The sequence below is a fragment of the Nocardioides sp. GY 10113 genome (assembly GCF_004919105.1).
In the GTDB taxonomy this organism is placed as follows: domain Bacteria; phylum Actinomycetota; class Actinomycetes; order Propionibacteriales; family Nocardioidaceae; genus Nocardioides.
In genome coordinates, this window is record NZ_STGK01000006.1 from 225,353 (window position 1) to 276,987 (window position 51,635).

44 protein-coding genes and 1 other RNA gene (1 of these 45 cut by a window edge) are annotated in these 51,635 nt (G+C 73.7%); 11 read left to right on the forward strand and 34 right to left on the reverse strand.

Annotated elements, in window-relative coordinates:
* Positions 1-1,111, forward strand: partial view of a hypothetical protein gene (locus tag E8D34_RS10400; RefSeq protein WP_136594553.1) — the 3' portion only. 983 nt of this gene lie to the left of the window's left edge; 1,111 of the gene's 2,094 nt are visible here — the last part of the coding sequence; its start codon lies off the left edge, out of view; the stop codon is at positions 1,109-1,111.
* Here E8D34_RS10400 and E8D34_RS10405 read toward each other — a convergent pair.
* The 4 genes from E8D34_RS10405 to ppgK form a co-directional block, all read right to left on the reverse strand.
* Positions 1,052-1,468: a response regulator transcription factor gene (locus E8D34_RS10405; protein ID WP_136594554.1), complete on the reverse strand. Its 417-nt coding sequence runs from the start codon at positions 1,466-1,468 to the stop codon at positions 1,052-1,054. The two genes, E8D34_RS10400 and E8D34_RS10405, sit on opposite strands and share 60 nt — an antisense overlap.
* A gap of 4 nt (positions 1,469-1,472) precedes the next feature.
* Positions 1,473-2,144 carry a response regulator transcription factor gene (locus E8D34_RS10410; protein ID WP_206056668.1) on the reverse strand — a complete coding sequence of 224 codons (672 nt, stop codon included), beginning with the start codon at positions 2,142-2,144 and terminating at the stop codon, positions 1,473-1,475.
* Between the two features lie 40 nt (positions 2,145-2,184).
* Positions 2,185-2,472: a DUF1330 domain-containing protein gene (locus tag E8D34_RS10415; RefSeq protein ID WP_136594556.1), complete on the reverse strand. Its 288-nt coding sequence runs from the start codon at positions 2,470-2,472 to the stop codon at positions 2,185-2,187.
* A gap of 94 nt (positions 2,473-2,566) precedes the next feature.
* Positions 2,567-3,322, reverse strand: coding sequence for a polyphosphate--glucose phosphotransferase (gene ppgK / locus E8D34_RS10420; protein WP_136594557.1), 756 nt, complete (start codon positions 3,320-3,322; stop codon positions 2,567-2,569).
* Between the two features lie 71 nt (positions 3,323-3,393).
* Between ppgK and E8D34_RS10425 the strand changes: the two genes are divergently transcribed.
* Entirely contained in the window at positions 3,394-3,771 is a 378-nt protein-coding gene (locus tag E8D34_RS10425; RefSeq protein WP_136594615.1) for a DUF805 domain-containing protein, read from the forward strand.
* A 4-nt stretch (positions 3,772-3,775) separates the two neighbouring features.
* Here the strand turns inward: E8D34_RS10425 and E8D34_RS10430 are convergent, their stop codons facing one another.
* Both E8D34_RS10430 and E8D34_RS10435 read right to left on the reverse strand, forming a co-directional pair.
* On the reverse strand, positions 3,776-6,148 hold the full coding sequence (locus tag E8D34_RS10430; RefSeq protein WP_240771285.1) for an FtsX-like permease family protein: 2,373 nt from the start codon (positions 6,146-6,148) through the stop codon (positions 3,776-3,778).
* Positions 6,149-6,160: 12 nt separating this feature from the next.
* Entirely contained in the window at positions 6,161-6,880 is a 720-nt protein-coding gene (locus tag E8D34_RS10435; RefSeq protein WP_168929398.1) for an ABC transporter ATP-binding protein, read from the reverse strand.
* A gap of 112 nt (positions 6,881-6,992) precedes the next feature.
* On the opposite strand from E8D34_RS10435, the gene E8D34_RS10440 reads away from it, so the two are divergent.
* The gene (locus E8D34_RS10440) at positions 6,993-7,415 is read left to right on the forward strand and encodes a DUF1294 domain-containing protein (RefSeq protein ID WP_136594559.1); all 423 of its coding nucleotides are present in this window, start codon (positions 6,993-6,995) and stop codon (positions 7,413-7,415) included.
* Positions 7,416-7,430: 15 nt separating this feature from the next.
* Here the strand turns inward: E8D34_RS10440 and E8D34_RS10445 are convergent, their stop codons facing one another.
* From E8D34_RS10445 to ftsE, 8 genes are all read right to left on the reverse strand, one after another.
* The gene (locus E8D34_RS10445) at positions 7,431-9,050 is read right to left on the reverse strand and encodes a methyl-accepting chemotaxis protein (protein WP_136594560.1); all 1,620 of its coding nucleotides are present in this window, start codon (positions 9,048-9,050) and stop codon (positions 7,431-7,433) included.
* A 375-nt stretch (positions 9,051-9,425) separates the two neighbouring features.
* Entirely contained in the window at positions 9,426-10,007 is a 582-nt protein-coding gene (locus tag E8D34_RS10450) for a hypothetical protein (protein ID WP_136594561.1), read from the reverse strand.
* Positions 10,008-10,195: 188 nt separating this feature from the next.
* Positions 10,196-10,566, reverse strand: a transfer-messenger RNA (tmRNA) gene (gene ssrA / locus E8D34_RS10455).
* A 15-nt stretch (positions 10,567-10,581) separates the two neighbouring features.
* The gene (locus E8D34_RS10460; RefSeq protein WP_136594562.1) at positions 10,582-11,514 is read right to left on the reverse strand and encodes an amidohydrolase family protein; all 933 of its coding nucleotides are present in this window, start codon (positions 11,512-11,514) and stop codon (positions 10,582-10,584) included.
* Positions 11,507-12,019, reverse strand: a complete 513-nt coding sequence (smpB, locus tag E8D34_RS10465) for an SsrA-binding protein SmpB (RefSeq protein WP_136594563.1) — start codon at positions 12,017-12,019, stop codon at positions 11,507-11,509. The genes E8D34_RS10460 and smpB overlap by 8 nt, the downstream gene beginning before the upstream one ends.
* A gap of 246 nt (positions 12,020-12,265) precedes the next feature.
* The gene (locus tag E8D34_RS10470; RefSeq protein WP_136594564.1) at positions 12,266-13,552 is read right to left on the reverse strand and encodes a M23 family metallopeptidase; all 1,287 of its coding nucleotides are present in this window, start codon (positions 13,550-13,552) and stop codon (positions 12,266-12,268) included.
* Positions 13,553-13,607: 55 nt separating this feature from the next.
* Complete coding sequence (gene ftsX, locus E8D34_RS10475; protein WP_136594565.1) at positions 13,608-14,543, reverse strand: permease-like cell division protein FtsX; 936 nt, start codon at positions 14,541-14,543, stop codon at positions 13,608-13,610.
* 55 nt (positions 14,544-14,598) lie between these two features.
* Entirely contained in the window at positions 14,599-15,288 is a 690-nt protein-coding gene (gene ftsE / locus E8D34_RS10480) for a cell division ATP-binding protein FtsE (protein WP_136594566.1), read from the reverse strand.
* A gap of 143 nt (positions 15,289-15,431) precedes the next feature.
* On the opposite strand from ftsE, the gene E8D34_RS10485 reads away from it, so the two are divergent.
* On the forward strand, positions 15,432-16,052 hold the full coding sequence (locus tag E8D34_RS10485) for a hypothetical protein (RefSeq protein ID WP_136594567.1): 621 nt from the start codon (positions 15,432-15,434) through the stop codon (positions 16,050-16,052).
* Between the two features lie 33 nt (positions 16,053-16,085).
* Here the strand turns inward: E8D34_RS10485 and E8D34_RS10490 are convergent, their stop codons facing one another.
* The 10 genes from E8D34_RS10490 to E8D34_RS10535 all read right to left on the reverse strand — a co-directional run bounded on the left by E8D34_RS10490 (position 16,086) and on the right by E8D34_RS10535 (position 24,200).
* The gene (locus tag E8D34_RS10490) at positions 16,086-17,465 is read right to left on the reverse strand and encodes a M15 family metallopeptidase (RefSeq protein ID WP_136594568.1); all 1,380 of its coding nucleotides are present in this window, start codon (positions 17,463-17,465) and stop codon (positions 16,086-16,088) included.
* Between the two features lie 123 nt (positions 17,466-17,588).
* Positions 17,589-18,707, reverse strand: a complete 1,119-nt coding sequence (gene prfB, locus E8D34_RS10495) for a peptide chain release factor 2 (RefSeq protein ID WP_136594569.1) — start codon at positions 18,705-18,707, stop codon at positions 17,589-17,591.
* Between the two features lie 88 nt (positions 18,708-18,795).
* Entirely contained in the window at positions 18,796-19,383 is a 588-nt protein-coding gene (locus E8D34_RS10500; protein WP_136594570.1) for a CAP domain-containing protein, read from the reverse strand.
* A gap of 151 nt (positions 19,384-19,534) precedes the next feature.
* Positions 19,535-19,987 (reverse strand): pilus assembly protein TadG-related protein, encoded by a 453-nt coding sequence (locus tag E8D34_RS10505; protein WP_240771278.1) that lies wholly within the window; start codon positions 19,985-19,987, stop codon positions 19,535-19,537.
* A complete protein-coding gene (locus E8D34_RS10510) occupies positions 19,980-20,387 on the reverse strand; it encodes a hypothetical protein (RefSeq protein ID WP_240771280.1) in 408 nt (135 codons plus the stop codon). Before E8D34_RS10510 ends, E8D34_RS10505 begins: the two co-directional genes overlap by 8 nt.
* Positions 20,388-20,422: 35 nt before the next feature.
* Positions 20,423-20,842: a TadE/TadG family type IV pilus assembly protein gene (locus E8D34_RS10515; protein ID WP_136594573.1), complete on the reverse strand. Its 420-nt coding sequence runs from the start codon at positions 20,840-20,842 to the stop codon at positions 20,423-20,425.
* A 34-nt stretch (positions 20,843-20,876) separates the two neighbouring features.
* Positions 20,877-21,086: a hypothetical protein gene (locus E8D34_RS10520; protein ID WP_136594574.1), complete on the reverse strand. Its 210-nt coding sequence runs from the start codon at positions 21,084-21,086 to the stop codon at positions 20,877-20,879.
* A 57-nt stretch (positions 21,087-21,143) separates the two neighbouring features.
* On the reverse strand, positions 21,144-22,079 hold the full coding sequence (locus E8D34_RS10525) for a type II secretion system F family protein (RefSeq protein ID WP_136594575.1): 936 nt from the start codon (positions 22,077-22,079) through the stop codon (positions 21,144-21,146).
* On the reverse strand, positions 22,076-22,924 hold the full coding sequence (locus tag E8D34_RS10530) for a type II secretion system F family protein (protein ID WP_136594576.1): 849 nt from the start codon (positions 22,922-22,924) through the stop codon (positions 22,076-22,078). The genes E8D34_RS10525 and E8D34_RS10530 overlap by 4 nt, the downstream gene beginning before the upstream one ends.
* A gap of 7 nt (positions 22,925-22,931) precedes the next feature.
* A complete protein-coding gene (locus E8D34_RS10535; protein ID WP_136594577.1) occupies positions 22,932-24,200 on the reverse strand; it encodes an ATPase, T2SS/T4P/T4SS family in 1,269 nt (422 codons plus the stop codon).
* A gap of 290 nt (positions 24,201-24,490) precedes the next feature.
* Here E8D34_RS10535 and E8D34_RS10540 point away from each other — a divergent pair, with 290 nt between their 5' ends.
* Together E8D34_RS10540 and E8D34_RS20755 are read left to right on the forward strand one after the other, a co-directional pair.
* The gene (locus E8D34_RS10540; protein WP_136594578.1) at positions 24,491-25,003 is read left to right on the forward strand and encodes a hypothetical protein; all 513 of its coding nucleotides are present in this window, start codon (positions 24,491-24,493) and stop codon (positions 25,001-25,003) included.
* Between the two features lie 424 nt (positions 25,004-25,427).
* A complete protein-coding gene (locus E8D34_RS20755) occupies positions 25,428-25,577 on the forward strand; it encodes a hypothetical protein (protein WP_168929399.1) in 150 nt (49 codons plus the stop codon).
* Positions 25,578-25,635: 58 nt separating this feature from the next.
* Here E8D34_RS20755 and E8D34_RS10545 read toward each other — a convergent pair whose 3' ends face one another.
* Together E8D34_RS10545 and E8D34_RS10550 are read right to left on the reverse strand one after the other, a co-directional pair.
* Positions 25,636-26,331 (reverse strand): hypothetical protein, encoded by a 696-nt coding sequence (locus E8D34_RS10545; protein ID WP_136594579.1) that lies wholly within the window; start codon positions 26,329-26,331, stop codon positions 25,636-25,638.
* An 815-nt stretch (positions 26,332-27,146) separates the two neighbouring features.
* Complete coding sequence (locus tag E8D34_RS10550; protein ID WP_136594580.1) at positions 27,147-28,745, reverse strand: PQQ-binding-like beta-propeller repeat protein; 1,599 nt, start codon at positions 28,743-28,745, stop codon at positions 27,147-27,149.
* Positions 28,746-28,954: 209 nt separating this feature from the next.
* Between E8D34_RS10550 and E8D34_RS10555 the strand changes: the two genes are divergently transcribed.
* Positions 28,955-29,545, forward strand: coding sequence for a sigma-70 family RNA polymerase sigma factor (locus E8D34_RS10555; protein ID WP_136594581.1), 591 nt, complete (start codon positions 28,955-28,957; stop codon positions 29,543-29,545).
* A 7-nt stretch (positions 29,546-29,552) separates the two neighbouring features.
* A complete protein-coding gene (locus E8D34_RS10560; protein ID WP_136594582.1) occupies positions 29,553-29,990 on the forward strand; it encodes a hypothetical protein in 438 nt (145 codons plus the stop codon).
* A gap of 18 nt (positions 29,991-30,008) precedes the next feature.
* Here the strand turns inward: E8D34_RS10560 and E8D34_RS10565 are convergent, their stop codons facing one another.
* The gene (locus tag E8D34_RS10565; RefSeq protein WP_136594583.1) at positions 30,009-31,247 is read right to left on the reverse strand and encodes a S8 family serine peptidase; all 1,239 of its coding nucleotides are present in this window, start codon (positions 31,245-31,247) and stop codon (positions 30,009-30,011) included.
* A 78-nt stretch (positions 31,248-31,325) separates the two neighbouring features.
* On the opposite strand from E8D34_RS10565, the gene E8D34_RS10570 reads away from it, so the two are divergent.
* Positions 31,326-33,917 (forward strand): CHAT domain-containing protein, encoded by a 2,592-nt coding sequence (locus tag E8D34_RS10570; protein WP_136594584.1) that lies wholly within the window; start codon positions 31,326-31,328, stop codon positions 33,915-33,917.
* Positions 33,918-34,014: 97 nt separating this feature from the next.
* Complete coding sequence (locus E8D34_RS10575; protein ID WP_136594585.1) at positions 34,015-36,612, forward strand: CARDB domain-containing protein; 2,598 nt, start codon at positions 34,015-34,017, stop codon at positions 36,610-36,612.
* Between the two features lie 106 nt (positions 36,613-36,718).
* Here E8D34_RS10575 and E8D34_RS10580 read toward each other — a convergent pair whose 3' ends face one another.
* Both E8D34_RS10580 and E8D34_RS10585 read right to left on the reverse strand, forming a co-directional pair.
* Positions 36,719-37,042, reverse strand: a complete 324-nt coding sequence (locus E8D34_RS10580; RefSeq protein WP_136594586.1) for a 2TM domain-containing protein — start codon at positions 37,040-37,042, stop codon at positions 36,719-36,721.
* Positions 37,039-37,752 carry a DUF4386 domain-containing protein gene (locus E8D34_RS10585; RefSeq protein WP_168929400.1) on the reverse strand — a complete coding sequence of 238 codons (714 nt, stop codon included), beginning with the start codon at positions 37,750-37,752 and terminating at the stop codon, positions 37,039-37,041. Before E8D34_RS10585 ends, E8D34_RS10580 begins: the two co-directional genes overlap by 4 nt.
* 249 nt (positions 37,753-38,001) lie before the next feature.
* On the opposite strand from E8D34_RS10585, the gene E8D34_RS10590 reads away from it, so the two are divergent.
* Positions 38,002-38,622, forward strand: coding sequence for an HtaA domain-containing protein (locus E8D34_RS10590; RefSeq protein ID WP_136594588.1), 621 nt, complete (start codon positions 38,002-38,004; stop codon positions 38,620-38,622).
* 72 nt (positions 38,623-38,694) lie between these two features.
* Here E8D34_RS10590 and E8D34_RS10595 read toward each other — a convergent pair whose 3' ends face one another.
* The 5 genes from E8D34_RS10595 to E8D34_RS10615 form a co-directional block, all read right to left on the reverse strand.
* Positions 38,695-43,329, reverse strand: a complete 4,635-nt coding sequence (locus tag E8D34_RS10595) for a M36 family metallopeptidase (protein WP_136594589.1) — start codon at positions 43,327-43,329, stop codon at positions 38,695-38,697.
* 119 nt (positions 43,330-43,448) lie between these two features.
* Positions 43,449-44,096, reverse strand: coding sequence for a MazG nucleotide pyrophosphohydrolase domain-containing protein (locus tag E8D34_RS10600; protein ID WP_136594590.1), 648 nt, complete (start codon positions 44,094-44,096; stop codon positions 43,449-43,451).
* A 2-nt stretch (positions 44,097-44,098) separates the two neighbouring features.
* Positions 44,099-44,734: a hypothetical protein gene (locus E8D34_RS10605; protein WP_136594591.1), complete on the reverse strand. Its 636-nt coding sequence runs from the start codon at positions 44,732-44,734 to the stop codon at positions 44,099-44,101.
* 66 nt (positions 44,735-44,800) lie between these two features.
* Positions 44,801-48,361 carry a transcription-repair coupling factor gene (mfd, locus tag E8D34_RS10610; protein ID WP_136594592.1) on the reverse strand — a complete coding sequence of 1,187 codons (3,561 nt, stop codon included), beginning with the start codon at positions 48,359-48,361 and terminating at the stop codon, positions 44,801-44,803.
* Positions 48,362-48,489: 128 nt separating this feature from the next.
* Positions 48,490-51,635, reverse strand: a 3,146-nt coding sequence (locus E8D34_RS10615; protein ID WP_206056662.1) for an Ig-like domain-containing protein, incomplete at its 5' end; no start/stop codon positions are given.

The window sequence follows — 51,635 nt, forward strand, 5'->3', positions numbered from 1 at the left end:
GGCGGTCGCCCTGGCGTTCCAGCCGCTGCGGCGGTTCGCGGTGCGGCTGGCCGACCGGGCGGCGTACGGGACCCGGGCTCAGCCCTACGAGGCGCTCGCGGCCTTCGGTCGGCGGCTGGCCGACGCGCCCGACCCGGACGAGCTGCTGCCGGCCGTGGCGGAGGCGGCCGCACGGGCCGTCTCGGCGCAGGGCGCCCGGGCCGCGCTGGCGGTGCCCGGCGGCGATCCGGCCACCGGCACCTGGGGCTGGTGGCCCGCCGAGGTCGAGATCCCCCACCCGTCGTTCACGGTCCGCGCGGAGGGGCGCGACCTGGGGACGATCGAGGTCGTGCTGCGCCGCGGGCGCAGCCTGCGGCCCTCGGACGTCCGCCTGCTGGAGGCGCTGGCCGACCAGACCGGGGTGGCGTTCCGCAACACCGTCCTGGCCGGGGCGCTGGCCGCCCGGGTCGCCGACCTCGACCGCACCACCCGGGACCTGGCCGCCTCCCGCGCGCGGCTGATCGAGGCCGACGACGCCGCACGGCGGACGCTGGAGGCGGCCATCGCCCGGGACGTGCTTCCCTACCTCGCCTCGCTGCCCACGGAGATCGATGCCGCCCGGGCGGCGCTGGCCGCCGGCGACGACCCGCACCTGGAGGCGCTGATCGCCGGCACCAACCGTGCGCTCGAAGCGCTGCGCGAGCTCACCCGCGGCGTCTTTCCCGCCCAGCTCGCGAGGTCCGGCCTCGACGCCGCGCTGCGCGGCCTGGTGGCGCGCGCCGGGATGACCGCCGAGCTCACCACCGGCATCGACCAGCACCGCTACCCCGCCCGCGTGGAGGCCGCCGTCTACTTCTGCGCCACCGAGGCGGTCGGCTCCGCCGGTGGGCCGGTCGCGGTCCACCTGGCCGAGGTCGACGGCGACCTGGTGCTGCGGGTCGGTGGCCTGGACCCCGCGTTCGACCGGCGCTCCGCGACCGACCGGGCGGAGGCCGCCGGCGGCCGGCTGCGGGTCGAGGGCGATGTCGCGGTGCTGACCGTCCCCGCCACGCCGATCGCCTCGCCGATCGACTCACCCGTCGGCGCGGCCCCCGCCGTGCCCGCGCCCGGCGCCGTCCCAGGCACCGGCTAGGCGGTCGGGGCCGAAAGCGCCCTTGGGGATGTAGGCCGCCGCCCCGCATCCCGCGGCGTCCACCTGGTCCTCGTCGTACGTCGAGAGCAGCACCACCACCGGCGCCCCGCCCGGCCCCGAGACCAGCCGCCGCGTCGCCTCGATGCCGTCGATGCCGGGCAGGTGGACGTCCATCAGGACCAGGTCGGGGCGCAGCGCGGCGGCCGCGGCGAGCGACTCCTCCCCCGAGGCCGCGGCGCCGACCAGCTCGAACCCGGGCGTCGCCTCGACCACGGCCGCCATCGCGAGCCGGTAGGGCTCCTGGTCGTCCACGATCAGGACCCGGACCGCTGCCGGCTCGGCCGCGGACTCCCCCACCGCCTCACCCACCGCGCGGACCGCCGGTCGCGTCGAGGTAGGCCAGCACCGCCATCACGCGCCGGTTCACGTCCGACTCGTTGCCCAGGCCGAGCTTCTGGAACACCGACCCGATGTGCTTCTCCACCGCGCGCTCGCTCAGGAAGAGCGCCTTCGCGGTGGCGGCGTTGCTGCGTCCCGCGGCCAGCTCGCGCAGCACGTCCGTCTCGCGCTCCGTCAGCCCGCGCAGGGCGGAGCCCGGCGCGCTCTTGCGGGCGAGGAGCCCCTCGACGACCTTCGGGTCCAGCGCGGAGCCGCCGCGGGCCACCTCCTCCAGCGCCCGGACCAGCTCCTCCACCTCGCTGACCCGCTCCTTGAGCAGGTAGCCGAGGCCGGCGACGCCGTCGGAGAGCAGCTCCACGGCGTACTCCGCCTCGACGTACTGGGAGAGCACCACCACCCCGGTGTCGGGGAAGTCGGCGCGGATCCGCTTCGCCGCGTCGATGCCCTCCGTGGTGAAGGTCGGCGGCATCCGGATGTCGGTCAGCACCGCGTCGGGCCGGTGCAGCGCGACCGCCCGGTGCAGGGCCTCGGGGTCGGCGACCGTCTCGACCAGCTCGAGGCCGTCGGTCTCGGCGAGCAGGCCCGCGACCCCCTCGCGGACCAGGTAGTTGTCGTCGGCGAAGACGACCCGCACCGCCATGGGCCCAATCTAGGGCGTTCGGCGGGTGTGCGGCTCAGGTGGCGGGGATGATCCGCAGGTCGCGGATCGCGCCGTCGTCCAGGGCCGCCAGCGCCTCCTGGTACGCCGGGCTGTCGTGCGCCGCGCGGGCGGCCTCGACCGACTCGAACTCGATCAGCACGGTCCGCATGTCCTGCCCGGCCTCGTAGGTCTGCTCCGGGAAGCCCCGCGCCAGGAACGTGCCGCCGGCGCCCTCGAGGGCGGGTCCGGCCAGCTGCGCGTACGCGGCCAGCTTGGCCTCGTCGAGAACCTCCCGGTAGAGCGAGATCCAGTAGGCGGTCATGCGGCACTCCTCAGGCGTCGGGGGCGCGCCCGGTCGGGCGCGACGCCGATTCTGCCGGTCCCCGGCCAGCGTCCGGCGGGGCGTCCAGCAGCCGTCAGTGGCGGGCCGCCGCCTCGGCGGCCCAGAGCGCCGCGCCGACGATGCCGGCCCGGTTGCGCAGGGTTGCCGGCACCATCTCGGTCCCGACGTCGATCAGGTGCAGGAAGCGGTCGGCCTTCTTGCTGATGCCGCCCCCGACGACGATCAGGTCCGGTGAGAACAGCGCCTCCAGCATCCGGTAGTACGCCGTCAGCCGCTTCGCCCACTCCTCGTAGCTCAGCTCCTCACGCTCCCGGGCGGAGTTCGCGGCGTACTGCTCGGCGTTGCGGCCGTCCAGCTCGAGGTGGCCGAGCTCGGAGTTGGGCACCAGCGCGCCGTCGTACACCAGGGCCGAGCCGATGCCGGTGCCGAGCGTGGTCACGATGACCAGCCCGTCGCGCCCCTTCGCCGCCCCGTAGCGGGCCTCGGCCAGGCCGGCGGCGTCCGCGTCGTTGACGATGTGCACCTCGTGCCCGGTGGCCTCGGTGAACAGCGCGTCGGCGTCGGCGCCGAGCCAGCCCGGGTCGATGTTCGCGGCCGAGCCGACCACCCCGTGGTGGACGATGCCGGGGACGGTGATCCCCACCGGCCCGGTGCGGTCGGGGAAGCCGTCGAGCAGCTCGACGACGGCCTCGGCGACCGCCGCCGGCGTCGCCGGCTGCGGGGTGGGGACGCGGACCCGCTCCCCGTCGAAGTCGCCGGCCGCCAGGTCGACGTAGGCGCCCTTGATGCCCGAGCCGCCGAAGTCGATGCCGAATCCCGTCGTGACCATCCGCTTCCTCTCCCCGAGTTCCCGAGTTCTCCCCCCGGTCCCCGCCAACCCTGCCACGATCGGCGACCGTGATGTCGTTCACCGAGGCCGTCCGGTCCTGCTTCACCCAGTACGTCGGCTTCACCGGCCGCGCGTCACGCGCGGAGTTCTGGTGGTTCGTGCTGTTCTCGATCCTGGTCACCTTCGTGACCGGGTTCGTCGACGCGGCCGTGTTCGGCTACGGGTGGGGCGACCCGGAGCCCATCAGCACGGTGGCCTCGATCGCGCTGCTCCTGCCGACCATCGCGGTCGGGGCCCGCCGGCTCCACGACACCGGGCGCTCGGGCTGGTGGCAGCTGCTCTGGCTGATCCCCTGCGTCGGCTGGATCCCGCTGGTGATCTGGTGGTGCCAGCGCAGCGACCACCTGCACAACGAGCACGGCTACCCGTGGGTCGCGCCGGCGCGCTGATCGCTCACGCGTAGCGCAGCGCCTCGCCGGGGCGGAACCGGACCGCGCGGCGGACCGGCAGGACGAGCACCAGCAGGGCGAGCACGGTGGTGCCCACCAGCGCGATCAGGACGTTGCCGGGCGGGAAGACGACCGGCAGCCGGACCTCGACGACCTCCCAGACCAGACGCAGGATCAGCCGGGTCAGCAGGTAGCCGAGCGGGATCCCGACCAGCCAGCCGAGGAGCGCCAGCGCGACGCCCTCCGTGGTGAAGATCCGGCGGATGTCGCGGGCCCGTGCGCCGATGCTGCGCAGGATCCCGATCTCCCGGGTGCGCTCCAGCACGTTCGTGGTGATGGCGTTGGCCAGCCCGACCATGCTCATCGCCACGATCAGGAAGCCGAGCACCGCGATGGTCGTGGTCAGCGTGCTGTTCGCGGCGATCTCGTCCCGCTCGGCGACGTAGCGGATCTCACTGGTGACCTCGTAGCCCTGGGCGGCCAGGCGGTCCTCCACGGCAGCGGTGACCCGGTCGGCGGCGGCCTCCTCCCCGGAGTCGGTGCCGATCCAGTACGTGCTGGCGGCGGACGGCCGCTGCAGCAGGTCGCGGGCGGTGCCGAGCGGCACGTAGAGGGCGGTGCCGTTCTCCTGCTGGTTGGTGGCCAGGCCGATGATCTCGAAGTCCGCCTCGCCGGCGGCCGTGGTGAGGGCCACGCGGTCGCCGACGTCGATCCCGGCGCTCTCGGCGATGTTGCGCTCCAGGACGGCGACCCGGGCGGCCGCCTCGTCCTCGCCGGCGTCGAACCACCGGCCCCCGGCGAGCCGGTACCGGAAGAGCGGGTCCGGATCGACGCCCCACAGGAAGGCCTCGCGTCCGGCGAGCTCGACCGCGTTCTTCAGCACCGGCTGCGCCCGGGCCACGCCGGGCGTGGCGAGGATGGTCTCCAGCGCCCGGTCGTCGAACGGCGCGCCCGCGGTGGAGATCTGGACGTCCTCGAGGTGCGAGCCCCAGGAGGCGCGCGACGCGTCGGCCGCCGACTCGGCCAGCGCCATCACCGCGAGCAGGTTGCCGACCGCGAGGGCCACGATCGCGGCCGTGGCCATGCTGCGACGCTTGCGGCGACCCACGTTGCGCAGGCCGAGCTGGGCCACCCGCGGCAGGAAGGTGGTACGCCGCAGCGCGCGGTCGACCGCGTCCGTCCCGCCGGTGGCGGAACCGCTGGCCTCCAACGCCTCGCGAAGGTCGACGCGGAGCGCGCGGCGGATCGCCGGCAGCGCGGCCAGCGGGGGTGCCGCGAGCCCGACCAGCAGGCTGACCAGCACCACCACGGGGGCGACGCCGAACCCGACGTCGACCGCCCAGAACGAGGTGGCGAAGTAGCCGGCCAGCGCCCAGGACATGAGGATGCCCAGCAGTGTGCCGACCACGGCGCCGATGGCGCCCAGCAGCAGCGTGGTCCGCACGTAGACCGACGCCACCTGCCGGCGCCGCGCCCCGACGGCGCGCATGACGGCGATCTCGCGGGTCTGCTCGGCCACCAGCGTGCTCAGCGTGTTGGAAACCAGGACGGCCGCCGAGATCAGCGCCAGCACCGTGATCACCCCGAGCAGCTGCGCGAACCGCTCGGTGTCGGTCCTGCCCGGCCAGTCGCCCGGCGCGCGGATCGCCGGCAGGTTGGAGAACCCCTCGAAGCCGTCGACCGTCGCCAGCTGCCCCCGGACGCGCTCCACCGTCGCCCGGGCCGCGGCCGGGTCGGGGTCCTCGAGGCGCAGCGCCAGCCCGCCGAAGCCCGCCTCGCCGCTGAGGCCCGCGACGGTCTCCGCGTCGGCGTACAGCACGACGACGCTCTCGTCCTGCACCTGCTCGCCCCCGGGCAGGCTGCGACCGCGGCCGCTGAGCGGGAGCTCGGCGCGCGCCCCGCCGGCACCGACCAGGGTGACCGTGTCGCCGGCCGCGCCGTCGTACACGCCGGTGTTGGCGTCCTGCACGTCGGCCAGCAGCTCGCCGGGGCCGGGGAGCGCCCCGGACTCGACCCGCACCACGTCGACGGTCTGGTCGCTGAGGTCCCGGACCCCGATCAGTCGCGCCGGGGCACGCCGCTCGCCGATCAGCACCCGCGCATCGACGCTGGAACGGGCCTCGACCGCGGCGACGTTCGGCAGCGCGACGAGCGCGGCCAGGTCGGCCTCGGTCAGCTCGACGGGGCGCATGGTCACCGTGACGTCGGCCAGCCGCCCGTCGCGGACCTCGCGCTGCATGGCGTCGTCGATCAGCGGCGGAATGGCGAAGAACGAGATGCTGGCGACCGCGATCGCCAGGGTCAGCACGGTGAAGAAGGTCCGGGCCGGCCGCCGCAGCAGGTCGGTGACGGACAACCGGTGCTCGGCCGCGAGCATGGTCACTCCCGCTCAGTCCCGGACCACGCGGCCGTCGCGGATCTCGACGACCCGCGGGGCACGGGCGGCCAGGTCGCGGTCGTGGGTCACGAACAGCACCGTCTTGCCCTGCTCGTTGAGTCGCACCAGCAGGCGGAACATCTCGTCGGCGGTCGCCGAGTCGAGGTTGCCGGTCGGCTCGTCGCCGACGATCAGCCCCGGGTCGGCCGCGAGCGAGCGGGCGATCGCGACGCGTTGCTGCTCGCCGCCGGAGAGCTCGGCGGGCAGGTGGTCGACCTTGTCGCCCAGCCCGACCGCCTCGAGGTTGCGCCGGGCCCGCTCGAACCGTTCCCGCGTGGACCCGCGGCGCAGGAAGTCGAGCGGGAGCGCGGCGTTCTCCAGCGCCGACAGGGTGGGCAACAGCTGGAAGAACTGGAAGACGATGCCGACGTGCTCGCCGCGCCAGACGGCGAGCCGCTCCTCACTGAGGTCGTCGATCCGGGAGCCGTCGAAGTAGATCGAGCCGGCCGTGGGCCGGTCGATCCCGGTGATCATGTTGAGCACCGTCGACTTCCCGCTGCCGGACGGACCGACGACCGCGACCATCTCGCCGTGGCCGATCCGCAGGTCGACGCCGCGCAGCGCGCGGTACTCCAGCTTCCCGGTCCGGAAGGTCTTCTCGACGCCGGACAGCTCGATCAGCGGCGGTCGGGTCGTCGCGGCCGCCTGCCGACTGGTCATCGCTTCGCTCATGGGCTGCTCCCGCGCTCGGTCCCTTGAAGGATCGAGCGCGCGACGGTCTCCAGGCAGGGCCGATCGGCCCCTGTCGGCGGGGCATCTCGTCCGGCGCCGCTACCGTTCGGCCATGTCCAGGCGACCCGGAGACCCGCGAGCAGCCGACCGGCGCAGCGGTCGCTCCCCCGCCGCCCGCAGGGCCACGCGCCGCGCGTCGGCCGTTGCCGCGGCGTTCTACGGGGTGCTCGGTGTCCTCGTGCTCCTCGACGAGGTGCCTGCCGTCCTGCTCGCGGCGTACGGCGTGCTCAGCGTGGTCGCGTTCGTGGTGTACCGCTCCGACAAGTCGGCCGCCGAGCACGGCCGGTGGCGGTGGTGGCGGACCCCGGAGTCGACGCTGCACGCCCTGGCGCTGGTCGGCGGCTGGCCCGGCGCGCTGGTCGCCCGGCAGGCGCTGCGCCACAAGACCGTCAAGCAGCCCTTCCGCAGCCTCTTCTGGGTCACCGTGGTCGCCAACTGCGCGGCCCTCGCCGCGTTCGTGGCGCTGCTCGGGTAGCGGCGCCCGCCCGGGTCAGGTCCGGAACTGGCCGACCGAGGTGCGCAGCGAGCCCGCCAGCTCGGCCAGCGCGTCGACCGCGGCGTGGGCCTGGGTCAGCGCCCTCGTGGTGGTCTCCGCCGCCGCGGAGACGCCGGTGACGTTCTGGGCGATCTCGCCGGTGCCGAGCGAGGCCTCGGCGACGCTGCGGGACATGTCGCTGGTCGTGGCCGTCTGCTCCTCGACGGCGGCGGCGATCATCGTCTGGTAGTCGCTGATCGAGCCGATGACGCCTGCGATCTCCCCCATCGCCTCGACGGCACCGCCCGCGTCAACCTGGATCGTCTCGACCCGACGGGCGATGTCCTCGGTGGCCCGCGCGGTCTGCTGGGCGAGCTGCTTCACCTCGCCCGCCACCACGGCGAAGCCCTGCCCCGCCTGACCGGCACGGGCCGCCTCGATGCTCGCGTTGAGCGCCAGCAGGCTGGTCTGCTCGGCGATCGCGGTGATGTCGTTGACGACCTTGCCGATCTCCCGGCTGCTGATGCCGAGCTTGGCGACGGTCTCGTTGGTCACCTCGACCGTCGACACGGCCTCGGCGGCGACCCGGGCGGCCTCGGCCGCCGACACGGCGATCTCGCGGATGGAGGCGCCCATCTGCTCCGCGCCGGCGGCGACGGTGGCGACGTTGCGCGAGACCTCCTCGGCCGCTTCGGAAACCAGGACCGCCTGCACGCTGGTCTCCTCGGCGCCGGCGGCGATCTGCTGCGAGGTCGCCGAGAGGTCACCGGAGGAGGTGGCGACGGTGTCGGCCGAGGTCATCACCTTCTCCAGCAGCACCCGCAGGCTCTCGGTGGCGAGGTCGAGGCTCGCGGCCATCTGGCCGACCTCGTCCTGGGCGTCGATCCCCGCGCGCCGGGTCAGGTCACCCTCGGCGAGGGCGTCGACGACGTGCTTGACGGTGGCGACCCGGCGCGAGAGCGCCGCGGAGACCCACCAGCCGAGACCGAGGGAGAGCACGAGGCCGATGGCCAGCAGCGCCCAGACGACGAGCCGGTTGGTCTGGTAGGTGTCGCGCACCGCCGACGCTGCCTCGGCCGCGTCGCTGCGCTCGAGCGCCGTCAGCGCGTCCGAGGACTCGGTCATCGTCGTGGTCAGCGGGCTCATCACCTCGTCGTTCGCGGCGACCCAGGCGTCGCTGTCGCCGGCCAGCGCGAGCGGCGCCATCACCGTGTCCTGCTGGTCGAGGTAGTCGTCCACGGCGGCGACGAGCGACGCCAGCGTCTCGCGGCGGCTGCCGCTCAGGCCCGTGGCCTCCGTGTAGAGGTCCACCGCGGCGTCGAACTCCGCGAGGTCGGACCGCATCTGCGACAGCGCCGCCCGCGTGCCGGCGCGCGTCGGCGCGATCAGCGCGTCGCGAGCCTTCTGGCGCATGTCGAAGATCGCCGCCTCCATGTCCGCGGTCGCCTCGACGGCGTGCAGGTTCGTCTCGTAGATCGCCTGCGCGGCGTCGGCCGAGGCGCCGAGCGAGCGCAGGCCCATCACGCCGACGACGAGCGCCACGGCGGCGGCGAGGGTCACCGCGGTGAGCACCTTGGTGCGGACACCCAGGTCGCGGAACCACACGTAGGGCGAGGAGGGGCGGGGAGAGCTCATGGTTCTGCCTTTCGAGGCGAGCGCCACGCGGGTCGAGCGCGACGACAGGCACTGGTACTGCCCGGCACATCGGGCGCGTGCAGGCCTGGATGAAACGTCAACCACAAGTCGTCGGGCCCGAAACAAACCGAACGGGCCCGACTCGCCAGGGCCGATGTCCCGTGCGTGCCGAGAACGCGCTGGAACCGCACGAGAACCACCCCCGCCCCGCACCGTTCGCGCAGGTCAGAGGGGCCCGCCTCGAGGGTGGGCGTTCGCGACCGGACGGGCCGGCCAAGGGCAGGAGGGCCTGGCGGGCGATGTCGAGGACCCCGAACGTCGCCGCGACGGGGATCCCGTCGGCGGCCGGCTCGCGGGCGAGCGCGCGGCCCTCGCTCAGCGCGAGATCATCTGCACCTCGAGGTACGCCTGCGGGCCCGCTATCCAGGAGCAGGTGTTCGTGTTCGCGCCGTAGTTCCAGTAGAAGAGCTCGACGGAGTCGCCCTTGGCGAGCTTCAGCACCTCCCCGACGTCCTGGTTGCGATAGCCGGCGCCCGGGTTGTCCTGACCGCTGAACAGCTTCACCTCCCCATTGACGACGATGGCGATGTCGCTGCCTCCGTCGTCGGTCCCGGAGCCCCAGCAGATGCTGCCCTTGACCGCGTAGCGGCCGGCCTGCTTCACGACGATCCTGTCGTCGCCGGGGGTGTACAGACCGCCCACGTCGTACCCCTGGACGCTCATGTCCACGGCGTTGTTGGAGCCGTTCAGGGGCACCGTCCCAGCCTCCATCCGGGCCCCGGGGAGGAAGTTCTTCGCCGTGTCCTTCACCTTGAGGCCGGCGACGTCGGCGGATCTCACCGAGTCGTTCTTGATGTCCTTGCCCGTGATCAGGCCCGCGGCGTAGGCGCCGCCCGTCGAGACGGCGAGGAAGAGGGCGAGGGTGGACGCGATATCGGCATACCCGGGTCGACGCATGAGCGCGCTCCAATGTGTGGGAAGGGGATCCAGCCGGTGCGCCACCGGAGGCGGTGGCCCTTCGCATCCTTCGGGCTCGGCACCGCACCGTCAACCCGCGCGGCCGCATCGGCCACCTGGTCCAGACACGCGAGAGGGCCCGGACCGCGGTGCGGTCCAGGCCCTCTCGTGGGGTCCAGCATGCTGGCTGGTGGAGCTGCGGGGAATCGAACCCCGGTCCTCGAGCGTCGATCCAGGTCTTCTCCGGGTGCAGTCCGTGATGTCGTGTTCTCAGCCCCGGTGCTCGCACGGACACGTCACCGACAGGCTCAGTCAGGTTTGAGTCCCGATCAACCACCCTGACAGCAGTGGATCAGCAAGTCTCCTAGATGACGCCTGGGTCCGGGACGGAGACGGATGCCCGGTCAGACGCTTCGATCACCGCGTCAGGCGGCGAGAGCGAAGGAACTGCGCTTAGCGTTGGCAGTTATTGGTTTCCAGCGATCGTTTACGAGATGACGCTGGCTTCTCGACCCGCTTCCCCTGGAACTAACGTCCCAAGTCGAAACCGATCAGCCCCTCTTGAGTTGTGCGGTCAGTCTACGGGGTACAACCCCGCGGCCGCGCGCGGGATTCCCAGGAGCCGCAGCGCGTTGTGCCAGCAGACGTCGCGCAGCCAGTCCTCGCCGAGGCCCGTGGCGGCCAGCCACGCGAGCTGCTGGCCGTAGGGGAACGGCAGCGTCGGGAAGTCCGAGCCCCACACCACGCGGCCCTGCAGGTCGCGCAACCGCGGCACGAGGTCGGGCGGGTAGCCGTGGCCGTGGGCGTGCGCGTCCTCGGCGAAGAAGTGGGTGAACGCCATCGACGTGTCCAGGTGCACGCCGTCGTACCGCTCGGCGAGGGCGAGGAACTCCCCGCACTCCGGAGAGCCCATGTGGGCGATCACCAGCCGCAGCCGCGGATGCCGCGCCAGCACCCGCGCGGTCGAGTCGGGCCCCGTGTACGGCGTCCCGACCGGCCCCGACCCGGCGTGCACCATGATCGGCGCACCGGAGTCGGCCAGGGTGCCCCAGACCGGCTCGAGCAGCGGGTCGTCGAGGTGGTAGCCACCGACCTGGAGGTGCAGCTTGAAGATCTCGACGCCGTCGGCGACCAGGGCCGGCACGTAGTCCGCGGCCTCCGGCTCGGGGTAGAAGGTCGCCGAGCGCAGCGCCTCGGGGACCTCGGCCGCGAAGTCGCGCGACCAGTCGTTGAGGAAGCCGGCGACGCCCGGCTTGTGGGCGTAGGGCAGCGTGGAGAAGCGGCGTACGCCGGCCTCGCGGAGGAAGGCCACGCGGTCCTCCGCCGGCAGCCGGTAGCGGATCGGCCACTCGCGCCCGATCAGCTCGCCGCCGCCGTCGAACTCCCGCCAGACCGCCTTCTCGATGGGCGGCGGCAGGAAGTGGGCGTGCAGGTCGATCAGCCCGGGCAGGCCGAGTCGCTCCCAGAACGCGCGCGCCTCGGCGGCGTCGTGGGCGAGATCAGTCACGCATGCCCTTGAGGCGGCGGCCCAGCTCGGTCTGCTTCTCGCGGTCCGCCTCGCGGGAGGCGATCGCCTGCCGCTTGTCCCAGGTCTTCTTGCCCTTGGCGACGCCGATCTCGACCTTGGCCCGGCCCTTCACGAAGTAGAGGCTGAGCGGGACCACGGTGAGGCCCTTCTCGGTGATCCGGCGCTCGATCTTGGCGATCTCCGCCGCGTGCAGCAGCAGCTTGCGCTTGCGGCGGGCGGCGTGGTTGGTCCAGGTGCCCTGCGCGTACTCGGGGATGTGCACGGCGTGCAGCCACGCCTCGCCGTTCTCGATGTCGACGAACCCGTCGACCAGGCTGGCCCGGCCCATCCGCAGCGACTTCACCTCGGTGCCCTGGAGCACCAGGCCGGCCTCGTAGGTGTCCTCGATCTGGTAGTCGTGGCGCGCCTTCTTGTTCGAGGCGATGAGCTTGCGACCCTCGGCGATGTTCTTGTCGGGCTTCGCTCCCCCGGACTTCGCGGACATGGGCGCCATTCTCCCAGTCGAGGGCAACCGGATCGAAACCGACCGGCACTCAACCGACCAGACCTCGGGTCGGCTACCGCGGGGAACGCGAAGCAAGCGGTCCGCAGGGAGCGAAGCGACCGGAGGCCGCGAGCGAGCTTCTCCGCGTGCCGACAGGGCAAGACGCCAGACCACCGGGCACCGAGCGGACCTCGACCGCGCGGCCGGCAGCGTGTCGAGCGAAGCGAAGACACGCTCGGCCCATGGTCAGAGGTACGGCGACGGGTCGACCGGGTTGCCGTTCTTGAGCACAGTGAAGTGCAGGTGGCAGCCGGTGGACCAGCCGGTGGTGCCGGTGCGCGCGATCACCTGGCCGCGGGAGACGCGCGCCCCCACGCCGACGTCGTAGCTGCTGAGGTGGTTGTAGACCAGCGTGATCGACGCGCCGTTCACCCGGCCGATCGCCAGGTAGAGGCGGTTGCCGTAGACCTGGTCGTAGTACTCGTTGATCACGGTGCCCGACGCGCCCGCCCAGGCCGACGAACCGCAGGGGGAGGCGAAGTCGGTGCCGTTGTGCAGGCTGTAGTAGCCGTAGATCGGGTGCACCCGGTAGCCGAACGGGGAGGTGACGCGGCCGCTCGCCGGAGGGTGCAGCAGGCCCCCGGTGGAGCCGTTGTAGCTGCCGGACTGCTGCCGGGACGCCTCGATGATCTGCTGCTTGATCCGCTCCTCGCGCTTCTCCAGGCGTTGGAGCGCCGCGCGGTCGCGCTCGCGGGCGCGCACGGCCGACCGGCGGGCGGTGCCGGCCCGTGAGACGAGGACCCGGACCTGCTTCTTGGTGTCTCGGGCGCGGCCGACGAGCGTCCGCACCTGCTCGACGTTCTGCTGCGCCGCCTTCCGGCTGGCGGCCACCGCGTCGCGGGCCTCGCGCACCTCGTCGCGGTGCAGCTCCAGGGCCTCCTCCGCCGCGACCAGACCGTCGAGGATGTGCGCCTCCCGGCCGACCACCACCGCGTTGCCGGTCTCGTTGATCATGATCTCCCGGACCGAGCCGGAGCTCAGGTAGCTGGAGACCATCGCCAGCTGCGGGTTGCCCCCGGTCGCGATGCCGATCGCGGTGCTGCGGGTCTGCTCGCGCTGGGCGGCGACGTCCTCGCGGGCCTGGCGGACCTCGGCGACCGCCTCCTCGAACCGGGCCTCCGCCCGTTCCAGGCGCTCGGCGAGCCGGTGGGCGAGGTCCCGCGCGTCGTCCAGCTCACCGCGCACCGACTCCAGCTCGGTGCGCGCGGAGCGCAGCCGGCTGGTGGCCTGCTCCAGGCGGCGGGTGAGCCGGGCGACGGCCCGGCTCGACTCGTGCAGGTCGTCGTGGGCCTGGTGGATCTGCCCCTGGACCTGCTTCTGCTGCTTCTTCAGCTGACCGGTGTCGTCGGCGTGCGCGGTCGGGCCGGACAGCGAGGCGGCGGCGAGGGCCACGGCCAGGGACGCGCCGGCGTACCGGGCAGGACTGCGACGGACGGCAGGACCGGACCGCCGAGCGCTGGGGAAGAAGCGCACGATCTGACCTTCGGTGTTCGGGGAAGAGAACGCCTGAGACCGTAGCCGGCGGGGGTCAGACTTTGATGTATTTGCGGGTCAGCAGGAGTGTCGGAATCACCGTCAGCGCGGGGCCGAGCAGGGCGATGCCCGGGGGCCACAGGCCGATCATCGCCTGCGTCCAGTCGTTCCAGTCGATCCACGGCAGGAACGTGACGATCTCGGCCATCCCGGTCTCGATCGCGAAGTACTGGAAGCCCGCCAGGGCCGCTCCGGCCAGCGCCACGCCGACCGCGGCGGTGACCAGCGCCTCGAGGAGGAACGGGAGCGTGATGTAGAGGGTGGAGGCACCGACCAGTCGCATGATCGCGATCTCGCGGCGCCGGGCCAGCGCAGCCAGCCGGATGGTGTTGGCGACCAGCAGCAGCGCGGCCAGCAGCAGCACGCCGGATCCGATCCAGGACCCCACCCGGAGCGCCTGCATGATGCCGAAGATCTGGCCGAGCGCCTCGCGCTGGTCCTTGATGGAGGAGACGCCGTCGAGGCCCTGCACGGCGCTGATCACGCCGTCGGCCTTGGTCGGGTCGGCCAGCGTCACCCAGTACGCCGCCGGCCAGTTGTCGACCGTGACCACGGGGTTGGGGCCGGCGAAGACCTCCGCCGGCAGGATCTCCTTGGCCTTGTCGTAGCCCTCCTCCTTGCTCTGGAAGTCGAAGGAGGCGACCTCGGGGCTGTCGTCGAACGCGCCCTCGATCCGGTCCCGCTGGGCGTCGGTGACCTCGCCACCGGCGCAGTTGGGGTTCTTGGACGGGTCGTTCTCGGTGCAGAGGTTGACCAGGATCTGCAGCTCGCTGCCGAGGGTGTCCTCGGTGAGGGCGGCCTGGCGCTGCAGCATGATCCCGGTGCCCGCGAGCGCGAGGGAGACGAAGAGCGTCAGCACCACGGCCAGGTGCATCGTCAGGTTGCGACGCAGACCGTTGCTGAGCTCGGTGAAGACATAGCGCAACTGCATGGGAGGGAGTGTCTCCTGGGTGTCCGTGCCGGCGGTGCTGGGTGGGCGGGGCTGATCAGTGCTGGAAGCCGTAGCTTCCCGAGGCCTCGTCGCGGACCACGCGGCCGTGGTCCAGCTCGATCACCCGCTTGCGGTACTGGTCGACGATGCCGTGGTCGTGGGTCGCCATGACCACGGTCGTGCCGGTCCCGTTGATGTCGTCGAGCAGGCTCATGATCCCGACCGAGGTGGTCGGGTCCAGGTTGCCGGTCGGCTCGTCGGCGATCAGGATCATCGGCCGGTTGACGAACGCGCGGGCGACGGCGACGCGCTGCTGCTCGCCGCCGGAGAGCTCGTCGGGCATCCGCTCGGACTTGTCCTTGAGGCCGACCAGCTCGAGGGTCTCGGGGACCACCCGGTTGATCTCCTTGCGGGACTTGCCGATCACCTGCAGCGCGAACGCCACGTTCTCGGCGACGGTCTTGTTGGGCAGCAGCCGGAAGTCCTGGAAGACGGTGCCGACCTGTCGGCGCAGCCGCGGCACCTTCCAGCCGGCCATCCGGTTGATCTCCTTGCCGGCGACGTAGAGGCGCCCGCTGGTCGGCCGGACCTCGCGCAGCACCAGCCGCAGAGCGGTCGACTTGCCCGAGCCGGAGCTGCCGACCAGGTAGACGAACTCGCCCTTGTCGATGTCGATCGTCACCTGGTCCAGGGCCGGCGCACCGGGGCCCGGGTACCGCTTGGTGACCTTCTCGAAGCGAATCACCGGTCAGACGGTACGCGACCGATGGGAATCGGTGGGAAATGCCCCGGTGAGCCGGTGCGTCGCGGCGAGCGCGCCCCTGGGTGTCGCGTGGTAGGTCACCATCGGTGGATCCGGGCTGGGAGGCAGGTCCTAAGGTTCCTACCGTGCCCACGGTCCTGCGGGCGCTGCTGCTCGCAGTGCTGCTCACGTTCGTCCCGGTGGCCGTGGGCGTCCTCCTGGCCGGCGGCCCGACCGCCCCCGCGCCTCCCCCGCCGGCGTACACCGGCACGGACCTGGCCGACTACGACGCCACCGCGGTCGCGGTGGCGCGCGCCGACTTCTGCTCGCGGATCGTCGCCGAGGCGGTCACCGAGGCGCTCGGCAAGGAGGCCGGCAAGGCGTCCGCGTACGCGAACGGCGACCGGGTGCAGGTCGACGGCAGCCGCGACGTGGTGCACGAGTACGGCTGCAGCTACCGCGCCGGCCGCGGCCGGGCCGAGGGCTGGGTGTTCGCTCCCCCGGTCACCGCGGCCCGGGCGCGGGAGCTGGCCAGCGCCCGTCCCGGCGACGGCTGCCGGCGGGTCGCGGACGCGCCGGCGTTGGGCGGGCCCAGCAGCGCCGTGCTGTGCCCGGGCGAGTCGGCCACCCTCACCTACGCCGGCCTGATCGGCGACGCCTGGCTGACCTGCCGGCTCACCCTCCCCGGCAGTACGCCGGAGCAGGAGCTGACGCAGCGCGCCGGACGGTGGTGCGTGGCCGTCGCGAAGGCCGCCGCCGTCTCCTGACCGGCCGTCTCCTGACCGGTCCTGCCGGCAGGATCAGTGGCAGACCGCGTCGGCACAGCCGCGCGGGACGAGCCGACGGCCGGCCACGGCCGCGTCGAAGTGGTGGAGGTCGCCCAGCCCGTAGGTCCAGCGCAACCCGTTCCGGGCCATCACCCGGACCACCGCGTGGCCGCGGGAGCGCCACGCGACCCGCGGGTCGGAGCGGGTCAGCCACCACCGGTTCGGGTGGACGCCCTGCTGCGACCGGTAGGGGTTCTCCCAGGGGTTGACGTCGAGCGAGCGACCGTCGGCGTGCGGCGACCGCACGCCCGGGCGCCCGACGACGTCGCGGCAGTTGAACGCGGAGGTGTTGCCGGCGGCCATCGAGGCGTAGTCGTCGGCGCCCCGCAGCCGCTGGGACCAGCCGAAGCGGTCCACGCGGTACATCGAGCGGATCGGCAGCTGGCGCCGGTACATCGCGGCGAGGGCGTCCGCCATCTGCGCGATCGCCTCCGCCGCGGCGACCAGCTCGCCGCGGTAGCGATAGCCGTCGTAGCCCCAGTAGTTGATCCGCAGCAGCCGCAGTCCGGCACGCCCGACCGGGCACCCCCGGTGCCAGCTGTTCCCCCTCATCTGTCGCCACACGCCACGCGGGATGGGGGTGATCGTCGGCCGCGCGCCGGCGCCGACCGCGCGTGCCTGGCGGGGCAGCGCGACCCGGGGCTCGGGGGCGGCGCGGGGCAGCGACACCGGTGTCCCCGGCGGCAGGTTCTCCAGCGCGTGCACGGCGCTGCGGGCACCGGTGGCCCAGGGCAGCGCGTCCGCGACGACCCGCCATCGGCTGTCGGTGCGCGGCGCGACGCGGAACCCGACCTCGCCGTCGGCGCCGGTACGGCGGCTGCGGACCGTGTGCCACCCGCCGCCGCGACGCTGCTGCAGCCGGACCGGACCCGCCACGGGAAGGCGCGCGGCCCGCCAGCGCGCGGTCAGGGTCGCGCTGGTCTCGTCGACGACCGTCGCCGGCCCGGTCAGCCGCAGCCGGCTCACGGCACGCCGCAACGCCAGGTAGAGGGTGACCGAGGCGGCGTCGTGCTCCGCGTCGCCGTCGTACCGGGCGCGGACGCGGTTGTCGGCGGGCCGGGTCGCCAGGGTGACCTCGAGCACTGCCGCACCGTCGGCGTCGGTGGTGACCACCGCCAACGGGGCCCAGGAGCCGGAGGTGCGGCGCTCGACCGTGAGGTCGGCACCGGGCACCGGCAGGCCGTCACCGGTCAGCGTCAGCGTGACGGGCGCGGCGGTGCCGGCGACGGCTGCGGGCGCGGCCGCGGTCAGCTCCGTGGGCCCTCCCGCGTACGTCTCGGCGGCCGCGGGAACCAGCAGGCCGGCAGCGACCAGCAGGGTCAACAGTCCGGCGACCACCCCGTAGCTCCGCATGCCTCCCACCTCACGTCCGGCCGAGTCCGGCGGGAGCAGCCTGCCAGTCGGCGCGCGCCGACCGGCGGCGGCGCGCCAGGGCGCCGCCATCCTGCGGCAGCCGCGTGGGTCAGCCGACGGGCGTCAGTTGGCCTCGGCCTGCTCGGCGCCGCGGCGCCAGCGGATGCCCGCCTCGAGGAACCCGTCGATGTCGCCGTCGAAGACCGCCTGCGGGTTGCCGGTCTCGTGGCCGGTGCGCAGGTCCTTGACGATCTGGTACGGGTTGAGCACGTAGTTGCGCATCTGGTCGCCCCAGCTGGCGGCCACGTCGCCCTTGAGGTCCTTCTTCAGCGCCGCCTCCTCGGCCTTCTTCTTGGCGAGGAGCTTGGCCTTGAGCACGATCATCGCCGCCGCCTTGTTCTGCAGCTGGCTCTTCTCGTTCTGGCAGGAGACGACGATGCCGGTGGGCAGGTGCGTGAGGCGGACCGCCGAGTCGGTGGTGTTGACCGACTGGCCGCCGGGGCCACCCGAGCGGAAGACGTCGGTGCGGATCTCGTTCTCGTCGACCTCGATCTCGTCGGTCTGCTCGAGCTGCGGCACGACCTCGACCGCGGCGAACGACGTCTGCCGCCGGCCCTGGTTGTCGAACGGGCTGATCCGGACCAGGCGGTGGGTGCCGACCTCGACCGAGAGGGTGCCGTAGGCGTAGGGCGCGTGGATCGCGAACTCGGCCGACTTGATGCCGGCCTCCTCGGCGTAGGAGACGTCGAAGACCTCGACGGGGTACTTGTTGCGCTCGGCCCAGCGGGTGTACATCCGCATCAGGGTCTCGGCGAAGTCCGCTGCGTCGACGCCGCCGGCGCCGGAGCGGATGGTCACGATGGCCTCGCGCTCGTCGTACTCGCCCGAGAGCAGGGTGCGGACCTCGAGCGCCTCGACGTCCTTCTTGACCCGGGTCAGCTCGGCGTCGGCCTCGGCGAGGGTGTCGGCGTCGGCCTCCTCGGCGGCCAGCTCGGCGAGCACGCCGAGGTCGTCGATGCGGCCCTGGAGGGTGCGGAACCGCTCGAGCTGCCCCTGCAGGGCGGAGAGCTTCCCGGTCACCTTGGTCGCGTTGGCCTGGTCGTCCCACAGGTCGGGCGCTGCCACCTGCTGCTCGAGGTCGGCGATGTCAGCCTCCATCTTCGACAGGTCCAGGACCTGCTCGATGGTGTGCATCGTCGCAGTCAGCTGCTTGATCTCGGCGTCGAAGTCGGTGGCTGCCACAAGGGGCAAGACTACGTCCCCGCAGGCCGCAGTGGCGAACCGCGCCCACCCGTGGCGGGGCGGAGTGCGGCGCGGAGGGCAGGGCGGGTCAGCTGCGCCCGAAGACCTGCGCGACCCACCAGATCCCCTGGTGGTCCTGCGCGGCACCGACCCCGATCAGCCGGTACTTCGGGTAGAGCATGTTGAAGCGGTGGCTCGGCGAGTGCATCCAGCCGCGCACGGCGCCCCGCGCGTCGGCGTACCCCATGGCCAGGTTCTCCCCCGCGCTCCACACCTTGCAGCGGCGCATGATCGGCTTCAGCGGCTGGTGCTCGAGGCGGTGGATCCGGGCGAGCCGGCGCGCCTGTCGCTGGGCGAACCGCTCCAGGCACCGCTGGCGCCGCAGCAGCGCCCGGCTGTGCTGCGCGCGCTTCTCGTTCGTGAGGGTGACCACCGAGCTGGTGAGCTTCGGCGCCGTCTGGCCGGGGACGTCGGCCAGCGCCGTCGGCACCATCGTGGTGGTCACCCCACCGATGAGGACGGTCGAGAGCACGATGAACACTGCCAACGGCGCGGCAACCAGCAGGTGCAGCGGCGGATGGTGCCACCACCGCCTCACCCGCGCATCCGGCAGCGCGGCGTCCCGCGCCGTCTGGTGCGCAACCGCCTGCGTCGACAGCTCTTCTGTCAGCGTCAACCCGACCTCCCCCGGTGTCAGGCCCACCCGAGCGGGCCTGCCTTGAGTTCGGCGGCTGGAAAGTCGGACTCAAGGGCAGGGCGGAAGTTCGGGCCATCGTCCCGGCTGCGGGGGCCGAACGGTCAGTCGGCCACCCGGGCCGCCGGACCGGTCACGGTCCGGGCACCACGAGGTCGAGGTGCACCTCCGCCGACGCGGTCGAGGTCACCGCCGGACGCAGCGGCACGCCCGGCACGTGCAACGGCAGGTCCACCGGCGCCGAGACCGTCACCAGCACCCGGTCGCCCTCGACCCGCACGGAGGCCACCAGGCCGGGGTGCTGCGCGTGGGCGCCGACGTCGCGCAGGTACTCCTCGACCGCACGGCGCGCCTGCGCCGGCGAGACCTCCAGGCTCCCCTCGCCGAGGCCGCCCCGGTAGACCGCGTCGCCCTGCGCCCCGAGGTCCGCCCCCTGCAGGGCCGCGCCGTCGGCGAGCGCGTCGAGCTCCTGGCGGCGCAGGTAGGCGACGCTGGCGTCGATCACCACGACCACCAGCACCAGCACGACCGTGAAGAAGGCGATGATCAGCGGCAGCGAGGAGCCGCGCTCGCTCCTCTCAGCCACCGTCGATCTCCCGGAACCGCCCGATCGGGACCGTGTGGGCCGAGTCCAGCCGGAACCGCGGCGTCCCGCCGCCGAAGACATCGGGGAACCCCGGCAGCTCCACCGTGGTCCTCACCCGGACCGTGACCACCGCCGTGCCGCTGTGACAGCTCGCGAGTCGCGGGGTGCAGTCGAACGAGAGCACCGGCTCCCCCTCGACCCCCTGGTCGGCCAGCGCCAGCCGCGCCGCGGCCCGGGCGCGCTCCTCGCCGACCTGGTCGTTCGGTGCCAGCGCGTAGGCGCGGGCCGCCGCGCGGGCGGCGCCGCTGGTGCCGAAGGCGCCGCGCTGGACGTCGAAGACCGCGAGGACCAGCCACAGCAGCGGCAGCAGGAGCAGGATCCCGATCCAGGTGATCTCCACCAACGCGCTGCCCCGCTGGGACCGACCGGCCGGCCTCACGACGTGCCCTCGCGGACCGCGTGCCCGGCGACGTCGAAGGCGACCGCGGGCCCGCCCAGGCCGAGCGCCGGCACCTCGGCGTGGACCACGATCTCGATCACCGGGGCGCCGTCGACCGTCGCGTAGCCCGGCGTCACCGCGGTCGCGAACCCGCCGACGCGCGCCGCCCGGACCTGCTCCCACGTCCGGGCCACCCCGTCGGCCGGGCCGCGGTCGGCGGTCGCCGCCAGCCGCGCACCCTCGGCCGCGGCGGCGGCCAGCGTGGCGCGCACGTGCAGCACGAGGGCCACCTGGACCAGGCCCAGGAAGACGGGGACCAGCACGACGATCGCGAGCACGAAGTCGACGAGCGCACTGCCGCGCTCGGCGCGTCCGCGCGCGGCGCGTCCGCGCGCCGTACGGCGGTGCCGGGTCATCCCGGCGGCGGCTCCGGCCGCACGGGTCCGCCCCTCACTGGACCGAGCTCAGCGCGGACTGCAGCATCGCGGTGAGCTGCGGCTCGGCGAGCTTGAACAGACCCACGCCGACCCCGATCGTCATCACGGTGATCAGCACCCATCCGGGGACGTCCCCGCGCTGGCCGCGGCGCCTGCGCAGACGGGCGCCCACTCGGGCGAGCGGACTGCTGAGCGGACGGGCGAGGGATGTGCGTCGATCCATGGTGGTTCCTTCCGGTGGGAGCGGCGCCCGACGCGACCCCGCGCCGGGCGAGAAGGGTCAGGGGGCGGTTAGGGTGAGGCCGACGAAGCCGGGCCAGAAGGCGAACAGCACGGTGACCGGGAGCACCAGGAACACGACCGGGACCATCATCGCGATCTCCTTGCGCGAGGACTGCTCGATCAGCGCTCGCCGGCCGGCCTCCCGCACGTCACCGGCCTGGGCGTGCAGCACGTCGGCCAGCGGCGTGCCCCGCTCCACCGCCACCGCGACGCCGTTGGCGAAGCGCGCCACCACCGGCACGCCGGTGCGCGCCGCCAGGCGGTCGAACGCCTCGGCCACCGGCTCGCCGGTGCGGATCGCCGCCAGCACGCCGCCGAGCTCTCGCCCGAGCTCCCCGTTGCTGCGGGCCACCACCCGGTCCAGCGCCGCGACCGGCCCCTCGCCGGCAGCCACCGCCAGGGCCAGCAGCTCGGCGACCGCCGGGAACTCGTCGACGATCGCGCGCTCGTACCGCCGTACCTGGGCGGTGAGCCGGTTGTCCCGGAGCAGCACCCCGCCGACGAACGCGCTGGCGCAGAAGATCGCCGCACTCAGCGGGTCGGCCGTCCCGCTGAGGGACTGCAGCACCGCGATCCCGGCGGCCACGCCGAACCCGATCAGCCCCCACAGCACCTGCTGCACGCGGAACTCCGGCACGGTCATCGCGATCCCGCCGCGATCGAGCCTCCGGCGTACCGATGCCGCGCCGCCCAGGACGCGCTCGACGGTGTTCGCCGCGACGGTCAACGCGGGTCGGACGAGCGCCAGGAGTGCGGCGGCGCCCGTGGCCGCCGCGGCCGGGGCCCGGTCCTGGTCGGGCACGATGTCGCGCAGGTACGGCAGGACCCGGGCCTCCAGCGGCGCCCGGCGCAGGGCGACCACCCGCGCGCCGACCAGCAGCAGCCCGGCCCCGGCGATCCCACCGACGAGCCCGCCGGCCACGACCGGGCTCATGCGAGGATCCGCCGCTCGGCCGGCAGGCGCCCGACCCGCACCATGATCCGGTAGGCGACGGCGCAGACGAGGGCACCCACGGCGAGCACGAGCACCCCGGCAGGGGTCCGGTAGCGGGCGATCACCTCGGGCTGGCTGGCCATCATCAGCAGCACCAGCCACGGCGCCGCGGCCGCGACCCGGGCCCCGTTGACCGCCCAGGACTGCCGGGCCTCGAGCTCGGTGCGGGTGCGGATGTCGTCGCGCAGGTAGCCCGACAGGTTGCGCAGCAGCCGCCCGAGGTCGCCACCGCCGACCTCGCGCGCGATCCGCAGCGACTCCACGACCCGGTCGCCGACCGGGTCGGCCAGGCGCGCCTTGAGCCGGTCCAGGCAGTCCCCGAAGCGCCCCGTGACCTGGTAGTCCAGCGCGAACGCGGCGAACGACTCCCGCAGCGCCTCGGGGCCGCGCACGCCGAGCGCGGCCACCGCGTCCGGCAGCGACATCCCGGCCCGTACGGCGGAGGCGAGGTCGTCGACGGCGTCGGGCCACAGGTGGGCGAGCTCGCGGCGACGGCGCCGCGCCCGGCCCCGCACCAGCGCGACCGGGAGGTAGACGGCGACGCCGCCGAACAGGACCCCCACCGCCGGGATCGCCGTCAGCACCAGCCCCGCGAACGCACCCGCCACACCGGCGCCGAGGCAGACGATCAGCAGCGAGCGGTCCGTGACCTGGCCGAGTCCCGCCTCGGCGAGCAGGGCGGCCAGCCGCCCGGGGCGAGGGGAGCGCGGCGTGGCGGGCCAGGCGAACGCCGACCAGATCAGCAGCCCGCCCAGCCCGACACCGAGGCCCACCAGCGTACCCATCGGTGCCTCAGCCCGCGCCGCTCAGCAGTCGGCCCGGGTCGATCCCGACCCGGCGGTACTGCTCCAGGCGCGGCGGCATGCCGATCCCGCGGACCAGTCGACCGTCCCGGGACTCGAAGATCGGCTCGGTCTCGATCACCTCGTTCTCGATCCGGCCCGGCACAGCGACGATCTCGTTGACCCGTCGGGCGCCGCCGGGGTCGATGCCGAGGTGCACGACCAGGTCGACCGAGGCGGCGACCGTCGGCACCACGAACCGCGCGGAGATGTTCTCGCCCGCGAGCAGCGGCAGCGTGCAGGCCTTGGTCAGCGCCTCCCGGGCGCTGTTGGCGTGGATGGTGCACATCCCGGGAAGCCCCGAGTTGAGCGCGAGCAGCAGGTCCAGGCACTCCTCGGCCCGCACCTCCCCCACGATCAGTCGCGAGGGGCGCATCCGCAGTGCCTCCTTCACCAGGTCGCGGAGCCGGATCTCGCCGGTCCCCTCCAGACCGACCTGGCGGGTCTGCAGCGCGACCCAGTCCGGGTGCGGGAACCGCACCTCGAAGACCTCCTCGGCCGAGATCACCCGCTCCGATCCGGGGATGGCCGCGGCCAGACAGTTGAGCATCGTGGTCTTGCCCGCCTGGGTGCCGCCGGCGACCAGGATGTTCAGCCCGGCCCGCACCGACGCCTCCAGGAACCGCGCGGCCTCCGGGGTCAGGCTGCCCAGCTCGACCAGCTCGGTCAGGCGCGTCGCCCGGACCACGAACTTGCGGATGTTCACCGCCGAGAACCCCCGGCTGATCCCCTCCAGCACGACGTGCAGCCGGTGCCCCGCCGGCAGCATCGCGTCCACGAACGGCCGGCTCAGGTCGATCCGCCGTCCGGTGGTCTTGAGCATCCGCTCCACCAGCTCGGCCACCTGCTCCTCGGTGAGCACCAGGTTGGTCAGCTCGTGGCGGCCCCGACGAGCCACGAAGACCCGGTCCGGGGAGTTGATCCACAGCTCCTCGACGGTGGGGTCGTCCAGCAGCGGCTGCAGCGGCCCGAACCCGGCGACCCGGGCGACCAGCTCGGCCACCACGGCGTCGGGGTCGGCCAGCGGCGCCACCGCGCCGGTCAGGCTGCGCTCGTCGTGCTCGCGGACCAGGCCGACCGCGATCCGCCGTACCGCCGCCGGGGTGCGCTGCGGGTCGATCCCCTCGGACCGCACGGCAGCGCGCAGCGCGTCGTCGAGCCGGCCGACGACGTCGTCCGGCGAGTGCGCGTCCTGGAGCAGTGCCACGTCAACCCCCATGCTGACCTGGTGGATGCCGCAAACTAGCGGCCCCTCCGGGGGCGCGGGGCGGTTTGCCCGCGGGCCTGTGGAGAGCCGCGCGCGGAGCGCCGCGGCGGAGCGGCAGCGGTCTAGCCCGGCCGGCGGGCGGGGCGGGTGCCGGGGAACGCCACGTCACATGGATCTCCGCCCCTGATCGCGCGATTCCGGGGGGAAGTCCATGTGACGTGGACCGGCGCGTTCACCCCACGTTCCGCGCCACCGCCCGGCAGACTGCCCGCACTCCAGCAGGCACCTCACCGCACGGAGGCGTGATCATCGAACCCGACCAGACCGACCCGACCACCGCGAGGCTCGCGGGATTCCTCACCTCGCTCTGGGCGATGAAGATCGTCGTGGAGTGCCACCGGGCCGCACAGGAGGGGCCGATCACGCTCACCGAGCTGGCCGAGCTCGTCGACCGCACGGACCCGGCCCCGGCGATCGAGGACGCCGCCGCGTTCGCGGAGCTGATCGACGACGCCGACCTCGGCCACTACCTCGACGCGCTCAGCGCGGACAGCCGGAACCTCGCCGACCTCGACATCGAGGAGCTGCTCGCGCGCCTGACCGGCATGGTGCCCCACCCCGGCGTCGCGCTCGCGATGGTCGACCTGCACCTGCCCGAGCCGGCCGTCGCCTACCTGCAGGCGCGCCTGGACACCCGTGGGTGGACGCCGGACGACGAGCAGCTGCGGATCGGTCGCACGTTCGTCCTCGACTGGATCGACCTGGCCCACGGCACGTCCGTCGAGGACGGCTGGCAGGAGCTCGAGCGCTACTGACGCGCGAGGAGCGGACCGCCCCGCGATCCGCGATCGTGTCGAGGGTGGCCGCTGCCGTCCCGCCGACCGGTGGAGCGCTGGACGACGACGCCAGACAGCGAGGTGGATGTGCAGCCGGTTCGACAGGTCCGTCCCGACCACCCCTCCACGTCCCCCGACCAGTTGCTGGTGGCGTCGGCGGGCGCGGACTCGCCGTACCACCTCAAGGAGTGGGGCCAGGAGATCACCCACGCACCGGAGTGCCTGCCCGCCGAGGAGGGCCCGCTGGCCGCCCGCAGCACCCTGCTCTGGGTGCTGGAGAACACGGCGAAGCTCCACCAGAGCGTGACGCCGTTCGACGGCATGCTCGAGACGAGCGGGGAGGTCGCGGGCGTGTATCAGCACCACCGCGATGCCGTGGACGAACTGAGGGAACCGCAAGCGCGTGCTGACCGCGATCCTCGAGGACCTCGCCGCCCGTGTGATGGCGACGCTGCGCGCAGTGACCTGGGCGGACCTCGAGGCCCCGTCGCACCGATCGAGCAGCCGCCGGCCAGCGCAGCAGGGCGGCCTCTTCGACGACTGGGACCTCTGAGCCGCCGGCGCGGCCGCCGATGGTCCGGTGCGACACCTCGCGACTCGTGCCGATCGATCTACGGAATCCCAGCGGCGACCAAAGGCGCGGGTGCCGTCATGGTCCGCGCCCAGATCCGACCGATCCCCCCGCTCCGGCCCCAGACCGCTGTGGCGTCTCCCGTGCGGTCGAGGGCGACCGACGCGAACTCGGCGCGAGCGACCCGGCGTGGCGCCCCCCACGTCCCGCCGCGTGGTCGGTAGGCGGCGTGCCTGGTCAGGTGGGTGAAGGTGGCCCAGTCCCCCTCCGTCCACGTGAGCAACGCGTCGCCTCGAGGGTTGACCGCCAGTCCCGAGAACTCGGTGCTGCCGGCCGCCTGGACCATCTCCGGCCGTCGCCAGTCGCCGTGGAGCGGCTTGCTCCGCACGCTGATTCGACCCTCCGCGTCCGAGAGCACGACGAGGGCGGTTCCGGCATCGTCCATCGTGAGGGTCCAGACGTCGGCGCTCGCGCCGGAGGCATCCACCCTGACAGGGGTGGACCACCGACCGAGGTGGGGTCGACTGACAGCCCTCTGTTTGCCGTCGCTGTCCCAGATGGCGGTCGCGTCGCCCCGAGCATCGACGGCGACGTCGGCCTGGACCCACCCGTGCTGCCCCGGGGACAGGGGAACCGACGCCAACCACCCACGCCCGACGACCCGACGGACCGCCCGCACCCGGCCCCGGGCACCCTCGAAGACCGCCGTCACGTCACCGCGGGCATCGATGCCCACACTCGGCCCGTGATACACCCTGCGAGCCAGGACGCGTGGGGCCGACCACCGTCCTCGAGCGGGCCGATACACCGCTTCGGCGCGACCGCGGAACGGCGACTCGTCCTCCCACCGGGTATACAGCCAGCCCACGACCACAGCACCGCCCCGGCCCACCGCCAGCAAGGGGTCCTGTGCGACCGGCCCGGCGTAGGGCCCGTGACCGGATTCGGACAGCGCGACCGGGCGACTCCAGTGTCCGCCCGCAGGTCGGCGCGCACCCATCACCCGCCACCGAGGACCTCCCGCCCAGACCACGGTGACGTTGCCACGAGCGTCGGCACCGACCTGGGGCGATGCGTACCTTCCCCAGCCGATCTCGACCGGGGCCCGCCAGCGACCGCCGGCCGGCCGCCGCGCGGCGAACACCCTGCGACCCCGCGTCCACACGGCGGTCGTGTCGCCCGCCGCGTCCACCGCCACCGTTGGATGGTCGCCTCCGGTGCCCGGCGTCGAGATCACCTGCGGCGCACCCCAGGTGGGCTCGCCGGCTGGAGCTGGCGAGGCGTTGGACACCCCCAGCACGGAGGCTGCTGCGGCCGCGCCCAAGACGGCCGAGACGATGAGCAACGTGCGGAACACCGGCACCTCCCTGGCCCGTCGAAGCCTGCCCGAGCCGACGATGAGAGAACGTGGCCCAGCCCGAGCGACCCCCGGATGCCGCCAGCGTCGCGCTCGGAAGATCCGCCGCCCAGAGGACAAGGTCCCGGGAGGCCACTGAGACACTGCCGGGCGCCGACAAGGTCGACGCCCGGCAGCCCGTCCCCGTTCTCAGGTCACTGCAGGGAGAACGCGTACAGCTGGTTGTTCGGCGTGCCCAGGCCGAGGTTGCTGTAGCCCGATCCCCAGAACACGCTGCCGTTGGAGATCGCCGCCCCGGAGAGGCAGGAGCCGCCGCTGGCGAACGACCAGAGCACGTCGCCGGTGGCCGCATCCATCGCGTACATGTACCCGGCCGCGTCCAGCGCGCAGCCGAAGACCACGCCGTTGGCGGTGGTCACCGGCCCCGACGCGCCGCCGCCGTTCGGCGGTGCGGTCTGCCACTCCACGAGACCGGTCGAGGCGTCGAGCCCGGACCAGACCCCGGAGGCGGTGGTAGAGCCGTCGGGCAGCGTCCACGGGACAGCGCCGCTGTTGGCATTGGCGGTGTAGACCCGCTGGCCGTCGACGGCGGATCCCCACTGCAGGCCACCCGCGGTGCCACCCGGCCCGGCCTGGGTCACCCAGACGACCTGGCCGGTGTCGGGGTCGAGCGCCCAGTACTGGCCGCTCTTCTGCCCCGCCCCGACCAGCTCGCGTGCCGGGCCGTCGCCCGACGAGGCCTTGAACAGCGCCGGTGCCTGGCCGAAGTCGTAGTCGGGGCCGGCCGGCTCCGGGCAGTTGTCCCCGTCGCCGAAGAACGGGATGCAGTCGACCGTCCAGGCGTCGTACGGCAGCGCCCTGGTCGCCCACTTGATCTCGCCCGTGCGCATGTCCAGCGACAGGACCGAGTCGAAGTGGTTGTCGGCGGGCAGGCACGCCTGCTTCGCGTCGGGGTCGTCGCCGGCCGCCTCCACGCAGGCCAGCACGTCGTCCGGGACGTCGTAGTTGTTGCCGGTGGCGATGTAGACCGAGCCGCGCTTCACGTCGATCGCGGGCGAGCTGCCCCACACGGCGTTGCCCGGGAAGCCCTCGGGCGCGGTGTAGGTCTTCCAGAGGATGACCCCGGTGTCCAGGTCGAGCGCGGACATGCTGCCGCGGAACGAGCAGCAGTCGTAGCCCGGGATCAACGCGCGGCCCTCCTCGTTGGAGGCGACGCCGACGTAGACCACGCCGTCGAAGACGGTCGCCGACTGCGTGATGATCGCGGCCGGGTGGTCGTCCAGCTGCGTGCTCCAGACCAGGTCGCCCGTGTCCTTGTCGATGGCCAGCATGTTCCCGCCGCCACCGGTCGTCCCGCCCTGCGTGCCGAGGACCAGCAGGTCACCGGCGATCGCGGGCGTGGCGCGCGCCTTGTCGCCGGCGACGCCGGTGTAGTCGGCGATCGTCCGGGTCCAGTCGACGGCGCCGGTACGGCGGTCGACGGCGTACAGGTTGCCGGCCCAGTCCGGGACGTAGACCCGCTCGCCGTCCACCGCGGGCGTGGCGGAGACGTCACCGCCGGTGGTCAGCACCCAGGACACACCCAGGTCGCCGACGGTCGCGGGCGAGATCTTCGACTCGGTCTTCGCGGAGCGGGTGTTCTGCCGGTCGCCGCCGGCCGAGGACCAGCCGGAGCCGCCCGGTGGCGCCGCCCCGGCAGCGACCTGTCCGGCGATCACCAGCGTGCCCGCCGCCACCGCGGCCAGCAGCATCCTCTGCGTGCGCGTCCACCGCGTCCACCTCGTCAGAGCCATCGTCGCCTCCTGTCGTCCCGCGCCGGGCAGGTCGCCCGAGGGGCACGGGGCTCCCACCAACGTAGCGGTGATGTGACGTACGTCACATAGCCCGTCCGGGCTAGGCCGCTCCCCGCCGCGACGTATCAACCGACCCCGCCGCTGCTCCTCCCGTTGTGCACCAGCTACGTGAGAGCCTCGTGGGACCGACCAGGTCCGAGGAGGCGACGTTGAACGACTCCGACGCCGTCGCCGCGCTCGTGGCCGCCGCCCGCAGCGGCGACCAGGCAGCGTGGGACGCGCTGGTGGAGCGATTCCTGCCCCTGGTGCGGGCGCTGATCGCCCGCGCCCGGCTGCCCCGCGCCGAGGGCGAGGACGTCAACCAGACCGTGTGGTTGCGGCTGGTCGAGCACCTCGACGACCTCCGCGAACCCCGGGCCCTGCCCGGATGGATCGCGACCACCACCCGCCACGAGTGCGCCCGCGCCCTGACCCGGTCCGGTCGCACCGTCGCGCACGACCCCCAGGCCACGACCGTGTTCGACCGGGCCGACGACCAGCCCGACCCCACCGAGGACCTGATCCTGGCGGAGCGGCACCAGGCGCTGCGCGCCGCGCTCGACGAGCTGCCGGCGGACCGCCGCGAGCTGCTGATGCTGCTGATGGTCGACCCTCCGTTGGCCTATCGGGAGATCAGCGAGCGGCTCGGGATCCCGATCGGCAGCATCGGGCCGACCCGGGCCCGGGCGCTGGACCAGCTACGACGTACGACGGCAATGCGGCGGCTCCTGGCGAGCCCGTCCGCGGACGAGGGGAGGTGATCGTGCCATGACCACGTGGGACGACGACGACCTGCTGATGCAGGCGCTGACCGAGGCGGTCGCGGGCTCGGTGACCGAGACCGATCGGACGGCCGCGCGGGCGGCCTTCGCCTGGCGCACCATCGACGAGGAGCTGATGGGCCTGGCGCACGACTCCGCGCTGACCGAGGAGGTGCTGGTCCGTGGCGCCGGGGACGGACCCCGTGTGCTCGGCTTCGAGGCCGACGACCTGACCCTCGAGGTCGAGGTCGACGAGGGCATCCTGGTCGGCCAGGTGGTGCCCGGCCGGGCCTGCCGGATCGCGGTCCGGGGCCGCGACACCGTGGCCGAGGCCGACACCGACGCCTCCGGCGTCTTCACGGTGCCGCTGCCGGACGATCGACCGCTCCGGATCACCGTCGACGACGGCACCCGGGTCCGCTCCACCGGCTGGCTGACCCTCTGAGCCGGCGGGCCCCGCGGCTCAGAGGACCGGCCCCACCCCACGGATCGCGTTCGCCCGGGCCTCGGCGAGCAGCTCGTCGGCGGCCAGCCGCGCGCTCAGCCCGGATCGGCTCATCCGGGCCGCGATCATCCCCGCCACGACCGGGGTCGCGAACGAGGTGCCGCTCCACTGCGCCAGCCCCTTGAAGGACCGCTGCTGCCCGACGAAGGGGGGCTCGTGGGCGACGTAGTCCCCGACCGGGAACGCGTTGACCTGGTCGTCGCCGAGCGCGTAGACGTCCACCCAGCTGCCGAAGTTCGAGTACGACGAACGGTTGCCCGCCGCGTCGATCGCGCCCACGCCGATCGTCCACGGGAACGCCGCCGGCCAGAACGGCGCCCGGGTGCTGTCGTTGCCCGCGGCGGCGACCAGCACGGTGCCGCTCACCTGGCTGAGGAAGTTGCTCCAGAACACCTCGAAGCCGACCAGCGGCCGGTCCCCGCGGGTCCGGGCCCCCGCCGACAGGCTGATGATGTCCGGGCCCAGCGCCAGCGCCTCGCAGAGCTGGACCACGATGTCCGACTCGTAGACGGCGCCGCCCTTCGGCAGGAAGCCCTCGACCCGGACCTCGGCCGACGGCGCCTGGCAGCGGACGGCACCCGCGATGAACGTGCCGTGGCCGCCGTACGGATGGATGTTCGCGGGGTCGATCACCTCCGGGTCGCCGGTCACCCCGGCCAGCCAGGGGGTGAGCGGACTGGTCGCGGCGTCGGCGTACCAGCCGGTGTCGACGACCGAGACGAAGACGCCGGCACCGTCGGTGGTGACGGTGTTGACCGCCGGCAGCGGCGCCGTGCCGGGTGGTTCCAGGGGCTCCGTCGCGGGGCAGCAGGTGCCCTTGGCGGTCACGTAGAGGACGTGATCGGGGGTCGCGACCCCCGGGCCCAGGCGCCGGTCGAGGTCCGCGAGCACGGCCGGGAGCTCCTCGTCGGTCTGCACGACCACCCGGGTCACGCCGTTGACCAGCGCGGAGTCGACCTCCCCGCGGCCCTCGAGCGCGTCGAGGACCCGCGGCAGGTCCGCGTCGCGGACCAGGATCCGACTGCGCCGGTACAGGTAGAGCCAGTCGGCCGGGTCGTCGCTGCCCTTCGGAAGGGCGACCCCGACGTCCTCGAGGGACTCCTGGATCACCCTCAGCTGGACCCGGGCCCGCTCGTCCCGCTCCTTGTCGTACTCGTCCGAGGGATCGTGCTGCTCCGGTGACGTCTCCGTGTCCATGCCCGCTCCGATCGGGTGCCGTGGCGCAGAATCGTTAGCGAGAGTAGCCCCACCTCGGGGGCTGGGATAAGGGGCGCGATGGTCACCACGGGAAACGCGAGCGACCCACGGGCCGCGCCCGAGGAGCTGCTGGCCCTGGCCCTCTCCCGTCCCACGGAGGCGCTCCGGCAGGCACGGACCCTCGCGGACGAGACCACCGACCCGGTGGCGCTCTCCTATGCCCGGCAGGCCGCGGGGATCGTGCTGCGCGACGCCGGCGACGTCCCCGCGGCGCTCACCGAGCTCCGCGCGGCGCTGGCGGACGCCCGGCGCAGCGGCGACGCCGAGCGGATCGCCGACGTGCGGGCCACCACCGGGGCGGCCCTCGTCATGGCCGGTCGCACCCGGACCGGACTCGCCCAGCTCGCGGCCGCCGCCGAGGGCAGCAGCGGCGCCGTGCGCGCACGCGTGCTGCTGCGACGCGGCTACCTGCTCCTGACGCTCGGGCGCCACGCCGAGGCGCTGGCGGAGACGCGCCGCGCGCTCGCCGGGTTCCGTGCCGCGGGCGACGAGATCTGGCAGGCGCGGGCGCTCAACAACCGGGCCGCCATCCACCTCGCGGTCGGCTCACTCGCCCAGGCGGAGCACGACGTGGCGGCCGCCGAGCGGCTCTTCACCCGGACGGGTCAGCAGCTCGAGGCCGCCACGACCACCCACAACCGGGGGGAGATCGCCTACTGCCGTGGCGACCTCCCGGGCGCGCTGGCGCGGTACGACGAGGCCGCCCACCGCTACGACGCGCTCGCGGTCTCCCCGCCGGAGCTCGCGCTCGACCGGTGCACCGCCCTGCTGGCGGCCGGGCTCGCCGGCGACGCCGTGGCGGTGCTCGACGCGACCCTGACCGACACCGCGCTGAGCCCGACGGCGCGGGCCGAGCTGGTGGTCACGGGCGCGATGGCCGCGCTCGCGGCCGACCGTCCCGACGACGCCGCCGCCCGGGCCCGGGAGGCCCGCCGCCTGTTCCGGCGGCAGGAGCGGGAGTGGTGGTGGCTGCACGCCGATCTCGTGCTGCTGCGCGCGCGGTGGGCCAACGGCGAGCGGGGGCGCCGACTGGCCGACGAGGCCGCGGGGCTGGGTCGGCGGCTGGCCGCGCTCCGCTCCGAGGACGCGCCGGTCGCCCTGCTGCTGGCCGGCCAGCTCGCCGCCGCCAGCGGCTCCCCGGACGCCGGCGCGCTGCTGGCGGAGGCCGGCCGCTACCGGACCCGTCCGTCGGCGCTGGTGCGCGCGAGCGCGTGGCTCGCCCTCGCCACCGACCGCGACCGCCGGGGCGACGCCCGCGGGGTGCTGCGCGCCTGCTCGGCCGGGCTGGCCGCGCTCGACGACCACCGGGCCACCCTCGGCAGCTCCGAGCTGCGGGCGCTGGCCAGCCGCCACGGTGACGACCTGGCGGCCCTGGCGCTGCGCCACGCCGTCACCGGAGGCAGCCGCCGGCTGCTCGCCTGGGGCGAGCGCTGGCGCGCCGCGGCGCTGACCCAGCCGCCGGTGCGCCCGCCGTCGGAGGCGCGCCTCGCCGAACGTCTCGGCGAGCTGCGCAGCCGGACCCGGATGGTCGCGGACGACGCCCCCGGCAGGGGCGGCGCAGGGGCCGCGCTGGAGGCGGAGATCCGCCGCGAGCTGCACCGGGCGCCCGGCGGTCGCGCGCACGGCGTGGCGCCGCCGTTCGACGCCTCCGCCCTGGTGGCGGCGGTCGAGGACGACGTCTTCGTCGAGCTCCTCGACGTGGACGGCCGGCTGCACGTCCTGACCGTCACCGGCGGCCGGGTCCGGCGCCACGCGGCGGGCACGCTGGACGAGGCGACCCAGGCGCTGGTCGCGGCCCGCTTCCTGCTGCGCCAGCTCGCCCGGGGCCGGCCCGCCGACCTGACCGGCACCGGGCGGCGTCTCCAGGAAGCGCTCCTCGGGCCGTCCGCGGCGGCGGTGGTCGCGGAAGCCGGGCCGAGCGCGCGGGTGGTCGTCTCGCCGCCCCCGGCGCTGCAGGCCACGCCCTGGGGCCTGCTGCCCGCGCTCGCCGACCGACCGGTCAGCACGGTCCCGTCGGCGGCGATGTGGCTGCGCGCCCGGGAGGTCCGGCCCCGGGCACCGGGCCGCACCGTGCTGGCCGCCGGCCCCGGCCTGCTCACCGGGGGCGCGGAGGTGGACGCGCTGGCGGCGGCGTACCCGGACGCGGTGCTGCTGCGCGACGGCGCGGCGACCGTGCCGGCGACGTTGGCCGCCCTCGACGGCGCCCGGCTGGCCCACATCGCGGCGCACGGCACCTTCCGCGCCGACAGCCCGATGTTCTCCTCCCTCGAGCTCGACGACGGCCCGCTGACGGTCCACGACCTCGAGCTGCTCCGCGAGGCGCCGTACCGGCTGGTGCTCTCCGCGTGCGACTCCGGCGTGATGGCGCCGGTGGGCGCTCACGCGCTGCTCGGCCTGGTCGCCTCGCTGCTCTCGATGGGCACGGCGGGCGTGGTGGCCAGCGTCGCGGTGGTCAACGACGAGGCGACCGTCGACCTGATGCTCGGCCTGCACCGGGGGCTGGCCGCGGGCGGGGACCCGGCCGAGGTGCTGCTGGCGGCGCGGGAGCGGGCGGGCGGGGACGTGCTGCGCGCCGCGACCGCGGCCTCCTTCGCGGCGCTGGGCGTCTGAGGCCGCGCTCGGGCGGGACGCCCCTGGTATCAGCCGCGGGGGCGGCGGGTCCTCCCTGCATCAACCACCCGCGGCACGCCCCAGCAGGAGGCACCCCATGGACGTCGAGCTCACCCTTCCCCGCCGGCGCGTCTTCGTCGGCTCGTTCACCCCGGTCACGGTCGCGATCGACCCGGCCTCGGGACTGACCGACGAGGACCTGCGCTACGAGCTGAGCTCGCCCGGCGCCGGCGTCGTCTCGGTGGCCCGCGGACCGAAGTACGACCCGAAGCGGCCCGAGGTGATGCTGCTCGGCGGCCACGAGCTCGGCAAGCACGAGCTGGTCGCGATCGACAAGAACAGCGGGGCCGCGGTCGGGGCGACCACGTTCGCGCTGACCGACCGGTGGGGACGCAGGAAGAAGCGGGGTCCCGGGTTCTGGTTCTCCTCCGACCAGGACATCAGCCACCCGATCGGCAGCGCCTGGGGCGGCGGCCCGAGCACCCCGCAGAACACCCGCCCGACCCCGATCTCGGGCACCTGGCGGATCGCGCTGGTCTTCGTCGACACCTCCTCCGCCCGCTACTCCACCGCCCCGGCCGACCAGGCCGCGCTGCGCGACCTGTGGATGGACGAGCTGACCGACGGCGTCCTCGACCACGGCAAGGTGCGCAGCGTACGCACGTTCTACGAGGAGGCCTCCTACGGCAACCTGACGCTCTCGGTCACCCCGTTCGGGCCCTACAACCTCAGCGGCGCGTGGGGCTCCTACTTCGACACGAGCGACAGCAGCTTCAAGGGCACGCTGGTCGACGCCACCATCGCGGCGGCCGACGCCGACATCGACTTCCGCGACTTCGACACCGTGATCATGGTGTCCCCGCGGGTGCCGGCCACCGCGACCCAACCGGAGCGCGCGGCGTGGCCGTTCGCCTCGATCGGCAAGTGGGGGCCGTACACGACCGGGGACGGCGCGCTGAACCTCGGCTTCATCTCGATGGTCGCCGACTGGGGCCAGCAGCCGGGCAACGACCGGGAGATCTTCGAGACCGCCTCGCACGAGCTCGGCCACAACCTCGGCCTGTGGGACCAGTACACGCCGTCGGTCGCCGGCCGGAACCCCGGCGGCTGGGACCTGATGGACGCCGACGACCCGCACCCGCACATGTCGGTCTCGCAGAAGATGCGGCTCGGCTGGGTGCGCCCCGAGTGGGTGCGCACCCTCAACTTCAGCGCATCCGGCGGGCCGCTCGACCAGACGTTCCGGCTGCATCCGCTCGAGCTCGGTGCGCCGCCGGCCGGCCAGTCGAAGGCGATCGAGGTGCGCATCGCCGACGGCGCGAACTACTACTTCGAGTACCGCAAGGAGCAGGCGCCGCAGATCGGCGACCAGGACCTGCCCGCCGACTCCCGGGTGCTCGGCACGGACGTGGCCACCGACCCCAGCACCGCCCCGATCCCCCGCCCGCAGGTGCTGCTGCTGCCGAAGCACGCCAACGACGACGGCGCGGTGCTCACGAACGGGAGCAAGTACATCGACACCGACTACACGACGCCCGGCTTCCCGCAGGAGTTCCGGGTCGACGTCAGCGCCACCAACGGCACCGGCGCCGACGTCCGCGTCCGGTACGGCGCCAACGGCCGCCCCGACCCCTCGATCCGTCCCTGGCCCGCGTCGCCGTCGCGGCCCTGGCAGAGCCCGGACATCGAGGTGCGCAACGCCCGCAGCGCCACCCGCCCGGAGTGGGCCAACGTGCCCTGGTCGGGCCACGCGAACACGGTGGTGGCGACCGTCCGGAACAACGGCACCGTCGCGGCCAACGGCGTGGTGGTGAACTTCTACGTCAAGAACTACACGCTCTCCAACGCCCCGGAGACGTTCCTGGGCAGCGACACGCGGTCGATCCCGCCGGGCGGTGCCGTCGAGTTCAACGCCACCTGGAACGCCCCGGCCAGCGGCCACTACTGCGTGATCGCGCGGATCCCGCTGTTCCAGGACGCCGGCACCGGGATCGTGGAGCTGACCGAGCTCAACAACATGGCGCAGTCCAACTACGACCGGTTCATCCCCTCCACGGCCTCGCCCTCGACCCGGGAGTCGACGACGGTCGAGGTGAGCAACCCCTACGACGAGCCGACCTACGTCTACCTCAACGCGGGCCAGACGAACCCGACGTACCGGGTGCTGGTGAGCCACCGGTGGCTGCGGCTGAAGGCGAAGCAGACCAAGCGGGTCCAGGTCATGTTCGAGTGGGCGCCGGTGCGCGGCGAGGACCGCCTCCCCGACGACCTCGGCGACATGAACTGGGACGAGGTGATGAAGCTGACCCAGGTGCCGAACCGGGTCGGGCTGTCGGCCTGGGCGCTGCACCCGAAGGACCCGGAGCGGCACTCGCTCGGCCTGCTCGGCGGCGCGATGGCCGAGGTCCAGGTCGGGCGGAAGGTGATCTTCGAGGAGGTCGACGCCCAGGACGAGGCGGTCTTCGGTCGGCTGATCACCACCGACGACGCGATGCCGGTGACCGGCGGCAGCGTCATCGTCACCCTCGACCCGAGCGGCGACGGCAAGCCCGAGGGCTACCGGTACGTCGACGGGGAGGTCGACCAGGAGGGCGCGTTCGCGGTCAAGCTGCGCGGGGACTGGCGCCGGCTGTGGGTCGACTACCTCCCGGCCCAGGACTACAGCACCGCGACCAGCGAGGTCTTCAGCCGTTGAGCCAGCGCTCGCGGCGGGAGCGGGCCCATCCGGGGACGGGCCCGGGCCTGTGGGGAGGCCGGCAGGGGCCCGTCGCCATCCTCGTGGGTGGCGGCGGGCCCGTCCGCTAGCGCGGTTCCTCGCTCTGCTCCCGCTCGTAGCGCGCGTAGAGCCGATCCCGCTCCTCGCGGTCATCCCGCTCGTAGCGCAGGGCGGCCCGCCGCGCGACCTGGCGCCCCTCGATCAGGAAGCTGAGCACGTGGAAGGCCAGCCCGAGCCCCCAGAAGAGCGTCAGCCAGAACGCCCACTGGAGGCCGCTCTGCCCGACCACCAGGTCGAGGATCCAGAAGAACGCGTTGAGAATCAGGAACGCCCCGACGTGCCACAGAAGGTCCGTCAACGCCCGGGCCCGCTTCTCCGCCGCCACGACTTCGTCGTCTCGTGCGCTCATCGTTCCATCTCCTCCATCAACGAGTCCGTCGCCGGCTCCGCCACCGGCGCAGCGACCGGCGTGAAGCCCTTCACGATCAACCACAGCGCCAGCCCGATCTCCTGGAGGCCGAGCGGCGCCTCGAGCACGATCTGCGGTGTGGAGAGGGGCTCCAGCCCGTAGGTCACCAGCACCCCGGAGAGCAGGTACGCCGCCGCGCCGGCCAGGCCCCAGATCGCCAGCCAGCGCGGGACCAGGCGTCCCACCAGCAGGGCGGCGTTGAGCAGCACCGCGCCCACCGGGAAGACCGCGACGTCGAGCACGGCGTGACCGGACCAGTCCCGGCCGGCGAGCAGCGACTCCCCGATCGCCGCGAACGCCTCGGAGCCCGTCGCCGCGTGCTCCTCGCTGACCGTGGTCAGGGTGAGCACCGCACTCGCGCCGCCGACGTAGACCGCGCCCTCCAGCGTCCTGGCCACCAGGTAGCCCACCGCGAGGCGCTCCGTGCGCCGCCGCAGCACCGGGTAGAGCACCACCGCGATGCCGACGACCGCGACGCCGAGGGCCAGCTCGAGCAGCACGCCCGTGGCCAGCCGGTCCGGGTGCGCCGCGGCCGTCCGCAGCCAGTCGTCGCCGGCCACCGACTCCTGCAGGGAGAGCCCCACCAGGCCGGCGAGGGTGCCGACGAGGAACAGGGCGCCGGCGAGGCCGGCGGTGGCGCGATCAGTCACCTCTCCACTCCACGCCGCGCGCCCGCGGAGAGGCAGGGGCATAGGTCCCGCGGGGGCGGGACCGGCACGCGCTTCCCGCCCGTCCGCGCCTCGCCGGGCCGCCGGCCGCCGGCAGCCGCCGGGCGGCCGTCGGCCTCGCAGACGAGAAATCGCCAACCCGTCCAATCCGATCGCGCGTCGGGACCGAATCAAGGGAGCCGGGGCGCCCGCCCCGGTTCGCACGACCCCCAGCGATCGAGAGGTACGACGATGTCCCTGCGTCCCGCCGCGGCCATTGCAGCCGCCACCGCCCTGTCCGCTTCCCTGGCCCTTGCTGCCCCGCAGGCCGCGAGCGCCGCTCCGGCCGCCACCGCCAGCGCCGCGCGAGCGGCCACCTTCATCGTCCCGACCGGGGGCGCGACCACCCTGGCCATCGCGCCCGGCACGGCCCAGGTGCTGACCGACAACGGGATCTCGGTCGCCCCGGTCTCCCAGGCCAAGGTCACCGGCAAGGGCATCGCCTTCCCGATCCAGGGCGGCCTCGTCAACGCCACCACCCTCGCGGGTCGGATCACCCACAGCGGCGGCCTGATGTTCTCCGCCGGCGGCAAGGACCTGACGGTCCGCGACTTCACGATCAACACCCGCAAGGGCGGGCTGACCGCCTACGTCGAGGAGGTCGGCAAGCGGATCCGCCTGCTCGACCTGCGCCTCGGCAAGGCGAAGGTCGACGCCACCAAGAAGCGCGTGAAGATCAGCAACGTCGGCGCGCTGCTCAGCGACAAGGCCGCCGCCGCGCTGAACGACTACTACTCCACCGACCTCTTCGCCGGCGGCCTGAAGATCGGCACCGCGACCGTCAAGGCCCGGATCAAGGTCCTCCGCGGTTGAGCAACGGGTGGATCCCGCGGTAGGCGTCCGGCTCCTCGGTCTGTCCCGGGGAGCCGGACGCCTGCTCCGGCCCTACTCCTGGCTGGCCCCGATCCCGTCGATCACGACCTGCTTCTTCGAGGTGGTGACCAGGCGCAGCGTTCCCGACAGGCGCCGCGGCACCTTGACCGTCACCGACGCGACCGCCCGGGTCTTCGACGAGCGCAGCGACACCGTGGCGATCCGCTTCGCACCGACCTTCACCTGCACCGACCCGCAGGCCGAGCAGGTGCGGGCCCACAGCGCCAGCCGGGTGGCGTGGAGCTTCTCGAGGGTCAGGATGCGTCCCTTCGAGGTCGCCTGGGCGGCCTTGCCGCCGGCATAGCCCTTGGCCCGGACCGACGTCCAGCCGGCCGAGCGGCCCAACGCCCCGTCGTCGAGCACCCGAGCGGTGCACCGCTGCGCCGAGGCCGGGCCGAGGTTGCCGGCCAGGTCACGCGCCCGCACCCGGAAGCAGTACGTCGTGCCGCCCTTCAGCCCCGTCGCGCGGAAGCGACCCGCCGCGTCGGCCTCGCCGACCTCGGACCACCGCGCCGGCAGGCCCTTCGCCCGGTACGACGCCATCCGGCGCTCGACCACGTAGCCGCCCAGCCCCGAGCCGTCGTCGCTGGCGGAGGCTCGGAGCGTCACCGCCGGGTCGGTCGTGAAGGTCGGCAGCGCCGCGAGGCTCGCCGCGCCGGGCGCCGTGCCGTCGACCGTGTAGGAGCACGACGCCTCGGCGGTGTTGCCGGCGACGTCGCGGCCCTGGACGGTGACGGAGAACGTGCCCTCGGCGCTGGTGTCCGCGGCCGCCGAGACCGTCGCGGCCGCCGGCCCCGAGCCGTCGTCGAGGACGCGCGCGGTGACCTCGCCACCCGCGGGGTCGACCGGGAGGGTCGTCGGCAGGCACTCCAGCTCCGGAGCGATCGAGTCGACCTTCACCGTCCGGGCGGCGACCCCGGTGAGGTCACCCACCAGGTCCTCGCCGGCGGCGTACAGCGTGTGCACGCCCTCGGGCATCGTCGCGCCCTGGCCGGCGTAGTCGCACGGCTCCCGCTCGTCGAGGAAGACCTCATCGTGGTCGGCGTGGGTCGGGTCGTCGAGGGCGCAGCGCACACCGTTGGTGACGAAGTTGCTGAGCACGGAGGCCGCAGCCACCGGCGCGGCGCGGTACCAGCCCGCGTCACCCTCGGTACCGCCGGCCAGGTCGACCGAGGCGGTCGGCGGCGCGGCCTCGCCGTCGTAGGACTCGACCACGCCCTGCAGCGTCGAGGAGGACCGCTCGGGCGCCACCGCACCGACGCCGGCACCTCGGCCGGCGAAGGCCTCCACGAAGCGCTCGTAGTCGGTGACGTCGACGGCCCGCGCTGCCATCAGCAGCGCGTCACGGGCCTCGAGGAAGGTCGGCTCCGCGGGTGTCAGCTTCAGCGAGGCGACCAGGTAGTCGGTCATCCGGCGCTTCGCCTGGGCGAAGGTCAGCTCGGGGTCGTCGCCCGTGGTCCGCTCCAGGAGCGACGCGTAGCAGTCCCACAGCATGCTGGCCCAGACCTCGCCGGCGTTGTGCACCTCCGAGTTCGGGGGCAGGTTGATCAACGGCACCGACGGCAGCGCCTGACCGTCCGAGATGTGCCGCAGGCTCAACCCGTTGATGCTCGGGTCGGTCGAGTACGGCATCCGCCGGATCCCGAAGTAGCTGGGTGACGTCGACAGGACCGCCGTGGCGAAGGCGCCGACCGAGTACGCCGCGTCCAGGTCGGCCACGTTCTCGGGGCGGACCGTCATCAGCAGCGCGACGAAGTCGCCCCACCCCTCGCCCATCGAGCGCGCCTGGACGGAGCTCAGCGAGGGGACCAGGCGGTGGGTCAGGTAGTGGCCCCACTCGTGGGCGACGACCTGCGCGTCGACCGACCCGTCGCGCGCGACGCCCGCGGCGGTCCGGTAGAGCCGGGCGCTCGCGGGCGGCGCGGCGCGCAGCGCGGCGCCGACGGCGGTCGTGACGCTCGCGGTCGGCACCGTGATAGGGCAGGGCGAGCCGGTGCAGCTGCCGCCGAGCGTGGGCGGGATGGCGCCCCCCGAGTTGTCCACGATCAGCAGGCCGACCGCCCCGGCGGTCTGGGCCCGCTGCGCCTTGACGTAGAAGGAGCAGGTGCCGCGGTCGACCAGGGCGATCGCTCCGGCCACGTCGGTGACCAGCGGCTCGCAGCCGTCGCCCGTCGGTCCGACGCCGTCGACCGCCGGGACGACCCGCGCGGTGACGTCGTAGGCCTGCGGGCCGAACGAGGTCGAGTTGCCGGTGTTGTACGACGTTCCGGTGGCCGGGACCGACAGGCCGCCGTCGACGGGGCCGTCCCAGACGTACATCTGCATCCGCGGGCTGACGCCGTCGGCCGGGGTCATCATGTTGGCGTTGTTGCGCCCGGAGAAGTCCAACCCCTCGGCGCGGATCGCGTCACCGCCGTCGCCGCCGCGGCCGTAGTTGTCGGCCTGGGCGTTGCCCGCCGCCTCGTCGAACCCGGAGTCGTAGAACCAGTCGTGCAGGTGGTTGATCGTGTAGAAGAGCGAGGTCAGTCCGGCGTCGGCCTGCGCGCGGTCGGCACCCGCCGCCTTGGTCACGTCGTAGGTGCGGTCGAAGGTCCCCGGCGCGGTGACGCCGGCCCGGTAGTCGCTGGCGTCGAAGCCGTCGGCGCCGCTCACGTCGGCGTAGGCGTCGACGTTGTTGCCGCTGGTCACCGTCGCCCCCTCCGGGAGCCACGGGTCGCCCGTGGTCGGGCCGGCGACCAAGGAGGGCGCGACGGCGGCGGCGCGGAACGCGTCCGGGACGCCGGTCGGGTGCGGGAAGCCGTCGGTGCCGTACGGACCCGCGTAGGGCACCCCGTCCCCGTCGGCCCACACCCGGTAGTCGTACTCCTCGGCGTCGCTGGTCAGGTCGTTGCGGTGCAGCAGCGAGCCGTCACCGGCGTCGATCACGTACGCCGTGCCGCCGCCGTCGGCGAAGACCTCCACGTACCACGCCGCGACCAGTCCGTCGGGGAGCCGGTACATCACCCGGCGCGCGCGGGCGGTCGCGCCGTCACCGGCCAGCAGGACGTAGCCGGCCTCCTCACCGGTGCTGCGCAGCCGGGTCGCGTCCGCGCCCGCGAGGTCGTCGTACGCCGCCTGGGCAGCCGCCTCCGCGTCCAGGTCGAAGTCACGCTGCCGCACCTCGGCCGGCAGCAGGTAGCCGGCGGCGCCGACCAGGCCCAGGTCGGCGTCGAGCGCCAGGCTGAGCCGCTCGTTCCAGACCTCGACGCCGTCGACGTCCTGGCCGAGCTCGACGACCACCGGGCCGCCGAGGTCCTGCACACCGGTCACGTCGACCGCCGCGACGTCGGCCCCGTCGAGGCGGTAGGCGCCGGCGATCCGGCCGAGGTGGTCGCGCGCCGCGTCCACCACGGCCCGCCGGGCGCTCGCCGAGCTGCCCGAGCGGCTGCGCCCGGCCGGCTCCGGGTCGGCGACCAGCAGGGTGGTCGGCACGCCCAGCTGCGACTGGACCTGCAGCGGGGCATCGGCGTCAGCCAGGTCCTCGATCGCCGCGCGCTGCGTCACCGACGGCGCGACCTCGACGTCGCTGCCGGCGAGGGCGTCGAAGTCGCCCTCCGGGACATCGCGCTGGTCGTCACCGCCGCCCGCCGGCTCGCTGGTCAGCGGATCGGGGGACGCCGCGACCGACGCGGCGCGTGGCGCGGCGGCGGCACCGGCCACGGTGGTGCCGACCTTCACCGCCGTGCTCGCGACGCCCTCGCCGGCCGTCGTCCACGCCCGCACCCGGCAGGAGTACGCCGCGGTGCGGGTCAGCCCGGAGACCTCGACCTCGGTGTCGCGGGTGACCGCGCTCCGCGACGGGGCGTCGGGGCTGGTGCAGGTGGCCCGGTGGGCCACGACGGCCCGCCCGCCGGCCGGGGTCGCGCGGTTGAAGGAGACCGTCAGCGTGTCCGCCGCGGCGCGGGTGACCCGCACCCGGGTCGGCGCGGAGGCCACCGGCAGCGGGGCCGCGGATCCGTCGGTGACGGCGACGTCGTCGACCCACCAGCCGCCGCTGGCGACCGCCACGTCCGCACCGAGACGGAAGCGCAGCCGGATGGTCTCCCCGGCCAGCGCCCCCACCGGCACCTGCACCGGGGTCCAGTCGGCCAGCAGACCGGTGAAGGCCTCCCGGCCGGCCAGCGGGCTGACCTCGTCCGGGTGGTCGACGCTGTCGAAGAGCGTGCCGTCGTAGCCGAGGTCCGCGGCGTCGTCGGCGACGTCGGCCAGGTCCTGCCACGTGTCGCCTCCGTCGGTGCTGACCTCGACCGCGCCACCGTCGTAGAAGACGGACGGGTCCTCGGCGTCGACCTCGAAGTCGTAGCGGTGCCGGAACGAGACCACCGGCGCGGCGCCGAGCGCGAGCGCCTCACTGACCATCACCTGGTCGCTGACCGCACCCGCACCCACCACGTGGGCGGCGAAGGAGCCGCTCGCCGCGCTGCCGACCCGGCCCCAGTCCGGGAGGCCGGACACACCGGTGTGCTCGGTCGCCCAACCGCCGAGGCCGTACTCGAACCCGTCGGCGAGCACGACGCGTTCGGTGGCCGCGCCGCTGGGCGGGGCGAGGGTGACGACGCCCAACGGCGTCAGGGCGGCACAGAGCAGGACGGAGAGCGGGCGACGCATGCAACCTCAACCTTGACGAGTGGGCACCACGCTGCGCCCGGCAGCCGGATTATCGGACCCACCCGACACCGCGACAAGCACCGGGTCGGCCAACGGCGCGTGTCGCCCCCCGCGCGGCGTCAGCCGCGGCGGCGTACGGCGTCGCGCAGCGCCTGCTCCGCGTCGACCCCGGCGGCCCTCGCCTCGACGGCCAGTGCCAGCAGCCGCTCCCCCAGCTCGGGCGACTCCGGGTCGATCTCGACGGGGCGTCCGGCCCGCTCCCAGCGGTCCAGGGTCTTGTCGGCGTACAGCAGGGCGGGCAGGCCCGGGGGCAGCGGGCTCGGACTGGTCGCGCCCTTCTCGGCGGCCTTCGCCTCCTGCCAGAGGTCGTTGACGGCGTCGGCGTCCAGCTCCCCCGCCGTCTCCCCTCGAGCACCGGCCCCGAACACGTGCGGGTTGCGGCGGATCATCTTCGCGGTGATCCCGCGGGCCACCTGCTCCAGGTCGAACTCGCCGCCCTCCTCGGCGATCACCGCGTGGAAGACCACCTGCAGGAGCAGATCGCCGAGCTCCTCGCGCAGGTGGCGCCACTCCCCGCTGGCGGCGCCCACGTCGATCGCCTCGAGCGTCTCGTAGGTCTCCTCGACCAGGTAGCGCTGCAGCGAGCGGTGCGTCTGCTCCTGCTTCCACGGGCACTCGGCGCGCAGCCTCCGCATCACCGTGACGAACTCGGCGAGGGCGTCCCCGGAGCCGCCGGCGGGACCCTCGCCTTCCGGGGCCCCCGGCATCGTCACCCCTCGGGCGTGGCGACGGCCTCGGGCCGCGCCCCGCACAGCTGGCTGTCGGGCAGCGCCGCGACCTCGTCGGCGCTCAGCTGCCCGCTCGTGCTCGTGGCGGCGTCCTTGGCGGCGTCGCTCACCGCGACGGACAGCTGGCCGTCCTCGTCGACGAACTGCCCGTCCTCGATCGCCAGGCCGAAGCGCGGGTTGATCACCACGTCGAAGTCGTCCGGGTCCGGGGAGCCCCCGGACGCGCTCGCGATCGCCTGGGCGCTGCCGATCCTGGTCAGGTAGTCGCTCACCACGCTCTGCTGATCGGAGTCCAGCTGGTCCCAGCCGGCGATCGAGCCCGTGTCGGGCTCGGGCGCCTTGCCGTCGATCCCCTGCTCGTCCCCGAAGGCGTTGACCACGGTCGAGCCCACCCAGCTCTGCAGCAGGCTGGCCTGGGCGGCTCCGCGCGAGGTCGCGGCCGAGTCCGGGGTCGCCGCGGTGATCACGCAGACCGCGTCGACGAGGGTGTTCAGGTCCGAGGTCGAGAGCACGGTGCCGTCGACCTCGGCGGCGACGCCGGGTCGCGGACCGGCCTCGCCGATGCCGCACCCGGACGCGGAGACCGCGACGGCGCAGAGCAGGGCGGTGGCGGACACGAGGCTGCGAGTGTGACGCACGCCGCCATTCAAGCAGGCGCAGGGCCGATCCGCTGCCGCCCGCGCCTAGGACTTCGGGTCGATCACCGCGTCGATCACCTGCCGCGCCCACTCCAGCACCGCCACGCCCTCGATCGGCGTCCCGGTCTTGCCGGGGATGCCCGGCCGCGGCACCAGGACCGCCTCGACCTGGCTCTTCACGATCGACTTCGGGTAGAGCCGCTGCAGCCGCACCACCCGCGAGTCCGGCAGCACGACGGGCGCGAACCGGATGTTCTTGCCGACCGTGGTGATCTCGGTGATGCCGGCGGCCCGCGCCCGGGCCCGGAACCGCGCCACCAGCTGGAGGGCGACCACGGCCTCCGGCGGCTCGCCGTACCGGTCGAGGAGCTCGGCGTTGATCTCGTCGACGTCGGCGTCGGTGCGCACCTCGGCCAGCCGCTTGTACATCTCCAGCCGCAGCCGCTCGCTGGGGATGTAGTCGTGCGGCAGGTGGGCCTCGACGGGCAGCTCGATGCGCACCTCCTCGAGGTGCTCGACCTTGTCGTCGCGGAAGTCGCGGACCGCCTCGCCGACCAGTCGCACGTAGAGGTCGAAGCCGACGTCGGCGATGTGGCCGGACTGCTCGCCGCCGAGCAGGTTGCCCGCGCCGCGGATCTCCAGGTCCTTCATGGCGATCGCCATGCCGCCGCCGAGGTCGGAGTGCTGGGCGAGGGTGGCCAGCCGCTCGTGGGCGGTCTCGGTGAGCGGCTTCTCGGTCGGGTAGAGGAAGTAGGCGTAGGCCCGTTCCCGGCTCCGGCCGACGCGGCCGCGCAGCTGGTGCAGCTGGGAGAGACCGAGGGTGTCGGCGCGCTCGATGATCATCGTGTTCGCGTTGGAGACGTCCAGGCCGGACTCGACGAGCGTGGTGCAGACGAGGACGTCGAACCGCTTCTCCCAGAAGTCGAGCATCACCTGCTCGAGCTGCTTCTCGTTCATCTGACCGTGCGCGGTGGCGACCCGCGCCTCGGGGACCAGCTCGCGCAGCTTGGCCGCGGCCTTCTCGATCGAGTTGACCCGGTTGTGGATGTAGAAGACCTGACCGTCGCGGAGCAGCTCGCGCCGGATCGCGGCGACCACCTGGCGGTCCTCGTAGCCGCCGACGTAGGTGAGCACGGGGTGCCGCTCCTCGGGCGGGGTGGTGATGGTCGACATCTCGCGGATGCCGGTGATCGCCATCTCCAGCGTCCGCGGGATCGGGGTGGCGCTCATGGAGAGCACGTCGACCGAGGTCCGCAGGCGCTTCATCTGCTCCTTGTGCTCGACGCCGAACCGCTGCTCCTCGTCGACGATGATCAGGCCGAGGTCCTTGAACTTCACGTCGGCGTTGAAGAGCCGGTGGGTGCCGACGACGACGTCGACCGAACCGTCGCGCAGCCCCTCCATCACCTCGGCGGCCTCCTTGTCCGTCTGGAACCGGGAGAGGCCCTTGAGCACGACCGGGAAGCCGCTCATCCTCTCGGTGAAGGTGGACAGGTGCTGGGTGACCAGCAGCGTCGTCGGCACCAGCACGGCGACCTGCTTGCCGTCCTGGACCGCCTTGAACGCCGCGCGCACCGCGATCTCGGTCTTGCCGTAGCCGACGTCGCCGCAGATCAGGCGGTCCATCGGGACCACCCGCTCCATGTCGCCCTTGACCTCGTCGACGGTGGTCAGCTGGTCGGGGGTCTCGTGGAACGGGAAGGCGTCCTCGAGCTCGCGCTGCCACGGGGTGTCGGGGCCGAAGGCGTGGCCACGGCTCGCCTGGCGGGCGGCGTAGAGCTTGATCAGCTCCGCCGCGATCTCCTTCACCGCCTTGCGGGCCCGGTTCTTCCGCTTGGTCCAGTCCGCGCCGCCGAGCCGGTCCAGGCTGGGCTGCTCGCCGCCGACGTACCGGGTGACCTGGTCCAGGGTGTCGGCGGGCACGTAGAGGCGGTCCGGCGGGGCGCCGCGCTTGCTGGCGCCGTACTCGAGGACCAGGTAGTCGCGGGTGGCGCCGTGGACGACGCGCTGCTTCATCTCCACGAACCTGCCCACGCCGTGCTGCTCGTGCACGACGTAGTCGCCGGCGCGCAGCTCGAGCGGGTCGATCTGCTTCTTCCGCCGGGTCGGCATCGAGCGCATGTCGCGGGTCGAGGCCTTCTGCCCGACGATGTCCTCGCCGGTCAGCACCACCAGCCCGGGCGTCTCGTCGGTCGGCTCCAGCACCAGGCCGTGGCCCAGGCCGCCGCACGCGACGGTGACCACCGCCGGGTCGAGCGTCGTCCCGGCCGGGAGGTCCTCGAGGAAGCGGGCCGGCACGTCGCGCTCCCCCAGCGCCTCGACCATCCGCTGAGCCGGCCCGTGGCCGGGGTGCACGACGACCACCGGACGTCCCTGCGAGCGCCACGCGGTGACCTCGGTGAAGGCCCGCTCGACGTCGCCGCGGTATGTCGGCGCGGCGGCCACCCGCCACTGGCTGTCGGGCTCGGTGTCGGGCTGGGCCCCGGCGCCGCCCGGCTGGTCGGCGTCGAGGCCGAACGGGCTGAACGTCCACCATGCGTGGCCGAGGTCGAGCGCGTGCATCCGGACGTCGCCGAGCTCGCGGTAGGACGCGGCCTGCAGGTCGACCGGCGCGGACCCGCCGGAGGCGGCCGCCGCCCAGGAGGCGCCGAGGAACTCCTCGGAGGTGGCCACCAGGTCGTGGGCGCGGGCCCGGGCCCGCTCGGGGTCGAGGACGACCACCTGGGTGCCCTCGGGCATCAGGTCGACGAGCAGCTCGAGCTCGTCGACGAGCGCCGGGATCAGCGCCTCCATGCCCTCCACGGCGATCCCCTGGGCGAGCTTGTCGGTGATCTCCAGCAGCTCGGGGTGCCGGCGGCCCAGCTCGGCGGCGCGGGTCCGGACGTCCTCGGTCAGCAGCAGCTCGCGGCACGGCGGCGCCCAGAGCCGGTCGAGGCTGGCGATGGTGCGCTGGTCGGCGACGGCGAAGGAGCGGATCTCCTCCACCTCGTCGCCCCAGAACTCCACCCGCAGCGGGTGCTCCTCGGTGGGCGGGAAGACGTCGACGATGCCGCCGCGGACCGCGAACTCGCCCCGCTTCTCGACCAGGTCGACGCGGCTGTAGGCGGCGTCCACCAAGCCGGCGACGACCTCCTCGAGGACCGCGCCGCCGCCGACGGTGAGCTCGACGGGGGCCAGGTCGCCGAGACCCTTGACCTGCGGCTGCAGGATCGAGCGGACCGGCGCCACCACGACCGAGACCGGCCCGGCGCCCACCGCGTCGCCGGGGTGGCACAGGCGGCGCAGCACCGCGAGCCGGCGCCCGACGGTGTCGCTGCGCGGGCTGAGCCGCTCGTGCGGCAGCGTCTCCCAGCTCGGGAAGTAGGCGACGGTGTCGGGGTCGACCAGGTCGCCCAGCTCGGCGACGAGCTGCTCGGCCTCACGGGTGGTGGCGGTCACCGCCAGCACCGGGCGCCCGGTGCGGACCAGCCCGGCCACCAGGAACGGCCGCACCGGCTCGGGGCCGGTGAGCTCCCGGGTGGGCAGCCGCCCGTCCGCGGCGTCGGCGAGCGGGCCGGCCAGCAGTGGGTCGGCGAGGACGGCGTCAGCGAGACCGGCGAGGCTCATCGGGGCGCTCCTGGGGACGGGCGGACAGCACGATCGCCCCGGTTCAGCCGCGACAGGGGTGTCGGGCGCCGGGGTGGGACCAGCCTAGGACCCGGCGACGACACCCACCCAACCGCCCGCTGCGGGGGTTATCCCAGAGCGCCCGTCCCCTCGCCCTCGGTCCGCGGCAGGCCGCCGGTGTGGGTGAACCCGATCCCCGAGACGGACCAGCGCGAGCCGGCCGGCGCCGTGACGGTCAACCGGAACTGCAGGTAGCGCCCGCTGCCACCGACCTGCCCGGCGCTCACCTGACGCCAGGGGCTCCACGTGCCATCGGATTCCGGACTGCTGCCCGTCCGCACGCTGAGCGTCCACCGACTCCCGGCAGGGCTGACCAGGTCGGCGAGGGCGAGGTCGGTCCAATCGGCCTTCTGCCCTGCGTCGAGCACGCCCGAGGTGTAGGAACCCGCGCCGCCGCTGGGCAGGGCGAGGGCCCCGAACCCGTCCTCCCCGATGCGCAGCCTCCCCGTCACGGTTCCCCGGCGCAGGCTCTCGGCGGTCTGGACAGCCACCCCCGCGGGGCGTGTGAGCACGCTGGTCGACAGCGACGCGCTGGTGTTCCCCGACCCATCGACCGACCTGACGCGGACCGCGTAGGTCGTGTCCGGTCGCAGACCAGTCAGGACGACCAGATGGTCGCGCACGAGACCTTCGTCGAGACGGTGGTGGGTCCCCAGGCCGGGCACGCGCTCGTACTCCACCTCGGAGGTCGCCGGCTCGCTCGTCGTCCACGCCACGCGCGCGGTGCCGTCCGGCAGGGACACCACACGCAGCTGCGCCGCAGACGGCGCGACATCGTCCGCGGCGGCGGACCGGAAGGTCGCGGTGGGCTGGCCGGGCGACGGCCAGGTGTCGGTCCTGCCGCCAGGGGTGCGGGAGAGGACCCGGTAGCGGTAGGTGGTCCCCGGTGCCAGGCCGTCGAGGACGATCAGGTGCTCGGTGGTGCGGACGGTCTCCGTCGCGACCTCCCTCAGCGGCTCGGACCCGTTCGCCAGCAGCACGGTCGAGGTTGCGGGCACCTCGGTCGACCAGGCGATGGTCACCGAGTCCTCGGTCGACTCGGCGACCCGGGCGGCCGCGATGGTGGGGGCGGCCGCCGCGGCGTACGTCGCCGACCAGGCGCCGCTCGCGGCGGAGAACGTCGCGTACTCCTGACCCTTCACGGTCATCCGGGCGAAGGCGACCGCGACCCCGTCCCTGGTCAGCGCGGTCAGCGCCGTTCCGCCCGGGCCGCTCGTCGGGAGCATCGCGGTGAGGCGGGAGGCGCCGCTCCCCACCCCGATCGAGAACGAGAGCCTCGACCCCGACCACGAGAGGTTCCGGAAGGACGAGCCGTTGCGACCGTCGAGCCAGGTCAGCATCTGGCGCGCGCTGACGATCGGCACCCCGCGGGCCTGCGCGGACGCCAGCAGCTGGTCACTCTCGAAGGTGGTGGCGCTGTCGGTGTGCATGTTGGCCGTGAACGCGCCGTAGTAGCCGAGTGGCCCGAGCGCACGATCGAGCAGCGTGTTCGGCGTCGCGGGATAGGTCTGCTCGGACTCGTCCGTCATGACCGTCTGGGTCTGATAGACGTCGATCAGCGACCCGTCGGTGTCGGTGAACCGCATCGGGATCCCGGACCCGTTCATGAACCCCGGGCGGTCCTGGACCCACGAGCCGGGCCAGAAGTAGTAGTTGGTGTCGAGCCGGATGCCGTTCGCGAGCTCCGCCCTCGGCTGCGAGCTCCAATCGCTGAAGACGATGCAGTGGGTCCGGTTGGTGACCGGTGACGGGAGCCCCGTGTACTTCGCCCGCCAGGCGGAGAGCTGGCTGCTGTAGCCGCTCTGCAGGCTGGACAGCGAGGTGAAGTCGCCACAGCCGGTCGAGTGGTGGAGCCCCACCTCGAACCCCTGGTTCTGGTACGACGTCGCCTGCGCGTTGCTGAGTGGCGTCGAGGTGTAGACGTAGGAGGTGAACCGGGGACAGGTCCACGCGGCGACCGAGCAGCCGCTGGGGCTGTTGGCGAGGTAGGTGTCGAACCGGCCGCCGGTGCCACCCGTGCCGTGGTCGTCCCCGGTGGCGACGACCACGGCCCTGTGGGTGTCGGGGAAGTACCAGAAGCGCGGCACCGGCATCCGGTCGCGGGCCATCACGGTGATCAGGTTGGCCAGGAGGCGCTGCTGCTCGTCGGCCTGCGGGATCTGCACCTTGGACAGGTTCACCCAGTCGGTCGAGGTGCCGCCGAAGTAGAGGTCGTCGGAGCGGATCGGCGCCTGGCCGTCGCGGTCCTGGCCGGACCACGCGGGGTTGCCCTGGTGCGTCAGCACGACCGACCTGGCCAAGTCGTAGGCGAAGGTCGCGACCTGGCCGCCGTTCGACCCGACGCTGCGCCAGCTCACCGCGGGCAGTCCGGTCGAGGCGGTCGCCGACGTGTAGAGCGTCGCGACACTCGATGCTCCCGACAGCGCATAGCGGTTCGCGGCGCCGTGGAACTGCAGGGTCTCGGTCGTGATGCCGGCCCCGGGTTCGCTACTCCCGTCCACCGCGAGATAACCCTCGCTCACCGTCCCGGCCTGGGCGGTCAGCCCGGCGAGAGCGTTGAACCGGCTGTCGGGTCGCATCAGAACCAGGTCGCCGCCGGCGGTCACCCAGTCGGCCACCGCCGCGACCTGGGCGTCGGTCACGGGGACCTCCCCCACGACGAGCGTGCCGTACGGCGCGAGCCCGGTCTCCGTGAGCGCCGCCGGCCCTACAGTCTCGAACTCGTTGAGACCCTCCGCTCGCATGATCTCGGCGAGGTAGGTCGAGACCGGGTTGCCGGCACTGGTGACGACGCCGATGGGCCCGCCAGGCCCCTGATCGGGCGCGGGAGCCGCCGGCGCAGCGGTCTGGAAGGACCAGCTCGCGGACGGAGCGACATTTCCGGCGGGGTCCGAGACTCCGCTCACCTGGACCGAGTACGTCGCGGAGGTGTCCAGCGCCTGGGCGGGCTGGAAGACCAGCCGGGTGCCGCCGGTGTCGAGGGAGACCGTCCCCGGCACCAGGGCGTTCGACGCGTTGCGGACAGCGATCGTCCCGGTGCCGGACTGGAGGGCCTCGCCGTACGTCGCCGTGACCAGGGTGTTGGTGGGGACGCCGGTGGCGTCCCGGGCCGGGCTGTGGTCCACCAAGGACGGCGGGGTGGTGTCGGCCGCGGACTCCTGGAAGACGACGTCAACCCAGTAGTTCTCGCTGTTGTAGCTGCTCGTCGGGAACA

What these genes read in the sequence shown, in the direction of transcription:
- E8D34_RS10430 (WP_240771285.1), bottom strand. Translation starts at nt 6,148, where the DNA reads ATGCTCGCGGCCGAGCACCGGTTGTCCGTCACCGACCTGCTGCGGCGG.
- E8D34_RS10520 (WP_136594574.1), bottom strand. Translation starts at nt 21,086, where the DNA reads ATGGATCGACGCACATCCCTCGCCCGTCCGCTCAGCAGTCCGCTCGCC.
- E8D34_RS10535 (WP_136594577.1), bottom strand. Translation starts at nt 24,200, where the DNA reads ATGGGGGTTGACGTGGCACTGCTCCAGGACGCGCACTCGCCGGACGAC.
- E8D34_RS10530 (WP_136594576.1), bottom strand. Translation starts at nt 22,924, where the DNA reads ATGGGTACGCTGGTGGGCCTCGGTGTCGGGCTGGGCGGGCTGCTGATC.
- E8D34_RS10440 (WP_136594559.1), top strand. Translation starts at nt 6,993, where the DNA reads ATGTCCAGGCGACCCGGAGACCCGCGAGCAGCCGACCGGCGCAGCGGT.
- E8D34_RS10425 (WP_136594615.1), top strand. Translation starts at nt 3,394, where the DNA reads ATGTCGTTCACCGAGGCCGTCCGGTCCTGCTTCACCCAGTACGTCGGC.
- mfd (WP_136594592.1), bottom strand. Translation starts at nt 48,361, where the DNA reads ATGAGCCTCGCCGGTCTCGCTGACGCCGTCCTCGCCGACCCACTGCTG.
- E8D34_RS10575 (WP_136594585.1), top strand. Translation starts at nt 34,015, where the DNA reads ATGGACGTCGAGCTCACCCTTCCCCGCCGGCGCGTCTTCGTCGGCTCG.
- E8D34_RS10415 (WP_136594556.1), bottom strand. Translation starts at nt 2,472, where the DNA reads ATGACCGCCTACTGGATCTCGCTCTACCGGGAGGTTCTCGACGAGGCC.
- E8D34_RS10515 (WP_136594573.1), bottom strand. Translation starts at nt 20,842, where the DNA reads ATGACCCGGCACCGCCGTACGGCGCGCGGACGCGCCGCGCGCGGACGC.
- E8D34_RS10450 (WP_136594561.1), bottom strand. Translation starts at nt 10,007, where the DNA reads ATGCGTCGACCCGGGTATGCCGATATCGCGTCCACCCTCGCCCTCTTC.
- E8D34_RS10525 (WP_136594575.1), bottom strand. Translation starts at nt 22,079, where the DNA reads ATGAGCCCGGTCGTGGCCGGCGGGCTCGTCGGTGGGATCGCCGGGGCC.
- E8D34_RS10550 (WP_136594580.1), bottom strand. Translation starts at nt 28,745, where the DNA reads ATGGCTCTGACGAGGTGGACGCGGTGGACGCGCACGCAGAGGATGCTG.
- E8D34_RS10560 (WP_136594582.1), top strand. Translation starts at nt 29,553, where the DNA reads ATGACCACGTGGGACGACGACGACCTGCTGATGCAGGCGCTGACCGAG.
- E8D34_RS10595 (WP_136594589.1), bottom strand. Translation starts at nt 43,329, where the DNA reads ATGCGTCGCCCGCTCTCCGTCCTGCTCTGTGCCGCCCTGACGCCGTTG.
- E8D34_RS10490 (WP_136594568.1), bottom strand. Translation starts at nt 17,465, where the DNA reads ATGCGGAGCTACGGGGTGGTCGCCGGACTGTTGACCCTGCTGGTCGCT.
- E8D34_RS10580 (WP_136594586.1), bottom strand. Translation starts at nt 37,042, where the DNA reads ATGAGCGCACGAGACGACGAAGTCGTGGCGGCGGAGAAGCGGGCCCGG.
- smpB (WP_136594563.1), bottom strand. Translation starts at nt 12,019, where the DNA reads ATGTCCGCGAAGTCCGGGGGAGCGAAGCCCGACAAGAACATCGCCGAG.
- E8D34_RS10565 (WP_136594583.1), bottom strand. Translation starts at nt 31,247, where the DNA reads ATGGACACGGAGACGTCACCGGAGCAGCACGATCCCTCGGACGAGTAC.
- E8D34_RS10445 (WP_136594560.1), bottom strand. Translation starts at nt 9,050, where the DNA reads ATGAGCTCTCCCCGCCCCTCCTCGCCCTACGTGTGGTTCCGCGACCTG.
- E8D34_RS10590 (WP_136594588.1), top strand. Translation starts at nt 38,002, where the DNA reads ATGTCCCTGCGTCCCGCCGCGGCCATTGCAGCCGCCACCGCCCTGTCC.
- ftsX (WP_136594565.1), bottom strand. Translation starts at nt 14,543, where the DNA reads ATGCAGTTGCGCTATGTCTTCACCGAGCTCAGCAACGGTCTGCGTCGC.
- E8D34_RS10600 (WP_136594590.1), bottom strand. Translation starts at nt 44,096, where the DNA reads ATGCCGGGGGCCCCGGAAGGCGAGGGTCCCGCCGGCGGCTCCGGGGAC.
- ppgK (WP_136594557.1), bottom strand. Translation starts at nt 3,322, where the DNA reads ATGGTCACGACGGGATTCGGCATCGACTTCGGCGGCTCGGGCATCAAG.
- E8D34_RS10435 (WP_168929398.1), bottom strand. Translation starts at nt 6,880, where the DNA reads ATGAGCGAAGCGATGACCAGTCGGCAGGCGGCCGCGACGACCCGACCG.
- E8D34_RS10570 (WP_136594584.1), top strand. Translation starts at nt 31,326, where the DNA reads ATGGTCACCACGGGAAACGCGAGCGACCCACGGGCCGCGCCCGAGGAG.